The sequence below is a fragment of the Bacillus sp. z50 genome (assembly GCF_058313585.1).
The window spans coordinates 1-57671 of sequence record NZ_JBZFQL010000004.1 but is presented as its reverse complement, the minus strand read 5'-3'; the positions used below and the strand labels follow the sequence as shown (position 1 = coordinate 57671).

The following is a 57671-nucleotide window of genomic DNA, read 5'->3' as shown; positions in this document are numbered from 1 at the left end:
TTTCCTTGCAGCTTGTTCCGGCGGAGACGAAGAGACAGGTAGCAATGATAAAGGTGAAGGCAAGAAAGACGTTGAACAAGTACTTAACTTAGTGGAAACTTCTGAAATTCCGTCTATGGACACTGTAATGGCTACTGACTCTGTTTCTTTCAACGTTATGAACAATACGATGGAAGGTCTTTACCGTTTAGGTGAGGGAGATAAAGTTGTTGCAGGTGTTGCTGAGGGAGATCCAACAGTAAGTGAAGATGGAAAAACTTTCACTATCAAACTGCGCCAAGATGCTAAATGGTCAAATGGTGATCCTGTAACAGCTCACGATTTCATTTATGCTTGGCAAAAAGCTGTAAATCCTGATACTGCTGCTGAATATGCATACATGATGTATGTAATTGAAAATGCTGAAGAAATCAACACTGGTAAAAAGAAAGTGGAAGAGTTAGGTGCTAAAGCGCTTGATGATTACACTCTTGAAATTAAACTAACAAATGCTATCCCTTATTTCCAATCTCTACTTTCTTTCGGAACATTCATGCCACAAAATCAAAAATTTGTTGAAGAACAAGGCGAAAAATTTGGTCTTGAAGCAGATACAACACTTTATAATGGACCATTCACGATGTCTGAGTGGAAACATGAAGAAAGTTTCACACTTTCTAAAAATGATCAATACTGGGATAAAGATACTGTAAAGCTCGAAACAATCAATTTTAAAATCGTAAAAGATACTAACACAGCCGTAAACTTATATGAAACAGGTAAAATTGATCGTGTAGGATTGACTGCTGAAAACGTTGATAACTACAAAGATAGCGAAGAATTCGGTACGGAAAAAGATACTTCTGTATACTTCCTTCGTTATAACCAAAAGAACAAAGCATTAGCAAATGTTAATATCCGTAAAGCAATTGATATGGCTTATGACAAAGATGCTTTTGTAAAAACAATCTTAAATAATGGATCTGTACCTGCATACTACTTGGTACCAAGTGATTTTGTTAAAGGTCCGGACGGAAAAGATTTCCGTGAAGCTAACGGAGATATGAACGTTACAAATAAAGATGAAGCTAAAAAGCTTTGGGAACAAGGCTTGAAAGAAATCGGCGAATCCAAAGTTGAGCTCGAATTGCTGAATTATGATGGTGACTCTGCTAAGAAAACTGGTGAGTATATCAAAGAACAGCTTGAAACTACTCTTCCAGGACTTACAGTTGGCCTTAAGCAACAACCATTCAAGCAAAAACTTGAATTAGAATCTAAAGGTGATTATGACTTCTCTTATGCTGGTTGGGGTCCAGATTATCAAGATCCTATGACTTTCATCGATATGTTCGTAACTGATGGAGCTCATAACCAAATGGGATACTCAAATCCTGAGTATGACAAATTGGTCGAAGAAGCTGGATCTACATTATTAAGTGATTTGCCAGCACGTTGGGAAGCTCTTCAAAAAGCAGAAAAAATCCTAATTGAAGAAGATGCGGCCATCAGCCCACTTTATCAACGCGGACTTTCATTCCTATCGAAGGATAAAGTTAAAAATCTATACAACCACGCCTTTGGCGGAGATTACAGTTACAAGTGGGTATCAATCGAGGAATAATAGCTCGTGTGCCTGAATGGGAGAGTGCATGCCTGAAATGGCCATGTGCTCTCCTTTTCCCTAGTTATAGGAGAAAATTCAGAATAGAAAAACAATTGCCAAAAACTGAAAAAGGGGGGCTAATAATGCTGCGATATACATTACAACGGATATTCTATATGATTATTACTTTATTTGTTATTACAACTGCTACCTTTTTCTTGATGAAAATGCTGCCGGGATCTCCGCTGAAAAATCAGGAAAAGCTTACTGCTGAACAAAAAGAGATTATTTATGAAAAATATGGACTGAATGACCCAGTGCCGAAGCAGTATGTCACTTATATGACAAATTTAGTTAAAGGGGACTTAGGTACTTCTTTCCAATATGACAACAGACCGGTTACAGAATTAATTGCTACACGGATTCCAAATTCTGCCCATCTGGGTTTTCAAGCTTTGCTGTTTGGAACGATTGTTGGCCTAATGTTAGGAATAGCTGCTGCACTGCGTCATAATACATGGATAGATTATGGTGCCACTGTTATTGCTGTCCTGGGTGTTTCGATCCCATCCTTCGTTTTTGCAGGATTTTTACAGTATTTCTTAGCCGTTGAAAATCAAATCTTCCCGGTTGCTTTCTGGGATGGATTCGAATATACGATTTTGCCAACACTGGCGCTTTCCGCTGGGGTTATAGCAAGCATCGCTCGTTTTATGAGGTCTGAAATGCTAGAAGTTATGGGATCGGATTATATTACTCTTGCAAAAGCAAAGGGTTTATCTGGTGTAGCTGTAGTATTTAAGCATGGTATAAGAAATGCATTGATTCCAATTATTACGATTCTTGGACCAATGGCTGTCAATATTATGACTGGAACACTAATAATTGAACGAATCTTTGCTATTCCTGGATTAGGGGAACAATTTGTTAACTCTATTAATATGAATGATTATCCAACCATTATGGGTACTACGATTTTTTATAGTGCACTATTTATTCTTGTAATCTTCTTGGTGGACATCATGTATGGAATTGTTGATCCTCGTATCCGCCTTGCTGGGGGGAAAAAATAATGGAAAATAATCTAAAGACAGAAAACCTTTCTCCAGAATTATTTAAGGTTGTAGGGCAAGAATCTCATGAAGCAGAGAAAATCGTTCGCCCCAGCCTAACATTTTGGCAGGATGCATGGAGACATTTACTTAAAAATAAAGGTGCAATTTTTGGACTTGTCATGGTTGTGATCTTCGGTCTTTTAGCAATCTTTGCACCAATGACGTCTGGTTACACATATAAGCAACAGGACATAGCAAATTCTAAATTGCCGCCTCGTGTTCAGGGGTTGGAAAATATCAGCTGGCTTCCATTTGATGGTACAGATAAAAATGGTGTGAATGTCTATGAAAAAAATGGTATTGAAGACAGATATCACTGGTTTGGTACAGATGATTTAGGGCGTGACCAATGGACAAGGGTTTGGTACGGCGCAAGGATTTCCTTGTATATCGCTATATTGGCAGCCGTAATTGAGTTTTTCATTGGTGTAACCTATGGAGGGATATCCGGTTTCTTTGGAGGCAGAATTGACGCTGTCATGCAGCGTATTATTGAAGTGCTCGTCGGTATTCCATATCTAATTGTTGTTATTTTAATGATCCTAATTTTCGAAAAACCTGGGGTAATTTCGATTACACTCGCCATGGTTATAACCGGTTGGATAGGAATGGCTCGGATGGTTAGGGGGCAATTCCTGAAATTAAGAGATCAAGAGTATGTTTTGGCTTCGAAAACGCTAGGTGCTTCAAATAGAAGCTTAATATTCAAGCATTTACTACCAAATGTATTAGGACCCATTATTGTTACATCGATGTTTACAATTCCGGGAGCCATATTCACCGAGGCATTCCTAAGCTTTATTGGTCTGGGAATTGCTGCACCTGAAGCTTCTTTGGGTTCTTTAGTAAATGACGGTTTTAGATATATAAAATCATATCCATATTTATTGATCATTCCATCCTTAGCTATCAGTATACTAATCTTAAGCTTTAACTTATTGGCTGATGGTCTCCGTGATGCGCTTGATCCAAAAATGCGAAAATAATAGGGAAGGAGAATTATAATGGAGAAATTACTTGAAGTAAAAAATTTGCATGTCTCCTTCGATACCTATGGTGGTGAGGTTAAAGCTGTACGTGGAGTTAGTTTTGACTTGTTCAAAGGAGAAACATTGGCAATTGTTGGAGAATCCGGTTCCGGAAAATCCGTTACAACAAAGGCATTAATGAGATTAATTCCGAATCCTCCAGGACGTATAAAAGAGGGACAAATACTTTTTGGAGAAAATCGTGACCTTGTTAAAATGACTGAAAGAGAAATGCAACGAATTCGCGGTAAAGAAATGTCAATGATATTCCAGGATCCGATGACTTCTTTAAACCCAACCATGAAAGTCGGTAAGCAAATTATGGAAGGGTTAATCAAGCATCAAAATTTAAGCAAAGCAGCTGCCCGTGAGCGAGCTATCGAGCTTTTAAGATTAGTAGGGATTGCCCAGCCTGAAATTCGTATGAACCAATATCCTCACCAATTCTCAGGCGGAATGAGACAGCGTGTAGTTGTAGCGATTGCTCTTTCATGCAATCCAAAAGTGCTGATTGCAGACGAACCAACAACAGCCTTGGATGTTACCATTCAGGCCCAAATACTAGAATTAATGAAGGATTTACAAAATAAAATTGATACATCCATTATCTTTATTACACATGATTTAGGAGTTGTTGCGAACGTAGCTGATCGTGTAGCGGTTATGTACGGAGGACAAATTGTTGAGACTGGAACGGTAGATGAAATTTTCTATGATCCGCGCCATCCGTATACATGGGGGCTATTATCCTCAATGCCTAGCCTAGATAATAGTGGGGATGTTGAGCTTACAGCGATTCCTGGTACTCCTCCGGATTTGATTCATCCACCGAAGGGGTGTCCATTTGCACCAAGGAATCCCTATGCTTTAGCAATTGATTATGAAAAGGAACCGCCTATGTTCCAGATTTCAGATACTCATTTTGCAAAAACTTGGCTCCTACATCCTGATGCACCAAAAGTAAATCCACCGGAGTTAGTCCAACAGCGTATTCGCCATATGGCCTCCAATTTTGAAAAACCTGTACAAGTAGGAGGGGTTAACTAATATGGCTACAAAAGAAAAAATTATCGAAGTCAAAGGACTTAAACAATATTTTAATGTTGGTAAACCGAATATGGTTAAAGCGGTGGACGATGTATCTTTTGAAATCTATAAAGGTGAAACATTCGGTCTGGTGGGAGAATCTGGATGTGGCAAATCTACAACAGGGCGATCCATTATCCGTTTATATGATTTGAGTGGCGGAGAAGTCATTTTTAAAGGGAAAGAAGTCCATGGCAGAAAATCAGGTAAGGATCTAAAGCAATTTAACCGAGGTATGCAAATGATCTTTCAGGATCCTTATGCTTCATTAAATCCTCGTATGACTGTGGGCGATATTATTGCTGAAGGCATTGATATACACGGATTAGCGAAAAATAAGGAAGAACGTATGAAACGCGTATACGATCTTCTTGAAACGGTTGGACTTAACCGTGAGCATGCGAGTCGTTATCCGCATGAATTCTCTGGTGGTCAGCGTCAAAGGATTGGGATTGCCCGTGCACTCGCAGTGGATCCTGAATTTATTATTGCCGATGAGCCAATCTCAGCGCTTGATGTTTCCATTCAGGCACAGGTTGTTAACCTTCTGAAAAAGCTTCAAAAAGAAAAAGGGTTAACATATTTGTTCATCGCGCATGACTTGTCAATGGTGAAATACATCAGTGACCGTATTGGTGTTATGTATTATGGTAAATTGGTAGAAGTTGCAGACAGTGAAGATCTATATAAAAACCCAATGCATCCATATACACAATCTCTACTTTCTGCGATTCCTCTGCCGGATCCGGAAAGTGAACGCACGCGTAGAAGAAAACCGTATAATCCGGACGTTCATGGTTATGATGAAAATGAACAACTAGAAATGCGTGAGATTGCACCAGGACATCATGTATTGTGTTCATTAAATGAATTTGAGCAATATAAAAAAACATATATCAAAAAAAATTAGTATGAACCGTTTGTGGTTCACGAGTCTTATTTGGAATATGTAGCAAAAAGGTTATCCTTCTGTGGATAGCCTTTTTGATGTATTTTTGGAAAAAGAGGGAAGTGAGATGTTTTTTCATATTTATAGGAGGTATAATAATAGTGACATGAAGGAGTGATGTGGGGGATGAAATTGGTTAAAAAAATGGCAGTGTTAATGTCAATCCTAATGATAGGGACACTGTTTACAGAGGTATCATATGCTGCTACAGAGGCTGAAAAAGAGTTTTTACTACATAGTGGACAGAGTATTGTTCTAGAAAACAAGGAACTTCCTGAGGGGATGCAACGATTTATAAAAGAATCGAAATATTCATTTACATATCCTGATGCAGTAAGAGGCATTTATGTGACAGGAAATTCTGCAGGGGGCAGTAAATATAAAGAACTGGCAAAATTAGTGGATACAACAGATTTGAATGCGATGGTGATTGATATAAAAGATGACTTCGGTAAATTAACCTATAAACCAGATGCATCTAAGCCATATGCTGAAGCTGGAACAAATCTAATTAAAGATCCAGATAAATTATTAAAGGATATGGAAAAAAGAGAAATTTATCCGATTGCCAGAGTGACGGTTTTTAAGGATAGTTATTTGGCAAATAAAAAACCTGAATGGTCATTTTTAGATGGAAAAGAAGTATGGAAAAATGGCAGAGGAGAATCATTTGTTAACCCATTTGTAAAAGATGTATGGGAATATAACGTTGAGATTGCAAAAGAAGCAGCTGAAATGGGTTTTCAGGAAATTCAATTTGATTATGTTCGCTTTCCCGAAGGATTTGAGAATCGCGATAAAGAATTGAAATACTCAGTGGGTAATTACGGAGATAAAGCTGTAGATAATGTTCAGCATCGAGTAAATGCTGTTACAGACTTTGTAGAGTATGCTAAGAGTGAATTAGAGCCATATGGAGTAAAGGTATCAGTTGATATTTTTGGCTACTCTGCTACTCTTCCAGAAGCGCCTGGGATAGGACAAAACTTCTCTAAGATATCTGAGCATGTTGATGTCATTTCTTCTATGATCTATCCGAGTCATTGGACATCCTATTTTGGAATTGCCAAGCCAGATTTAGAACCATATAAACTTGTAAAAGAATACGCAAAACTAGAGAATAAAAAATTGAGCAGTTTAGAGAGTCCGCCAATCTCCAGGCCTTGGATTCAGGATTTTACGGCACCATGGCTAGGTAAAGGAAATTATAAGCAATACGGAAAAAAAGAAGTAGAAGATCAAATTAGAGCGTTAAAAGAAGAAGGAATCAATGAGTATTTATTATGGAACTCAGGAAACCGTTATACCTCCGGAGTAGACTATAAACAATAATAAAATCATATAAGCTGAAACAAAGGATTGGCTAAAAAAAGCCAATCCTTTTCTTTAGCTTATTTCATACTCCAATCGGGTGAGAATTTTTGTTAGTAATGTATAATTTGGGGAATTTTATCAACAGGTTCTTAAGAAGTAGAATACTGGCTGCATCCGCCATTTATAATAATGTTTAAAGCCAGTGATGATTATGCAGTTTATTTCGCTACGCGAATACAGCTCTGTTAGGAAGGTTAAGAAATTGAAATGGTTATTTGTTTTTCTTGCCGCCAACCTTATTAAATCCGGTTGTTGATCTGTTCGTTTGTATCACAAACTCAGAACGCTTGTGCCTGCCGAAAATCAGATTTCCAATACCATTTGTTAATGGACCCATAAAAGCAGTTAGACCAATAATTAAAAAGGATACCAATATAAAATCAAGGATATATTCGCTCATTCGTTCCTCCTTTTATATTTCGACTGTGTAAATTTCTTTACATTTTTATTGTAATAGATTAAGAAGTGGGAGAAAAGGGAAAAGGTAACTTGGTTGCTAAATTTTATACATTTAATAAAATATATCACCTTAGAAGATAGAAAAAATCATGCGAATAGGCAGGATGCTTGTTCTAAACTATTAATCCATGAGATAGGTAACACCTATCATTTACAACCTATAAGAATATGTATGAATGTAAAATCAAAATTACTAGATACGAACTAGATAAACAAAGGAGCAGATACATCAGATGAGTTGGTATAAAAGATTGCGTGAATATTTTCCGGAAGAGGAAATGAAATCAGAAGAACATATAAACATGCTGTTAAATCATGGCCAAAAGGACTACTTCCTTGATAATGGGAAAAATCATATTTTATTATATGCAGAGAAAGAGAACTTTATCTTTGTTGATTACTTATATGTGATGGGTAATGCAAGAGGAAATGGTACAGGAAAAAAGGTTTTGGACAAACTGAAATTGAAGGGAAAACCAATCTTTTTAGAAGTAGAGCCGATAAATGAGTCGGAAGAGGATTCAGAGAAAAGATTACGATTTTATAAACGAGAGGGTTTTAAGCATGCGCATACCGTCTCCTATGTTAAAAATTCACTCGCTACAAATAAAGATGTAGAATTGGAGATTCTTTATTGGAGTCCGGAAGCAGATAAGCATATGGATCAAGAGGTATTAGATGGAATGAAAGAAATCTATCGTGATTTGCATACTTATAAGGATGAAGAATTATATGGAGGGAAATACCGGCCAACTGAGAAAGCCTTGAAAATAAAAGAAAATAAATGTGATATTTTAGATGAAATAACAAGCTGAAGATTTAACTTCAGCTTGTTTTCTTTTTACCTCAAATGTTTAACGGCTTCGCTCTAGGGTATATAAATAATAGAAATTATTTAAAAAAAGAGACACAGGCCAAATGAAATAGGGCAAAGGAATGGAGTAATATAACAATTATTTCAATAATATGATAGTAAGGTTAATGTTTAGTAAACCCGGAAACATTTTCTAAAAAATCTCTACACATTCCATTATTAATCATGTATAATAATTTTATATGTTCCTTAATTATAATTATTTTAATTTAGATAGTATCATAAGCATTGTGAAATGTTAAATATATAGCTCTAACGGGATAAGGGAACTTAAAGAATAGGGAGAGTGACAGGGAATGGTTACACTTTACACATCACCTAGCTGTACGTCATGTAGAAAAGCAAAAGCTTGGTTAGAAGAACATGATATTCCATATAAAGAACGTAATATTTTTTCTGAATCATTAAGTCTTGATGAAATAAAAGAGATTTTACGTATGACTGAAGATGGTACCGATGAAATCATTTCAACACGCTCGAAAACTTTTCAAAAGTTAAATGTAAATCTTGATAATTTACCTTTACAGGAATTGTTTAATATCATCCAACAGAATCCCGGATTATTAAGAAGACCAATTATCATTGATGAAAAACGTCTGCAAGTTGGTTACAACGAAGATGAAATCAGACGATTTTTACCTCGTAAAGTAAGAACATTTCAACTTCGAGAAGCACAGCGCTTAGTTAATTAATTTTTATATTGTTCATAAACCCCCTTCCTGGACAGCGAAGGGGGTTTTGGTGTATCTTAAATTATTAGACATAATTATTTTATGAAATATAGGCTTTTTGTTTCCCACTATTTACTATTTATCATAAAATATAACTACCACCTGCTTTATAAAAAGAACATCCATGATTAACATTTTTAAAAACAGGGAAAAGATATAACAACCTAGTTTGGGGGTATATCCCTTCAATTACCTCAAACCAGAAGGGAGAGAGTGAATCATGGAAATCGAACGTATTAATGAGAATACTGTAAAATTCTACATTTCATATGGGGATATTGAAAAGCGAGGCTTCGATCGAGAAGAGATCTGGTATAATCGTGATCGAAGTGAGGAACTTTTCTGGGAAATGATGGATGAAGTGCATGAAGAAGAGGATTTTACTGTTGAAGGCCCACTTTGGATTCAAATCCAAGCACTTGAAAAAGGGTTGGAGATTTTAGTTACTCGAGCGCATCTATCCAAGGATGGCCATAAATTCGATTTGCCAATTGATGATCCCGCCAATTCCGTTGATGTGAAGATAGAGTCTATGCTTGAAGAGCATTTTCAAACTAACCAAGCAATAGATGAGCAAATAACAGAGGATGATACATTGGAATTTGTCCTTTCATTTAAAGACTTTGAAGATGTCATTGCATTAAGTAAAACGAACGGAATTCAAGGAGTTGTGACCAAGTTATACTCCTTTGAAAATATATATTATTTGTATGTAGAATTTCCAGATGGAGAGTTTGTGGAAGAAGAGATTGATAATAAGCTATCAATTATACTTGAATATGCTGATGAATCTCCTGTTACAATCCATCGTCTTGAAGAATATGGAAAAGTCATTATACCTAAAGATGTATTCTCGACTGTAAGCCAATACTTTTCTTAATACTCATTAATTGAAAGCTGATTTCCACTTGGAAGTCGGCTTTTTAGTTCTTAAATTGGTCTGGAATCACCACATTGAGGACCCCCTATTTAGAAAGTGTGATTGAAAAACTAATCGAGGGTTTGCGTCATTCAGACCATATTGGGGTATAGATAATGAAAGTTTTCAATGAAAAATGGATAAGGTGAGGATTATGAAGAATTTTATTAATGTTCTTTTATTTATCGCAATTTTAGGGATTGTGGGATTTATATATCAGAAAAATTTCGATGGGGATTATATTCAATATGGAAGTATATTATTTACAATAACTGTTGTTTTTATTGGATTTATTATCTTCCTGGAAAATCGTCATCCTGCACAGACACTAGCATGGTTAATCGTTTTGGGTGCTTTTCCGGTAGTTGGATTCTTGTTTTATTTGTTATTTGGAAGGAATTTTAGAAAAGAAAAGATATTTAAGAAAAAATATTTTTTAGATAAGCAAAAGTATATGGATATTACAGGGGAAAGTGAGAAAAGATTATTAAGATTAGATAATGAGAATCATGATTATAGCCAATTGTTTAATCTAGCTGATCAGATTGCCAACACCCCTATCTCTTTATCTACGGAGACTAAAGTTCTTACAAATGGAAAAGAAACATTTAATTCTATTAAAGAAGCTTTATTGCAAGCAAAACATCACATACATATGGAATATTATATTATTCGCCATGATACCTTGGGGAATGAAATTAAAGACATACTTATTAATAAAGCGAAAAACGGGGTGAAAGTTAGATTTCTTTATGATGCAGTCGGATCATGGACTCTTTCAGGGGAATATATTAAGGAAATGAGAAAATGGGGGATTGAGGTAGTGGCGTTTGGCCCTGTTAAGCTCCCCTTTTTAAATAATAAATTTAACTTTAGAAACCATCGAAAAATTGTTGTAGTGGACGGAGATATTGGCTTTGTTGGTGGTTTAAATATCGGTAATGAATATTTGGGTAAAGATGAGAACTTTGGATTTTGGCGTGATACCCATTTGAGGTTAAATGGAGAAGGAGTCCGCAGTTTACAATTAATCTTTTTGCAGGATTGGTATTACATGACCAATCACAGTTTCTTAACAGATGAGTATCTTGCTCCTGTAACAACAGATCATGAAAAAGGGCATCATGGGGGAGTACAAATAATTGCAGGTGGGCCTGATAATGAATACAGTACCATTAAAAATATATTCTTTTCTATGATTGTTTCGGCAAAAAAATCAGTTTGGATTGCCTCCCCTTATTTTATCCCAGATGAAGACATATTTTCTGCCTTGAAAATTGCTGCTCTAAGTGGTATTGATGTTCGCTTATTAGTACCTAGTAATCCGGATAAGAGAATTGTCTTCCATGCTTCGAGGTCCTATTATCCTGATTTATTGGAGACAGGAGTTAAAGTCTATGAATATCGTGAGGGTTTCTTGCATTCAAAAATCATCATTGTAGATGGAGAACTTGCATCTATAGGTACCTCAAATATGGATATGAGAAGCTTTCACTTGAACTTTGAAGTCAATGCGTTTCTCTATAAGACCGATAGTGTACAAACATTAGTAAATGATTATCTACATGACTTATTAGTTTCGAATGAGCTGCATATTGAGGTATTTAAAGGTAGACATTTCGGTATGAGAATGATGGAATCATTATTTAGACTACTATCACCGATGCTATGATGAAAAAGCTCCGCCTAGTTGAAAAGTTCAACAGATGGACATATAGAGTTCATTTAGAATGAAGGTTTATTAAATAGATAACGAGAATTTGATAGGTATCCTATAGGAAAAGGAGCCTGTACATGCTGGTTGCAATTAATAAAGAAGATAAACAAATTCATGCCAACCAAATTATAAAGAGACACGAGGAAGAGTATCGCTGTCCTGCTTGCCGGAAACGTGTGATATACCGTTCCGGCCCGCGGACGATTCCCCATTTTGCTCATCAAACAAAGGGGAATTGCCAAGCAGCAACTGAATCTGAAACAGCAGATCATCTATCAGGGAAAAATAATTTATACCGTTGGTTAAGAAGCTGTCAGTTGGATGTTGAACTGGAGAAATATATAGCTATCATAAAGCAAAGACCTGACATTTATGTAAAGAGGAAAAATCAATATTATGCAATCGAATATCAATGTTCGTCTATTCATGAAGAGTTATTTTTGAAAAGAACAAAAGGATACTTGGATGCAGATGTTGTGCCTATCTGGATTTTTCACAGCCACTTCATTAAAAGAAACGGAGTTTATCTGTGGAGGCTAAATTCACTCCTTAAATCTGCTCTTAGAAAATCTTCATCACCTTTTCTCCTCTTTCACAACCCCAAGCAAGCAAATTCCATACTGGCATTTGTGAATATTATACCTGTCTCAATAGAACAATGCTTCGGTCAGATGGTATTGTTATCTGAGGGAATGGATCTGGAAAGTATCTTATCTCCACCCAAGCAAGAAATCCCTTATTTAAACGATTGGTTTAAAAAACGTACTCTGCAACTTATGAATGAAATCCGTTTTAAAGGCTTGCAAAGTAAGCTGATTAAAGAATTATATCAGGTTGGGATATCTCCGTTTAAAATCCCTGAATTTGTTGGTGTTCCATTGTTAAGCGGCTGTATGTATGGAATGCCGGCGACTGTCTGGCAAGGATTAATCTATATCGATTTACTGAATTGCTTTAACCTGCATGGAAGAATCAGTGAAGCATGGATTCGGTCAAGATTTTTGGAAAGAATAAAGAAGAAGGATATAATTTTAAATCAATGCCCTTTAATGAGCCAGGATATATTTACCGCATTGAAAGAATATCTGAGATTCCTTGAAAAAATTGATTATTTGGAAAAAATAGATGTAAATCATTATATAATAAGAGAAGACTTCATTTTAGACGATCATTTTGAAGAGATAATCAAATTGAGGTTATTCGATTTTTATGAAGGGAATTAAAGGTATTATGAAGAACTTTATGAAAGAAGCAAATGATTGGAGGGAACTGCATGGCTGCAGATATTAAACAATTACCTGAAAGAAAAGATATACCTGTAGAAGATACTTGGAGACTGGAGGATATCTTCCCAAGCGATGAAGCATGGGAGAAGGAGTTCAAGGGCATTTTGGCTGAATTGCCAAAAGGCGATCAATATAGAGGGAAATTAGATGAGAGTGCTGATACCTTATGGCAGGCTTTGCAATTTCAGGATATGATTACTGAAAGACTTGGACGTTTATATACATATTCTCACATGAGATATGACCAGGATACCGGTAATACATTTTATCAGGGAATGGACGACCGCGCCCGGAATTTATATTCTCAGGCTGCCAGTGCTTTTTCGTATATTTTACCTGAAATCCTTGCAATTAAAGAAGAAACAATTAATCGGTTCATGCAAGAGAAAAAGGAGCTTTCCTTATATGAACAAACTTTAAAAGAGATCAATCTGCAAAGACCCCACGTTCTATCAGCAGAGGCAGAGGCTTTATTGGCTCAGGCATCAGAAGTGATGGGAACTGCATCCAATACTTTTGGCATGTTAAATAATGCCGACCTTCGTTTTCCTACAATTAAAGATGAGAACGGGGAAGAGGTTGAACTGACTCATGGAAGGTACAGCAGATTTTTGGAGAGCAGTGATCGTAGAGTTCGTGAGGAAGCCTTTAAAGCGATGTATAAGACATATGGACAGTACCGAAATACGTTCGCAAGTACATTATCCGGGACAGTGAAGAAAGATAATTTCTATGCAAAGGTACGTCATTATGATTCTGCAAGACATGCAGCTTTAAGCAATAATAATATTCCGGAAACCGTATACGAAAATCTAATCAATTCCATTCACAACAATCTGCATTTACTACACCGTTATGTGAAGCTTCGTAAAAAACTTTTAGGTGTGGATGAATTGCATATGTATGATTTATATACACCTTTAGTGAAAGACGTGAAGATGGATATTTCCTATGATGAGGCTAAAGAATATATTCTAAAAGGGCTTGAGCCTTTAGGTGAGGAATACATCAATGTATTAAAAGAAGGGTTCGAAAACCGTTGGGTAGATGTTCACGAAAATCGCGGTAAACGAAGCGGCGCATACTCCTCAGGTTCATATGGAACTAATCCATATATTCTAATGAACTGGCAGGATAATGTGAATAATCTTTTCACATTAGCTCATGAATTCGGCCATTCTGTACACAGTTTTTACACACGCAAAAATCAGCCATATCCATATGGTAATTATTCGATTTTCGTAGCTGAAGTAGCATCTACTACAAACGAAGCCCTGTTGAATGATTATTTGCTTAAAACAATAGATGATGAGAGCAAGAAAATTTATTTATTAAATCATTATCTTGAAGGTTTTAGAGGAACAGTATTCCGTCAGACGATGTTTGCGGAGTATGAACACATTATTCATAAGATGGCACAGGATGGAGAAGCTCTGACTGCTGAAAGCCTAACACAAAAATATTATGAGCTTAATAAAAAATACTTTGGTGATGATATTGTTATTGATGAGGAGATTGGTTTGGAATGGTCAAGAATCCCTCATTTCTACTACAATTATTATGTATACCAATATGCAACTGGATTCAGTGCAGCAGCAGCGTTAAGTAAACAGATTTTAGAGGAAGGGCAGCCGGCTGTTACGCGCTATATTGAATTCCTAAAAGCAGGCTCAAGTGATTTCCCAATTGAGGTTCTTAAAAAAGCAGGTGTAGACATGACTTCACCGAATCCGGTTGAAGAAGCTTGTAAAGTTTTTGAGGATAAATTAAATGAGCTGGAAGCTCTTTTAGATAAATAAAAATAATTCGAGGATTTTTTAAACCACCCCTTAGAAGTTAGACACCAATTTAACTTTTAAGGGGCGGTTTTTTTAAAATGGAATTAAATGCTGAAATTAAACTTAATGATTCCAGTACTAGTAACTCTAGAGGAGGGAAATAACCCTTGGAGGAAAAAGTTTTACACAATCCAAAAATTGAGGATCTTAGTGAAACTAAATTAGTAGGTTTTCGAGTTTTATGCGATAGCGAACAATATCTAAATGAAATTCCAAAAGCAGCACAACTTCTTAATGAACGTATGAATGAAATTCAACAGGTTACCAATTCATCTGTACAATATGGGGCATTTGTTGTTGATAACTATTCAGAAACTGAAGATGGTTATTGGATATGTGTTCAAGTTAACGAGTACGAGGATATACCGGATGATATGGTTTACTTAACGATTCCGCCTCAAAGATATGCTGTAGGCAAACATAATGGAGCTAATTATAGTATTAGAGATACATATGCAAGATTACACGCTTGGATTGAAAAAAACGGATATGAAAGACAATTAGATAAATGGCATTTAGAGAGGTATCATAGTTGGAATAATAAAGATAATCTAATTATTGAGTTATTGGATACTATTACAGAATCTTAAACTCTAAAAGTAAGTGCAGGCCAATCAAGAGAACTCGCCAATTTTCTGCGAGCTCTCACTTTAATTTATAACTATAACCGGTAGTTTTAGGCCAACTTAAGGCTTTTAGAATCCCTTGAATTTTTTTTGATAACCAAGACTATAGATAAAGATGAAAAAAGAGAGAAACAAAATAGGTGACGATACATAGAGAGGAATGATCCGCATAATCCCAAACAGCTGCAGGGGAATAGAAAATAAAACTAATAGGATTAAACTGCAAATATAAATTTTTTTCATAGAAATCATCCTTTATTACATAAGATAATTTGTACTGATTTCTAAAGAATATGGCAGAGGATAACCAAGTATGCAGTAAAAATGTCAGAAATGTGAATTAATGAACAAAGTGCTTGCATATGTGAAGAGAATTTGTTATATTACTATTGTGAAGTTGATCACTAGCAAACATTTACCCCTTTGTTTGACCGTGAAAAATTTCTCCCATCCCCTTTGTTCGTATGAAGAATAAGACTCTGTCCGATTACAGAGTCTTATTCTTATTTATACGGAAAAATATTCTAGGATAATAATTATAATGACGGTTTTTAATCGTTTTCTGCATATCTCCAATACGTTATGTTGGATGATGGTATCCTCTCAACCGTACGCTTCAAGAGTAATTTTTTCATTTCCCTTTCAACTTCTTGCTTATCCATTCGGTAAATAAATGTAATCTCATGAGTATTAATAATTTGAAAATCCTTAATACAGTCCTCTAAAGAGGGGAGTGATTGTGCTTTAGGCGGAAATCCTAACATCTCCTCAAGTATTTGAACATAAACTTCATAAGGGTAAGCCCCTGTTACCTTTATACCTTCATCTTCCATCTTTTGATTAAAGAAGACCAGGCTAGGCAGGTCAGTGACATCCATTTCTGATGAGATTTTTAAATCACATTGAAAAGCTTTTATGGCACTTTCTGAATTGATATCACGTGAAAACTCATCACAATCTATCTTGGCTTTATGAGCGCAGGCTAACAATGTATGCCAATTCGATACACTTTTTTGATCAAGAAATAAAGCCTCCTGAATTTTCTTAAAAAAACGATATCCAGCCTTCTTTCCTTGCATTTCTGCAGCTTTAATCGCGATAGGGGTGATATATAACGAGCTTTCAGGATTGTTGATCCAGATATTATCATCACAGGAAATACCCGACCTGTTTGCAGCTGAAAGGAATGATGGAAATGGGTGCTTAGCATTTGTATGCTTTCTTTCCACTTTTTTGCTAAACACATACTTTAAAGCAAAGTAATGTCCATATTCTAATTTCAGTCGTTTTATAATTCGTTCCAGCTCAAAGCAAATTGAACAAGTAGGATCTATAAATAAATAGATTTCTAATGGTTTTTCCAACGGTTTAAAATATTGATGGACAGACAGCCAATCCTGCCATTTTGGAATTGAAGAGTCATGCTTATTCATAACTATCACCTTTTTGCTGGATATCGTTTGTATTTATCATATGCTCAGCTGTTAAGGTAAGTCTGCCCAGCAGATACTCTCTTAAAGGAGAATCTAACTGAATACTATCCATAGCCTTCTCCATACAGCTCAGCCAGGCTTTTGCACGCATAGGTGTAATTTCAAAAGCAAGATGTCTTGCTCTCAGCATGGGATGACCATGTTCCTTAGTATACAAAGAAGGTCCACCAAGAAACTGAGTAAGAAATTGTTTCTGTTTACGAGCTGTCTCTGTAAGATCATCTGGAAAAATAGGAGCTAGCAACGGATGCGAACCCACATGATCATAAAATGCATCTATTAATTCAGATAACCGCTCTTTCCCTAATGCATCATATGGAGTTGGATTTTCTGCCATACATTATTCTCCCTCCATGAGTTGATAAGAATAATTTTAACAAGCAAGACTTGAATTATCCAATATACTGCTTTTTTTCCTGATTTTATAAGATTTTGAAGGGTAGATGCTAGCAGAGAAGCTTAGTAGAAGGTTATTGATAGTTCTTCAATTTGCATATATAAGGGGAAATAAAAAACTGTTCATTTTATGAACAGTTTTGCAGGTTTGGTTATTTTATGCGTAATAGGAAGTCATGACTTTATTTACATAGTTTTGCGTTTCTTTAAAAGGCGGTACACCACCGTATTTATCAACATTTCCTGGACCTGCATTATAAGAAGCTAAGGTCAATTCGATATTTCCATTATATTTAGTCATCATGGATTTAAGATACTTGGTTCCACCCATAATATTATCATAGGGGTCCATGATATTGTTTACGCCAAGAGATGAAGCCGTTTTGGGCATTAGCTGCATTAAGCCTGATGCCCCGGCTGAGCTAATGGCATTTGAATTATAGCCGCTTTCCTGCTGTATGACGGATCTGATTAATTTTTCAGGGACGTGATATTTATTGGAAGCTTCTTTTATAATGTCATCGTATTCTGTATTCTGATTCATAATTGCTGTACCAGTAGTTGATTGATTAGTAATTGGGACTGGATTGTACGCAATGGACGGAGAAGACGGAATGCTGCTGTTGATTATAGTAGCCAATGTACCTAATCCCGGATTGGCAGCAAGTGCATTATTCGTAGGATGGCTGACGGATGAAAGAACTTCATTCAGCAGAGCCTGAAATAAATTGGCAGAAGAAGGTGCCTGAGTTACAGAATTACTATCTGTTGGCCTCAGGGATCCGAGAGCTTGAAGCTGAATAATCGTATTGATGTCTCCTACGTTCATTATGTTCACTCCTTAGTAAGGTATAGTATCATTTGATTATAAAAACGTTGAACTTTATTTTCAGTTGGACGAAACGGAATGCCAGATTCTGATAAAAGCAGGTCAAATTCTTTCTTTCCTTGATCAAAGTTGTCCACTTCAAATTCTACCTCATAATCCTCTATTTGGAAATAGGAGCTATTATCTAAAACGAGCAGGCCGCTCTTATAAGGAAGCTCAACCCGTTTCGTTGTCAAGGTACCAAAATAACGAATTTCTTGTGGGTTGATTTTTAGATTTTTAATTCTTTCAGAGATTTTGCTATCAGGGATACCACCATCTTTTATGATTTTATTAGCTGTATCAGAGTCTATATCCCAGTTAGTTTCCAATAAGCCTTTTTGATTTTCAAGAGGCTGTTTAAGGGTCATCTCATAGGATGAATTTTTTTCACGTATACGTAAAGCTGAGGTATATTTTTTTAAGTCAAATGTAACTGTGTCAAAGTAATGATTTTTTTGTACTGTAAAATGTTCTGGCTTTATTTTAAAACGTTGCATGAGGTGGTTAAATTCCTCAAATGTCAGCAAATTTTTGAATTCAATTTCGATTTGTTCGCTCATATGTACATTCCTCCATGATAAACTTATGTATAACTATTATGACTTTTTGAATAGATAACATCAATCTTAGATATCCGTATAATCTTTGTGTTAAAATGGGTTTGAGCAATTTAGGGTAATAATTAGTACTAAATGTATTCATTAGCATGGTTGAATAAAGACGATTAATTCATAAAATACATACTAATACATGATAATGTCTTCGATTCTGAGTTTTCCCTTGCTCTCAATAACAAGAATATTGAAAAGTATTTCAGGTGGTGGAATCCATGAGTAGAAAATGGGATGAATTTTTAGCCCCCTATAAACAGGCGGTTGATGAGTTAAAGATCAAATTAAGGGGTATAAGAACCCAATGTGACTTAGAAAAAGAACATTCACCAATAGAGTTTGTTACAGGTCGCGTTAAACCGATCGCGAGTATCCTGGATAAGGCTTACCAAAAGCAAATTCCTGAGGAAAGACTTGAAATGGAATTACAGGATATAGCCGGTCTTCGAATTATGTGCCAATTTGTGGATGATATAAAACAGGTAGTTATGCTGTTACGACAAAGAACTGACTTTGTAATTATTGAAGAAAGAGACTATATTACAAATAAAAAAGCAAGTGGATACCGTTCGTATCATGTAGTTATTGAATATCCGGTTCAAACGATTCACGGAGAGAAAAAAATATTAGCGGAAATACAAATTCGTACCCTTGCCATGAATTTCTGGGCTACGATAGAGCATTCACTTAATTATAAGTATAACGGACAGTTCCCGGAAACATTACGCAATCGCTTAGAGAGATTAGCTGAAGCAGCTTTCCATATGGATGAAGAAATGACACAGATCAAAATGGAAATCCAGGAAGCGCAGCAATATGTCTTTAAGAAGAGGGGGAAATAACACTTTACAGGTGGGGATTATGATGAAATATGCAGTTACGTCTAAAGGAGATACCAAATCCAATCATTTTATGGAGCAAGTGAAGGATCAATTGGATAGTCTGGGTGTTATTTATGATGAGGATCAACCTGATGTTGTTATATCTGTCGGCGGTGATGGAACATTGTTATATGCCTTTCATCGTTATAGCTCACGTCTTGATAAAACAGCATTTATAGGTGTACATACGGGTCATTTAGGTTTTTACGCTGACTGGAGACCTGAAGAGATTACAAAGCTAGCTAATGCTATAGCTAAGACGCCTTACCAAACTGTTGAGTACCCACTGCTGGAGGTTACTGTTCGATACAGTCACGGTGGCAGAGAGTCAAAATATTTAGCCTTGAATGAATCAACTGTTAAAAGTGTGGGGAGTACATTGGTGATGGACGTAGAAATTAGAGGGCAATCCTTTGAGAGGTTTAGAGGAGATGGTTTGTGCGTATCTACTCCTTCAGGCAGTACTGCTTATAATAAAGCCCTTGGTGGTGCTATTATTCATCCTTCCATCCCTGCTGTGCAATTGACGGAAATGGCTTCAATCAATAATAGAGTGTTCCGTACAATTGGATCTCCTCTAATACTGCCAGGTCATCATACCTGTATGATGAAACCAGTAACAAATGATGATTTTCAAATTACAATTGACCATTTAAGTCTTTTGCATAAAGAGGTAAAATCGATTCAATTCAGAGTGGCAGATGAACGAATTCGTTTTGCTCGTTTTAGACCTTTCCCATTTTGGAAAAGAGTTCGTGATTCTTTTGTTACAGAATAAAAAGAAAGTTATAGTAGGTGACCTAAAAGAATGCAATTGTCTTTTGGTCACCTTTTTTACTGAATAAATAATCCTTTAGCTTAAAAAGCTATAAATATGAATAATGAAAAGGAAGGTCTCCATGGTGAAGCCATTTACATTAGAGTGGACAGTAGAAAATCAGGAAAGCAATAAAGTTTTGAGAGAATATTTGGCGGATAAAAAAATATCAAAATCAGCGTTGGCAGATATTAAATTTAAGGGTGGTTATATTTTTGTTAATCAGCAAGAAGTGACGGTGCGATACATATTAAAAACTGGTGATCAGGTTACCGTAATCTTCCCGAAAGAGGTGGGAAGTGAGCAGCTGATAGGTGAGAAGATACCTCTTTCTATTATCTATGAGGATAACTATGTAATGGTCGTCGAAAAACCGGCCGGCATGTCTACAATTCCATCTAGAGAGCATCCAGCCGGTAGCTTAGCCAATGCAATCATTGGCCATTATGAACAAATTGGCCATTCAGCGACCGTTCATATTGTCACAAGATTGGACCGGGATACGTCTGGCTTGGTCTTAATAGCCAAGCATCGCCATATACACCATTTATTAAGTTTGTCTAAATCTATAAAAACGGTGGAGAGAAAATATAAAGCAATCGTCACCGGTGTGATTACACCCTTGGCTGGAACAGTGGAAGAACCTATTGGCCGTATGGATACCAGCATTATTAAACGTGAGGTACGGGAAGATGGCCAATATGCATGCACGGAATATAAAACGCTGCAATTATTTGAACGGTATTCACTTGTGGAATTAAAGCTGCAAACCGGAAGAACGCATCAAATACGAGTACATATGGCACATTTGGGGCATCCGCTAATAGGTGATGATTTATATGGGGAAAGCAGACAACTGATTAAGCGGCAGGCATTACATTGTTATTCGTTGAAATTTCTTCATCCAATAACGGGGAAAGAACTTTCGTTTGAGAGTGAATTACCAGAAGATATGATGCAATTAATATAGGGCTTATGAGTATTTGAGCAGATATATCTATTTTTAAAATAAATAAACTGAGGATAAATAAAGTTTTGCAAATAAGTATTTTAAAAGGAGTGAAAATAATGGTAAATAACATCAAAACAATAGATGAATGGATTGCTGATAATCATTTGAATCCAACCGAAGTTGGTTTTATTGAAACAATCCTTACCTTTGCTTCTACAGTAAGGCATCTCCAACATAAAAAGACAGCTATGAATGAGGCGATCAGGACCATGTTTCCTGATAAAAGAGCTGAAATAACTCCAAAAATAACATACCAACAACTTGAGAAAATCCTGATAGACAATGACATATCAATTGATTTGGAGACAATGCTCAATCAATACCTTTCACAAGGAGTATGTGTTGACCTATGTAATGAGTTACTTCTGGATCGAGGATAATTCGATTTTTTTAACCAAAAGTTTTCTTGGAAAATAAAAAGGTGCTGAATGTCGCATAATAGGACAATCAGACACCTTTAATTACTAGAATTAATTGTCATAAGTATGAAATTTTTCTGGAACAAGCTGTTGAGAGGAGGTTACTGAGAAAAGGGCCATATCTGGGTAACGCAAAGCAGTTAATTTTCCTCCAAATACAGCTCCTGTATCGATATTGTACGTATTATTTTTAATTCTTGGTTCGCGGACAGGCGTATGCCCATAGACAATAATCGGATCACCTGGATGTCGAAGTGCCCAGTCCCTTCGTTCTGGTCTTCCATCCGGCAGTGTTTTTCCGGTTATATCCCCATATAAAACAAATGTTTTAACACCCTTATGTGTTGCTCCTATAAATTCTTTTTTGATACCGGCATGTGCAAGGACAAGCTTACCTTGATCTAAGACAAGATAAAGAGGAGCTGACTCGTATAATTGCATAAAATGGTCGCGCACCTTCTTTCTTACTGGTTTAGATAAAGCCTCAAGTTCAGCAATCGTTGTCTCTAAGCCATGTACAGCCTTTACTTTATTGCCTAGGAAATAACGATATAGTTTATTGCAATGATTACCCGGTATATATAAGGCAGTTTTCCGTTGTATGGTTAATGACCATACAAGGTTAATCATCTCTATAGAATTAGGTCCTCGATCAGTAATATCGCCTATAAAGACAGGGGTATTTCCGTTTGGATGGACAGGAATATTATCCTCATTAAATTGATAACCCAGTTTGTGGAATAATTCGATACATTCCCCATAACAACCATGTACATCGCCTATACAATCATAGATCATTTGCATCACTTCCTTCTATTACCTCTATATTACCCTTTTTTAAAGGGTTTCAATTATATCTATTTAGGAAATTGTAAAGGGTATGATAGATACGCCTTAAACGACATAAAAAAAGGTATGGTGACCTCTAAAATGGAAATTCAGGAAAGCAAGCAAAGAGATTTACTGCGTTTATTAAAAGAAGAGAACCTCCAACAGTTTCGGATTATATTTTTAGATATTCACCCCTATGATCAGGCAAAGTTTTATGCGAATTTAGAAGAAAAAGAACGGGCAACTGTTCATCACTTTCTCTCACCGGATGAAATGGCAGAGCTAATAGGGAATCTTGCTTATGAATATGAAGAAGAGATTGTAGAGAGAATTTTAGCAGAAATGGATCCTCGATATGCCGCCTCTATTTTAGCTGAAATGCATCCGGATGATGCTGTTGATTTGCTCAGTAATTTGGATAAGGAACAAATAATCAGTTATTTGTCTTTAATGGATGAAGAACAATCGCAAAATATCATGCATTTGCTTCACTATGAGGAATCAACTGCAGGAAGTATCATGACGACTGAATTTATAAGCATTGCAGAGAATCAAACAGTAGGATCTGCCATGAAACTAGTGAGGAAGGAAGCACAGGATGCTGAATTAATTTATTATATTTATGTTATGGATGAAAAGCAAAAATTAACAGGGGTACTATCCCTGCGTGATTTGATTGTGGCAGATGATGATACAATGGTCTTTGAATTAATGAACAAACAGGTCTATTCGGTGAAAGTAAGCGATGATCAGGAAGAAATAGCTCGAAAAATGAGAGACTATGATTTCGTTGCGATGCCGGTTGTTGATTTTCAGCATCATCTGGTCGGCATTATAACATTTGACGATATGATTGATGTTATGTATGAAATAGCTTCCGATGATTATTCCAAATTAGCAGGGGTATCCGATATGGAATACATAGATAAAAGTCCTTTTTCATCTGCCCGTAAAAGACTCCCGTGGTTGATTATATTATTATTTCTAGGCATGATTACCGCTAATTTAATCGGTCAATTTGAAGAAACTTTATCGAAAAAGGCAATTCTGGCGGTGTTCATCCCCTTAATTGCAGGGATGGCTGGGAATACAGGTACACAAAGCTTGGCTGTTATAGTGAGAGGAATTGCTACAGGGCAAATTGAGGATGAAAACAAGCTAAAGCTCCTTTGGCGTGAAGCGGGAACAGGACTTATAACCGGAATATCATGTGGAATCGTGGTTACCATTATCGTTTATGTTTGGAAAGGTGAACTAATTCTTGCTGCCCTCGTTGGTATTTCCATACTGGTAACATTAATTGTCGCCACATTAGCGGGTAGCCTTGTGCCTTTATTGATGCATAAGATGAATATTGATCCTGCTGTAGCCTCAGGACCATTTATTACGACCATTAATGACTTAATAAGTATTCTTATTTACTTTGGAATGGCTACTCTCTTTATGGGTTATCTCACATGATATATTTAGCTGAAAAAACAGAAAATGGTTGCGATTCTTCTTTACTTAGTTTAAATTAGTAGTAGGTACTAATAACTTGTGTTAATTATTTAAGGAGGAATCCTTCCTATGAACTTAAGTATGGATGGGAAAACTATTGTTGTAATGGGTGTGGCAAATAAAAGAAGTATAGCTTGGGGTATAGCTAATTCACTTTACCAGGCTGGTGCTAGATTAATTTTTACATATGCAGGGGAACGAATGGAAAAGAGTGTTTATGACCTTGTAAACAGCTTAGAGGGTGGAGAAGAGACCTTCGTCCTGCCATGTGATGTTACAAAAGATGATGAAATCGAAGGATGTTTTGCTACGATTAGAGAAAAATATGGAAAGATAGACGGGATTGCGCACTGTATTGCTTTTGCCAATAAGGAAGAGCTTAAAGGTGAGTATATGAACACGACGAGGGACGGGTTCCTATTGGCCCAAAATATTAGCTCTTATTCATTAACAGCTGTTGCAAAAGCAGCAAAAGAAATCCTGAATGAAGGGGCTAGTATCGTTACTCTTACTTATCTTGGTGGTGAACGAGTAGTCCAAAACTATAATGTCATGGGTGTGGCCAAGGCCTCACTTGAAGCAAGTGTGAAATATTTGGCTAATGATCTTGGGCCTAACGGCGTAAGAGTAAATTCTATTTCAGCAGGAGCAATCAGAACCTTGTCGGCCAAAGGAGTCGGCGATTTTAATGAAATTCGAAAAGTATTTGAAGAGCGTGCACCTTTGCGCAGACAAGTAACCCAGGAGGAAGTGGGAGACACAGCCCTATTCCTGTTCAGTCCATTGTCCCGGGGAATTACGGGGGAAAATATCCATGTGGATTCAGGGTATCACATCTTAAGCTTATAAATAAAATGACTCTCTATTGCAAGGTGGCTTTGATAACCGCTTTTGAAATAGAGAGTTTTTTTTATGAAAAGTGTTACTGTGTAAATCAGTCAATCAATCACCTAAATAAAGTGGAACTGTTCCCCCTTCATTATTGTGTTAAGATCCAATATTATTCTCCTATACAATAAAAATGTTATAAATTTCTAATAAAATGATAGTCAATTGGGAAAAGCTGTGACATAATAAATCATAATATTTTAAATATTTTAATAAATTACATAATAATATTACGCAGGAGGGAATGGCTTGGATGACACTGTGGTTTTAGATGTAAACCATTTAACCGTTTCTTTTATGGATGATGGAAAATTGGTTCCTGCAGTTGAGAATATCGATTTCCAACTTCATAAAGGAGAAATTCTTGGTATTGTTGGTGAATCAGGAAGTGGGAAGAGTTTGACCTCTTTATCCATTATGGGACTGCTTCCACAACCGCCGGCTATTGTTGATCCCCAGGCAGTCATTAATTTTGAGGGAGACAATTTATTAAAAAAATCCGAATCAAAAATGAGGAAAATTCGCGGGGATCGGATATCTATGATCTTTCAGGAACCGATGACTTCTCTTAATCCTTTGTTTACAATCGGCCAACAAATGATTGAAGCATACAGGCTGCATAGAAACAGTAATAAAGTTAAGGCGCGTACTGAATGTATGGAAATGTTAAAGCAGGTAGGGCTGCCTCGGGCTGCTGATTTAATGAAAAATTATCCACATGAGTTATCAGGCGGTATGAGACAGAGGGTTATGATTGCGATGGCCATGGTTTGCAAACCAAACATATTGATTGCAGATGAACCGACTACGGCACTTGATGTTACCATTCAAGCCCAAATTCTTAAGCTGATGAAAGATTTAAATAATCAAACTGAAACATCAATCATTCTCATTACTCATGATCTTGGAGTGGTGGCTGAAATATGCGATCGCGTTCTTGTTATGTACGCAGGAAAAATTGTTGAGAAAGGAACGGTCAGGGATATATTTAAAAATCCTAAACATCCATACACAAAAGGATTACTGAAATCTGTACCCGACATCCGGCAGAAAGATAGTAAATTATATTCCATTCCAGGTAATGTTCCGAAACCAGGAATGATTCAAAATGGCTGTGTATTTGCTCCGCGTTGTGAATATGCCATGCCTGCCTGTGCCACAATGACTCCGGAATTACAAAAGGTGTCTCCCCAATATCAATGGGTAAGGTGCCTATTATATCAGGGACAGGAAGGAGGCATCCATCATGACGGAGCTATTAAAAGTTGAAGGCCTGAAGAAATTTTTCCCTATTAATGGAGGAGTTTTGAGCAGGAAGATTGGTGAAGTAAAAGCCGTCAATGATATATCCTTTCATGTGAAAAAAGGGGAAACTCTTGGGATTGTTGGGGAAAGTGGCTGTGGAAAGTCAACAACCGGCAGATTATTAATGAGATTGATTGACCCAACAGAAGGAAGTATTGTCTTCGAAGATAAGGAAATCATGTCTATGTCAAAAAAGCAGCTTAGACAAGTGCGACGTGATATTCAAATGGTTTTTCAGGATCCTTATGCGTCATTAAATCCGAGGCATTCCGTCCAGCAAATATTAGAAGAACCTTTAATTGTTCATGGCATTGGCAATAAGAAGGAGCGGGCAAATAGGGTAGCAGAAATGATAGATGTTGTGGGACTCAGTTCCTATCATTTAAAACGTTATCCCCATCAATTCAGTGGCGGTCAGCGTCAGCGGATCGGTATTGCCCGAGCCCTAATGACAAAACCTAAATTAATTATTGCAGATGAGCCTGTTTCTGCGCTTGATGTATCCATACAGGCCCAGGTACTAAACCTGTTAAAGGATATCCAAAAAGAATTTGGACTTACTTATATTTTTATAGCACATGATCTGGGGGTTGTCAGGCATATTAGTGATCGCGTTGGAGTCATGTATTTGGGGAGAATGGTAGAATTGTCGGGCAGCGAAGAGTTATACGAACACCCTCTTCACCCGTACACACAAGCTTTATTATCTTCAGTACCAATACCAGACCCTGATATTAAACGTGAATCCATCATCTTAACTGGAGACATCCCAAGCGCATCCAATCCACCGAGTGGTTGTGCATTCCATACTAGATGTCAGCATGCAATGGAAGTTTGTAAGACTATTAATCCAGTATACCAAGAAATAAAAGGGGATCATTATGCTGCATGTCATCTCCATGGTGAACATGACAGCAATGATAATAAACAAATATAAGAGGGGGTTTCATATGAAAAAGCTTTTATTGGCTATGGTCAGTATTCTAATGCTAAGCGTTGTACTGGCAGCATGTAATTCTGGCGACAAGGAGACTGAAGGTGGAGGCAGTGAAGAGAAAGGAAATACAAAGGATACACTTGTTTTTGGGCGTGGCGGTGATTCCACTTCGTTAGATCCAATCACGACAACCGAAGGAGAGTCATTTAAAGTCACGATTAATATTTTTGATACACTGCTAACTTACGGTAAACAGGATACGACGCTGCAACCTGGGTTGGCTGAAAAATGGGAGGCTTCTGATGATGGTCTTTCATATACATTTACATTGAAAAAAGGCGTTAAGTTTCATGATGGTACTGATTTTAACGCAGAAGCAGTAGTATTCAACTTTAACAGATGGATGAATGGCAATGCTGATCAGTTTCCATATTACAGCATGTTTGGCGGCTATAAAAAAGATGAAGGGCATGTCATTAAGGAAGTAAAAGCGGTTGATGAATCGACTGTTCAATTTACTTTGAAAAGACCTCAGGCGACCTTCCTTAAAAATATTGCAATGAGCTGTTTTGGAATTGCCAGCCCTACTGCAGTTGAAAAAGATGGTGATAAGTTCCGGGAAAATCCAGTTGGTACCGGTCCGTATAAATTTAAAGAAAAAGCAAATGACAAAATCGTTATTGAAAAGAATGAAGATTATTATGTAGACGGAGAGCCAAAATTAAAAACAATTATTTTCCGTACGATTCCTGATAACTCGGCACGTTTGAATTCATTAAAGATTGGTGAGATTGATGTGATGGACGGTGTAAACCCATCAGACCTTGAAACAATTAAAGGAGATGCAAATTTACAGGCTATTGAACGTCCTTCCATGAACGTTGGGTATCTTGGCTTTAATGTAACGAAAAAACCATTTGATAATCCAAAAGTCCGTCAGGCTTTAAGCCATGCCGTTGATAAGCAAGCTATCATTGATGCTTTCTATTTAGGAATGGCAAAACCAGCGAAAAATCCTCTGCCGGATTCAGTGGAAGGCTATAACGATGAAATTCAGGATTATGAATTTGATTTAGATAAAGCAAAAGAATTATTAAAAGAAGCTGGTTATCCGGATGGATTTAAAATGGATCTTTGGGCTATGCCAGTTCCGCGTCCATATATACCAGAAGGAAAGAAAATTGCAGAAGCGATTCAGGCAAATTTTGAAAAAATTGGAGTTAAGGCAGAAATTCAAACTGTAGAATGGGCTACATACCTTGAAAAGGCAGCAGCTGGCGAGTTCCCGGCCTATATGCTGGGCTGGACAGGTGATAATGGAGACCCTGATAACTTTATCTATACATTGCTTGATAAAGATTCAATCGGATCTAACAACTATTCCTATTACGCGAATGATAAGCTCCACGACATTTTAATTGAAGCGCAAACAATTGTTGATCAAGACAAACGGAATGAGCTATATAAACAGGCTCAAGAAATTATCCATGAAGATGCACCGTGGATTCCGCTCGTTCACTCAACGCCTTTGTTGGCAGCATCAGCTGATTTAACGGGACTTATACCGCATCCGACCGGATCAGATATTTTAAAGAATGTAGAATTCAAGTAAAACTGTGTTAAGTAAGGGCGCCTTTACATGGATGATTCATATAGGGGCGCCTGTTTATTATGGAGGTGCATACAGATGTTTTCTTATACAATGAAAAGGATTCTGTCTGTTATACCGGTTCTGTTTGGAATGACGCTGATTGTATTTGCCATTGTCAGAGCCATTCCTGGAGATCCGGCACAGGTTATTTTAGGGCAAAGGGCAACAAAAGAGTCCATTGCAGTTTTAACTCAAGAGCTTGGATTGGACAAAGCCTGGTATGTTCAATACATAGATTATATTAAGAATTTGTTTACCGGTGATTTGGGTACATCCATTAGAACGAATGCAGAGATTACTAGTGAGATATGGCCATATATTGCTGCTACGCTAGAATTAACGCTAGTTGCGATGATTATTGCCATCGTTATTGGTGTAAATGCCGGCATCATCAGTGCGTGGTTTTCAAATTCCTGGTTTGATTATTTAGCTATGATATTAGCCTTAATTGGAGTATCCATGCCTATTTTTTGGCTGGGGTTAATGGAGCAATGGGCTTTTTCCCTTCAGCTGGGTTGGTTACCGACAACGGGACGTGAAGATATCAGAGATCCAATCAATGCGATAACTAATTTGTATTTGGTGGATACGTTGCTGCAAGGTGATTTCGATCAATTTTTTGTGGCGGTTAAGCATTTGATTATGCCAAGTATCGCTTTAGCAACTATTCCAATGGCCATTATTGCTAGGATGACAAGATCGACTATGCTTGAAGTTATGAAATCAGATTTTATTCGTACAGCACGTGCAAAAGGTGTCAGTATGTTTTGGGTGGTGTACAAGCACTCTTTGAAAAATGCATTTATTCCGGTTTTAACTGTCATAGGGCTGCAAACAGGATTACTTCTTGGAGGGGCTATTCTGACAGAAACTATTTTTGCTTGGCCGGGCATAGGGCGTTATTTATATGAAGCAATCGGCTATCGTGACTATCCGGTTATTCAATCTGGTATTTTACTGATTGCGGCTGCTTTTGTATTCATTAACTTAGTTGTCGACCTCCTTTATGCATTGGTCGATCCACGAATTAAATACTCCAAATAAAGGGTGGTGTAGACATTGGGGGAATTAGTACGAAATACAGAAGAGACACCATTGGTAATGGATGAAAAAGTGGTTTCTCCATGGGGGGAATCATGGGCTGCCTTTAAACGTAATCGTTTGGCAATGGTGGGCCTTGGTATCGTCTTATTCTTTATATTATTGGCATTATTAGCTCCGATTATTGCTCCTTATGGATATAAGGAGGTTAGTTTGACAGACCGTTTAAAACCGCCATCTGCTGAACATTGGTTTGGAACAGATGACTTTGGGAGGGATATTCTTTCACGAATATTATATGGTGCGCGTATATCCTTATCCGTTGGATTTTTCTCTGTACTGGGTTCTGTTATAGTAGGTTCAATAATGGGGCTTGTAGCTGGATATTATGGCGGATGGATTGATACAATTATTTCACGTTTTTTTGACATCCTTCTTGCCTTTCCAAGTATCTTATTGGCAATCGCGATTATTTCTATTTTAGGGCCATCTCTGCAAAATGCCCTGATTGCAATCGCCATTATAAATATTCCGAATTTTGGCCGCCTCATAAGATCTAGAGTACTGAGTGTTAAACAAGAGGAATATATTATGGCAGCCAATGCAATTGGTATGAAGGATTCAAGAATTCTCTTTCGTCATATCCTTCCAAACAGTATGACACCAATTATTGTTCAGGCAACATTGGCAATTGCAACAGCAATTATAGAAGCAGCGGCGCTTGGATTCCTCGGTTTGGGAGCACAGGCACCGACACCTGAATGGGGAAAAATGCTGGCGGATTCGAAGGGTTTTTTAGTACAGGCTCCCGGAACGCTCTTTTTCCCAGGATTGGCTATCATGTTAACTGTCCTAGGATTTAATTTATTGGGTGATGGACTGAGAGATGCCCTTGATCCAAAAATGAAACAGCGTTAAATAAGAAAATAAAAATAGTATGAACCGCTCCTCTGCAATTGTCAGAGAGCGGTTTTTTTGCGAAAAATTGGCTATGGGCAGGCAATGTCATGATAAACCATAATTAACGCTTTCAGCAAAGAGGGGAGCTCAGATATATCTACAGTCTTTTGCACATATATATAGCAGATAGAAGCTAAGGAGGTAACTATATGAGCCATAATGAGATTAATAGTGCACTGCCAGCAAATGCTTGGCTTGATAAGGAGCAAATAATGAGACGATTGCGTGAAGAAGAAATAGTGGAAATAGATGACTTTTTTACAAATACTGCGACTAAAGAATTGATGCATAAAATTAATCAGCAACAGGAATGGGAACAACATATTGCTGATAAAGATAATTCGCGTGAAGGACTTGAAGAGGGAAATAGTGATGATAGTTTGCAGCAGCAGCCCCCATTATTAAGCTTTGAGATAGAAAAGAAACAATATACTGATTTGCTGAAAGAACGGGAGCCTGATTTATTGGATGTAAGTGAAGCGAATGGAAAAACAAAGCGTAAACGTATAGAGGATATGACGAAGGAGGAATTAGTCACCTATCTCTCCAAAATGCCGTCGCTCATGTCGAGCCCGGTCTGCGATTTTATAGTGGAAGATGGGAAGCGGCTGAGGGGAACGATTGAAAAAGTAAAGGGGGATTATGTCTATATTAAAGTTGCGTTTGGGAAGAAATGGATTAAATATACATTGCAGCAAATAAAAGAAATAAAAATAGTTCGTTTTTAAAATACTTCTGTATCGGATCTGGTTATCTGTATTAGACAAACCAAACCTTCCTACATACTTATACTGTATGAGTCCTAATCAGGGAAGGAGGACCCCTTTTATGAAGATACCAAAACAAAAAGCAAGCCAAATCAAGAGAACGCCTTCCAAGCAAAAGAAAAAAAACTGTGGATGTACAAAAAATAATAAAAAAGGTCGTTTACAACCATAACCTGCTGTTTAGTCAGCAGTTTTTTTTATTTTAGGTTGTTATGCAGCAATTAAGCTACATCTAATGTTATTCCAAATAAATTGGATAAAATGCCGTGTTTAACAAACAATACAGGATAATAATTTCAATTTGTAATGAGGGGGTGATGGTGCTATGAATAAAAGGATTTCTGTATTTTTAATTATAGCTATGTTTTTCACAATAGTAAGCGGATGTTCCGGTGACTCAAGCAGTAAAGAAGCCAAGATGTCACTTATTCAATCCGTGGATCAAGATCCCGTTTATCTTGGTGATCATTCAAAGGCACCATTAGAGAAAATAAAAGAGAAAGTAGCTTCCCATAAAGAAATCTACGATGTGGCTGTTGTCCAAAAGGATAAAGATATTTTGGTTGCGTACAAGGTTAAGCATATGCAACGCTTTCGAATGAAAAGTATCGAAAGTAAATTAGATAAGGAGTTAAAGAAAAACTTTAAATCCTTTGATTTTACTGTATCAAGTGATATGAAAATATTTCTTGAAACAGTCGAGTTAATCGTGAATGTGAAGGATAAAGGTTACTCCAAGAAAAAAGCTGGAAAATGGTTTGATAAAATAATGAAACTACAGAAGGATATGGCATAGGCAGGTGTACATATGGCAAATAAAAAGAATGAAAAACTAACCCCTGAACAACAAAAATATAAAGAGCTGGAACAAAAATATGAAGCAAAACGTCCTGTTGTAAAGAATTGTATTAAGGCATTTTTTGTAGGTGGGCTATTTTGTCTACTAGGACAAGTTATTACGTATATGTATATATTTTATTTTAATTTTACTGAGCAAACAGCCAGTAACCCAACTGTAGCAACGATGATATTTTTAGCTATGTTATTAACAGGCTTTGGGGTTTACGATCGAATTGGCCAATTTGCTGGAGCGGGAAGTGCTGTTCCAGTTACGGGATTTGGTAATTCCGTCATTTCAGCAGCGATTGAGCATAGAACAGAAGGATTTGTGCTTGGGGTAGGAGGAAATATATTTAAATTGGCTGGAACTGTAATCCTATATGGTGTTTTTTCAGCATTTGTCGTTGCATTAGTAAAGCAAATCTATCTAATGGTTATAGGAGGTTAATATGCTAACTGGTAAACAAACCTGGGTGCTGCATAATCATCCTGTCATTTCCTCTACAGGCGTAGCTGTCGGTCCTTTTGAAGGCAATGGCCGTTTGGCTGATGATTTTGATATTATTCATGATGATCTTTGGCTAAATCAGAAAACATATGAGAAAGCGAACCGTGTATTAATTGAGGAAGCGGTTCAAAAAGCTTTGGATAAAAAGAAATTGCAAACTCGTGATATTCAATTTTTCTTTGCGGGAGATTTAATTAACCAAATCACACCTACTAGCTTTGCAGCCCGGACATTGGCCATCCCATATTTTGGGCTGTTTGGTGCATGCTCAACATCTATGGAAGGCCTTGCACTGGCATCCTTTATTATTAATTATGACGGTGCCAACAAGATATTGACTGGTGCCTCAAGCCATAATACAACCGTAGAAAAGCAATTCAGGTATCCAACAGAATATGGCGGTCAAAAACCGCCAACTGCCCAATGGACCGTAACGGGGGCGGGAGTTGCCTTGGTGGAGAAGAATGATAACTCATCTGAAAGTAAGCTCGTTGTAACCAGTGCAACCATCGGTAAAGTTGTTGATATGGGATTGAAGGATCCATTTAATATGGGAGGCGCGATGGCACCTGCTGCAGCAGATACGATTTATCATCACTTCAGGGATTTAAACCTTGACGAGGACTATTATGACCTTGTTGTTACAGGTGACCTTGGGAAAATTGGTCATGACACTGCGATTGACTTACTGGAGCAGAAGGGCTTAAAGCTAAATAAAGAAAAATTTAGGGATTGCGGTTTAATGATTTATAAAGACGATCAACCAGTAAGATCAGGTGGAAGCGGTGCAGGATGCTCCGCGACTGTTCTATATGGCCATTTACTTAATGAAATGAGAAAGGGTACATATAAACGCATCTTACTGGCAGCAACCGGAGCGCTTCTTTCTCCGCTGACCTTCCAGCAAGGGGAGTCCATTCCATGTATAGCACACGCAGTTGCTATTGAAAGACTATAGCGTTGAAAGGTGAGGAGCATATATGCTGGCAATGTTTTTTTGGGCCTTTGTTGTAGGAGGCATTATTTGTGTGATTGGACAGCTTCTATTTGATGTAGCAAAATTAACGCCTGCCCATACTCTTTCGACATTTGTTGTCATTGGCGCTATATTGGGTGGTTTTGGATGGTATGAACCATTATTGGATTTTGCAGGTGCTGGGGCATCTATTCCGATAGTAAGCTTTGGGAATTCGCTTGTAAACGGTGCTTTAGAGGAAGCAGAGAAGCATGGCATCGTTGGCGTGTTAACCGGAATGTTTAAAATTACATCATCAGGCATAACGGCAGCGATAGTCTTTGGATTTATCGCAGCCTTGATTTTTAAACCAAAAGGTTAATGAAAGAGAACCCATTAATTGTATTCTAAAATTTAAATGGATGGATGCAAAAGCGGTTGTAAGAGGGCTGGAGAGGGCTAGTAACAGCATGTGGAATGTATGATTGGTAATTTGTGTAACTTGGAAGAAAAATTCCATTTTCATGGTATTATAAAATTGAAAAAGCCGATAATTGATACCTGTTTAGAAGATCTAACACTCCAATTCCGTTGAATATATTCTGTATTAAAACAATAAGTTATGGGGAGGGCGCATGCTCTTCCTTTTTGAGGTGTAGAATTTTTTATCTGGAAAGAAGGTAAAACGGTGAAAGAAAAACTAATTCATATGAGAGATAAATTGAATGATATTAGTCGTCGTAATCGCTCTATTCGATTATTGAAAATCTACAATAAATGGAGTTTCGATTTAACTGAACTAGATAAGTTATCAAACAATAATGAAAAAATCAGTGAAGCTATTGTAAAGAAAATCGTCATGCAGTCTAAAGGTGAAATTACGTTACTTAAGCCAACAATAGAGAATGAAGATTCAATGGTCATTTCGAAAAAACTCACAGATTTATTGCGAAATATAAAAGGAATTGAAGAAGAAACAGGTATTCACGACTTTTATTTAGGCTACCCCTTTATATCAGGAAGCCTCTCTGATGGGACTTTTTTTCAGGCTCCCCTATTCTTATATCCACTTCGTTTAGAAAAAAGTAAGGTAAATACACAGAGATGGATCATTCGTGTGGAAGAAGGTGGTCCGCAAATCAATCGAACTTTATTTTTGGCGTTTAAGAAATTAAATAGTGTCCAGTTTACCGAAGAATTTTTCGAAGAGGCTGCAGAAATCGCTAATTCTTATGAGAGGGAAAAATGGGATACTTTCTTCAGGGCGCATGATATTAATCTTTCATATTCTAATGAAGGACTCACAAAGTTAAAAGAATATAAGAGGGATGAAATTCCTGAATCCACTGGAATTGTACTATTGGAAAATGCGATTATCGGGAACTTTCCACAAGGGGGTTCTTCACTAGTTAAAGACTTTGATGCCTTGATAGACCTTTCAGAAGAATCTAATCTATCATCGTTAGTCAGTGAATTGATAGAACCACAAGAGTTTGAGTCAGCAGAAGATATAAACAATGAAGATAATCAGACTAATGAAGAACCGGATATAATGAATTTGCTTGTTACGGATGGGTCACAGGAGGAAATATTAAAAGAAGCGAGATATAAGAAAGGGATTGTTGTTCACGGACCGCCAGGAACAGGAAAATCCCAGGTTATAGTTAATTTAATTACAGACGCACTTAGTCAGGGAAAGAAAATATTAGTAGTTTGTCAGAAAAGGGCTGCTCTAGATGTAGTATACCAACGCTTAGACGGGCTGAGATTATCCAATCATATAGCTTTGGTGCATGATGAAAAAACAGATCGAAAGCCGCTTTATAATAAAATTAGTGCTGTTCTTGAGACTAATAGAGTATTATTTGATCGGTCACTTGAAGATTTAAAATCTACATCAAATAGCTTGTTTACTCATGAAAAGCTATTAAATGATATTGCTAAAGGGCTTTATGAGTACCAGGATTTTGGGTATCGTTTGTATGATTTATACGGAAAAGCAACATTATTAGATAATATGAGCAAAATGCTAAATTTAAAACCTGTCTTAAGTGAGTTAAATAAAGATATATTAGATGAGATCAGCGGAAAAATATACAGTTATGCAGAATGGTACGAGCGATTCGGCAGCGAGTCTTACGAATTGAAAAAGCGTAAATCATTTGCTCGATTTTCCATTAAAGATAAGCTTAACCTAGTAGAACTTCTGAATGATTTAATTGTGAAAGCGAAGAACGCCTCTGATTATTTGGATTCCTTAGATTACAAAAAAATTACACCTGCGTATACATGGCTGGTAGGTGACAAGTTAGATAGCATTTATCCTGATTTAGAGGGTACTGGTAAAAAGACACTGCAAGGCTTGAGAATATGGTGGTGGACCTCTTTTTCTGGTAAAGCAATTATCGAAGAGTTATTAGAGGGCGGAAAATTTAAAGGAACAAGTTCTGCAGACTGGATCAAAATTAAGCAAGCCCTTATAATCATGAATCAATTAGGTAAAGAAACAAAGAAAATGTCTGATGAAATCAACCAGCTAAAAAAATATTTCGATGAAAAAATGATCGAAAATTATCAAAGCAGAATTGCGGATGGAGATATTCCATTACAGGAATTAGATCAATTATTAGAGTATATTCATCAAGATTTTGAGGACTTACAGCAAATGGATTCATATTGGGAAGAGTGTTCAGAGGTCACGAAGAAAATCATTCAAGAACTCAGCATGAAAAGTCCTGCTTCTGAACAAGCTCTACCGGAGTACTGGGTCCAGTTATTTAAAAACTCGGCATATATTCATTGGATTGATGAAACGGAAAATAAATATCCTGAAGTTAAGAAGATTTCAACGAGCGAATTTTCAAGGATACGGGAAAAGTTTAGTCAACTGGTTGACCGAAAAAGAGAAGTTGCTAACCAATATTTAATTCATCAATTGACACAATCAGTCGAGGAGCTTAAGAAAGCTTACCCGAGGGAAATGAGAGATCTTAAACATCAGGCAGGGAAAAAGAGGATGATTTGGCCACTGCGCAAATTAGTGAATGAATTTACTGAGAAGGGTCTTGTGAATTTAATGCCGGTTTGGTTGGCATCACCCGAAATAGTTTCTTCAATTTTCCCGTTAAATGATGATTTATTTGATTTGGTAATTTTCGATGAAGCTTCTCAATGTACAGTGGAAAGCGGTCTTCCTGCCGTTTTTAGAGCAAAACAATTAATTGTCGCTGGAGACGAAAAGCAATTGCCGCCATTTAATATGTTCCAGTCATCTTTTGTAAATGAAGATGATGAAGAAGAATATGATGTTGATGAATCGCAAAGTTTATTAAATCTAGCGAAAAGAAGGTTTCCAGAAAAAATTCTTCAGTGGCACTATCGTTCGAAATTTGAGGAACTCATTAACTTTTCTAATCATGCTTTTTATAATGGACATGTTCAGATTGCTCCCAATGTCGAGCCTTTAAAAGATCCTCCAGCTATCCAATGGAAAAAAGTGAATGGCAGATGGATCAATCAATCAAACGAAGTAGAAGCACTTGAGGTCTATAGACTATTAAAAGAAACATTGATTAAGCAGCCCGATAAAACTGTCGGTATTATTACTTTTAATGCCAAACAGCAAACAAAAATACTGGATATCATTGAAAAATCGGCTGCAAACGATCAAGAATTCAATGTTGCTTATAATCAAGTGATGTCAAAAGAACTGGATGAAAGAGTATTTGTGAAAAATATTGAAAATGTTCAGGGTGATGAACGAGATATCATTATTTTCTCCATAGGATATGCTAAAAATGAAGAAGGAAAGGTCTATAATCGCTTCGGAATGCTTAACCAATATGGTGGAGAAAATAGATTGAATGTAGCCGTATCAAGAGCAAAGGAACGTATTATTGTAGTATCTAGTATCGAGCCGGAAGAGCTGAATGTTGCGGGCACAGCACAAATTGGACCAAAGCTTCTTAAATCATATTTAAAATATGTAAGAGCCGTTTCACGTACTAACAGAGAGGAAATACAGTCGGTTGTCCAAGAAATTAACGATAATGTAAATACACATGTACAAGAACTGGCACTGCATTTTGATTCCCCCTTTGAAGAACAGGTTTATAATCAATTAAGAAATTTAGGGTATGAAGTCCATACGCAAGTAGGAATGTCCGGGTACAGAATCGATATGGCCATCGTCCATCCTAATGATTCTTCCAAATATATTTTGGGGATTGAATGTGATGGAGCAATGTACCATAGCTCGGCCAATGCAAAAGAACGGGATATCTATCGTCAAAGATTCCTTGAAAGCCGAGGATGGACAATCGAAAGAATCTGGAGTAGAAACTGGTGGAAAACCCCTGCTCAAGAAATCGAAAGAATGGATCAAAAGGTGAAAGAACTATTAAGAAACGAAGAATTAAAAAAGAAAGTTAATGCAATCTGATTAATCCAGGTTGCTTATTTTGCTGCGAATCATTGATAACAGATGAAAAGGCTGGCATTAATGAGTTAAATATTGAATAGCAATACCCCGGCGATAGCCGGGGTATTTGTGTATGCGCCAAAGGTGCTCCAAAGGTGTGCGATAGGTGTGTGAAGTCCAGGAGAAAGCAGCTATGCCCCACCTATGAGGCACCTATGCCCGGGCTATACCGGGGGATAGGTGGGTGAAAGGTAGGTGAAGTCATGGGAAAAGCAGCTATACCCCACCTATGAGGCACCTATGCCCGGGCTATACCGGGGGATAGGCGGGTGAAAGGTAGGTGAAGTCCTGGGAAAAGCAGCTATAACCGACCTATGAGGCACCTATGCCCGGGCTATACAGGGGGATAGGCGGGTGAAAGATAGGTGAAGTCCCGAGGAAAGTTCTACTATCAAACACCTACCGACCACTTTTCAGGCACCTATGCCCCCAAAGAACCCTTTTTTGTTTCCGCTATTGGATGGTTTCCGAAATATTCCTCTGAGACGTTATGCATTCATCAAGTACAGCTAAGGAAATTTTATTCATTTTATGATATTTTTCATGATAGATTGCTGTAACAACTTGATCATAATTAATATCTTCTCCGCGAGTTAACTTTTTAAATGCGAGATATAAAGGCACCGGAGTTTGTCCAGTATATAGTGGTGGTTGGACATACTGGTATCCTTTTATAGGTGAAAAGCCAAGATGGTTAAAGAATTGAAGGCGATTTATGGTTTCTTTGTATTCTTCTTCGTTTTGCGCATCAATTTCTCTTTCAGTTTCGAGGAAGATTCCCTTTAAGGATGGGTACCCAGCATGTACGGCATCTTCTTTAAGTAGTTTCTCCATTTTTAAAAGTGTTTGTTTCCCTAAGCCTTTCCCGCGTTCTTTCGGATCGGCTGCTATATAAACAATGTAACCGCTATTTACTTGAGCTAAATAATGGGCAGTTGAGAAACAGATTACTTTATCGTCTAGGATTCCAACTAAAAAATGGAATTTGTTGGGTGTATTTTTCTCGCGTTGTCTGATGGACTCGTAAAATACGCATTCATCTTCACGCACGTATTCAGGAAAACAATCATGATATAAAGATAATGCTTTCCTTAATAGTTCATCCTCTAATTCTGTTACTTCTTTCCACTCTATAGCCATGTGTATGACTCCTTACTGTTTTCTTTTAGTGTAAAAGATATATTTACAGTAATTCAAGGTATTATTGCCGATTTTAATATTTGGGTATTCTTATATGGAGATTAGCCCAAACCGAGGAAACACTTTTAACATATGTTATGAGTGTACTAAGCGAAAGCGAGGTGACTTACATGTTTGGTTGTTATGGATACGGCGGCGGCGGAAGCAGCTGCGGTGGCGGCTATGGATACGGCGGTGGTGGTAGCTACGGCGGTGGCTACGGTTCTACTTTCGTACTAATCGTTGTACTATTTATCTTGTTAATTATTGTTGGCGCTAGCTTCTGCTAATAATAATTGAAATGCATAGAAGAGACCTAAAACCTCTTCTATGCCCTACTGTTAATTAAGTATTTACAATTAGTAAATGAAAGAAAGGGATTTCAGTCTATACTGAATCCCTTTTTTGCATGGAGAAATGAGTCTCACCTTTCCTATTTTCTTTCATATGATAGCAGTAACGATAAGGAGGCTGAATTATGGATAATGGATTCTTTAAAAATATGGAAAAGAAAACAGGCGTAAATATGAAAGATGTAATGGAGCTGGCTAATTCCTTACAAAATGCAAATTTTAAAGATGAAAAAACAGTCCGCAACGTCATTAAGAGGGTTTCGCAAATTGCAAACAAGCCTGTACCGAAGGATGTAGAGGACCAGTTGGTACAATCAATCATTAAGGATGGGAAATCATTAGATTTTAATACAATTGCCAATATGATGAATAATAAAAAATGAGTAAAGGAGCCACCTTTACATATGAAGAACATTTGATTTGACTCAAACTGCCGATCTGTATTACTCGGTTATTTGGTAATCAGTTCTTCTTTGTAAGAGGGCTCCCCTTTTAAAATCGTTAAGAAACGGGAAGATCTTGCCCGTTTTGAACGTCTATTTTCCGGTATGGAAATATATAATCCCGAGCATGCGCGTGTTACCGCTACATATAATAACCGTCTTTCTTCCTCCATAGGTTTCCTGTCACCGTCACGCCAAGATTCCAGAGCATAATCATGAGGCATGTTTCCGTCTACGCAGCCAAGAATATAAACATATTTATATTCAAGTCCTTTTGAACGATGGATGGTGCTCAGCTGAATAGCATTTATTGTTTTTTTAGACATTGATTTAATCTCTTTTGACATGGCTGTCATATGATCCGCATGAAGAATAAATTCCAGCACTGTATCAAAGCGTCTTGCAGCAATTTTCACATCCTTGATATCGTCCGACCCTTTGTCCATTTTATTGCCTTCATTCCCCCGCTTTTTGAGGTAGGCCCCAAAACCGAGTTCTTTTTCTATCATCTCGATAGCAGTTGATGGAGACAAATCCTTAAGTGAATGGATGACAGAGACAGCTTTATCTATTGCTCGCATTTGGAACGGTTTTAAATTATTGAGGAATCGAAGTGCCTCGAGCAAAGTGCAATCATTCAGGATGGATAGAGCTTTAGCATCCTGGACTGCCGACTTTTTCAAATATAGCGGCGGTAATAAATCCTGTAGCATTCCCGGATCATCTGGATTTATACTTGCTTTCATAAAGGCCAAAATACTGCGCACAGTCTTTCTTGTATAAAAGGAATCATAGTCAGAATCCACCCGAAATGGAAGACTTGAAGATGCAAGCTTTTCAAAAATAGCACGGCTCATTGTATTGGTACGATAAAGAATCGCAAAATCCTCTGGGTTTGCTCCATGCCTTATTTTTTCGGTTATGTCGGTCATAATCATGATTGCCTCAGATTCTTCATCAAATGGATAAAATAAAACCGGAGAAGGTGATTGATCATGTGTAGCCACCATTTTTTTTGGTGTTCTTGTTTTATTTTGAGAAACAATCTTGTTGGCTGTTTGAATGATTTTATGCCCAGAACGGTAATTAGCTGACAAGATTATGGTTTCGAGATAATCGTAGTCAAGCTTCAGGTTTTGTAAAAAGGCAGAATCACTGCCACGGAATGAATAAATGGCCTGATCATCGTCGCCTACAAAACATGCAGATTCTGCATTTGAAGCAAGCAGTCTAACAATCTCATATTGTACCTTATTAATATCTTGAAACTCATCGATTAGAAAGTGTTTGAACCGGTTTCGATAAAAATTAAGAATCTGTTCATTCTCTTTTAAAAGTTGATAACAGCCTGTTTGCATATCATCAAAATCGAATTTATTATTTATTTCTTTATATGATTCGTATTTTTTATAAAGCTCCTGGCAATTGACTTCCCAATCGTCAGCAGGATGAATATCCTGAGGAGATAATAAATCGTTTTTCCATCTGCTGATTTGCTGTAAGGCTTGATCAAATGCAAATTCCCGTTCATCGATTCCTAATTCTGAAGCTGCTATTTTTAGGACATATTCTTTCTCCCCATCAAATTTTATCAATTTACTTGAATGCCATTTTTGAGGTTCATGTTGTAAAAGAATTCGATAAAAAATGGAATGGAAGGTACCGGTAAATACATGCTGCAGCATAAAGGGAGTTACACCGGGCATTTGCTGTAGCCTGCTTTTCATCTCAGCAGCTGCTTTAGATGTAAACGTAACGAGCATCACCGATTTAGGATCCGTTTGTTTTTCTAATAGTAAAAAGGCTGTCCGAGCAGTCAAAACACGGGTTTTTCCACTGCCTGCTCCTGCAAGAACGAGTAAATGTCTTGCATCCGTTACGACAGCATTTGCTTGTTGATCGTCCAATAACCAGCCGTGGGCACTCAGAATGTCGATGAATGGATGATTGCTATTCACCCCAGGCAGATGTTTTTCATTATAGGATGGCAGACTTGTAATGGACTTTGGTCCTTGCCAGATAGTTTCATCAGAGCAATTGGTAATGGACCTGGATTGGGGTAAGCGAAATCCTCCGTATTCCACTGAAGCTTCATTCACTGCCGGATTCGTTTTCTCAGTTTTGTCCACACAAGGAGGACGTGAAGAATCACGATGAATAAAATATGGTTCTTCATGGATTCCAAGATACATATAAACAGGTTGACCACAATGATTACATTGAAGTTCACCATTTTTTCCAGCTTCATGAATACGAGCAAATGCCTCCTTGGGCCATGTGAGTAAAGAGATAGATTCGTTTTTCCAATTAGCTGTTTTCATCATATTCCTCATTTATATAAAAAATTTTAAAAACGACAGACAAATATCATCTTATCAAATCGAATCATATATTACAAAAGAGGATAGTAGTTTTATTCCCTTAAAAAGCGGGTAATAAAAGTAAAAAAAGGATAAAAAAGTGAGGTGGAAAAGGAATGGGGTACATAAGTCCAATCACGCAATACGAATACATACAGTACACGAACAGAACGATTGCAGCGGAGAAGCTGACTAAAAATATGATCTCGTGCTTTCAGCCTGTACAGCCAATCAGATTCCATCGCAAGAATGAAGAACGGGATTCATTTGACAGGGAAATCAATTCAGACGATTTTAGAGGTTCATCTAATCGCATTTACAAAAATTATGTGCCGACAGAAATAGTCAAAAAAACCGCTACTGAAATGACTGGGGTCGGTCAATTTATTAATGAAAGTATTTAAACCATACATTTAAAATCACTCTATACATATGGAAAGCAGCGTATTTTAATACGCTGCTTTCCTTTAATGTTTATGAGTATAAACACTTAAGACTGCAGTCGGCTGCAGTCTTAAATATGTTTCTTCATAGTGTGATGAGGGATGCCGGCATCTAAAAATTCATCGGATATAACTGAGTAACCGAGTTTTTCATAAAAAGGGATCGCCTGGTTTTGAGCGTTTAATTTAAGGATCTCAATTTGTTTAGATAGGGCATATTGTTCTATGGCATTCATTAAATCTTTGCCCACCCCTTTTGAGCGGAAATCTGGTAAGATACAAATCCTTTCGACTTTTCCATAGCTATCAACCACCCTGAAGCGTCCGGCACCTATTGGATTACTTTCCTCATCTATTACGAGAAAATGTGTAGATTCCTCTTCTAAATGATCAATTTCTTCTTCTTCAGGTACATTTTGTTCATCTACAAAAACTTTAGTACGTACCGAAAATACCTGATCCAATTCTTCTTTTTCTGATACAATCTTGATGTTCATCGTGATCAGTTGTCCTTTCTTAATTGGTATGTTTCATATACTTTCCATGCCCCATTTTCAGTTTGATAGAGTAAATGGAAGTGATCAACTACTTCTTCGTGTTCGAATTTCATGAGACGCAGTTGTCCGAGAATATCGTTATGTTCCTTGTCAGATAAATCTTGACCAATAGTAATATGCGGAACAAATTTGTATTTTTTATCTTTGCCCAGAATATCATTATGGAAATCTTCGTGAAGTGCACTTAATTCGGCAGTAGGGTCAATTTTTAAATAAATCACATTATTGACTGGTTGGAAGGTGCTAACTTTTAAGACCTTTAATGTAAAAGGCTGGTGTTGGTTTGCAATCTCCTCGAGTTTAGCTGAAATTTCCTTGATTTGCTCATCTGTGGCTGTGAATTCAGATTTTAATGTGACATGAGGAGATATACGAGAGTAATGTGAGTCATAACGCTTTCTATATGAGTTTACAATGTCTTGCAAATTTTTTGAAGGGAAAATAGCAATTCCAAAATTCATGTAAGAACCCCCTGACTTATTTTGTAAAATTAGATATTACTTCATTATAGCAAATATTCAAAAAAATTTCCTTGCTAATTATGTCCTGTGAAAGAGCCAGGTAAGTGTCCTCTTCATATCTGACTGCCATGCCCTCCAGGTATGGTCTCCATCAATCTCTTCGTAAAAGACCGGAAAGCCTTTGCTTTCAATAATCGAGTTAAGTTCCTGATTAGGTTGTACAAAATCTATGATCCCATCTTTAGATGTTTGTACTGTTGTTTCATTCTTTCCAATCGTATGGTAGATTTGCGTTAAATGCGGGAACTGAAAAGACTCCACTGCTGATAGTACGGACTCGTTTACAAGTGGGGAATGCAATGCAATCTTGCCGAATGTATTGGGATAATCCATAGCTGCCATTAATGAAACAGTAGCTGCCAGGGAGTCTCCGATTAGGGCGCGGCTCAGCCCCATTTGGTAGGTCGGATATTCGGCATCAATATATGGAACAAGTTCATGTGCAAGAAACCTTTTATAGGCAGTATGCTTCAGGCCGTCAGGATGATATTTATTCCAGCGATCTTCAACATTTTTATAAGGGACACCTATAATGATTATATTTTCTATTTCTTGCCTTTCTAAAAGCTCATCTGCAGCTCGTCCAATTTTGCCTAATTGGAAATAATCTTTACCATCCTGTGCAATCAGGACGGAATACTTATACAGATGGGAAAAGGCTGAAGGTAAATATACAAGGAGTTCGATTTCCTCATTTAATTCCTTGCTGTTAAAAGATATACCCTTAATTGTTCCGGCTTTTAATGCCAATGAGCTCACCCCCTGTTATTCTTTTCAGGTATATTTTAGCATACTCTAACTTGTATATAATAATCAGGAGATTTGTGATATTATGAAGATTCTGATGGTATAATGGATGAAAGTGTAAAAAGGAGTAATAGAGATATGATTAAAAAACGTGTACATAGTAAAACAGTGACAAATGCTGCTAAACTTGCCTTGCAAAGTCGAGGTGTTACACTTGAAGCAATCGCTGAAATTGTTTATGAAATGCAATTTCCTTATAATGATAATTTAACTCTGGATGAATGCATATATAGTATAGAACGTGTCCTGATGAAACGTGAAATTCAGCATGCCCTTCTTGTAGGTATTGAATTAGATCGATTAGCTGAAAAGGGCATGCTGTCAGAGCCATTGCAGTCTATTGTTGAGTCTGATGAGTCCTTATTTGGTGTGGATGAAACCATTGCCTTAGGAGCTGTGCTCGGTTATGGAAGTATTGGTGTGACAACATTTGGTCACCTGGATAAGAATAAAGTGGGGATTATCCGATATTTAGATACGAAGAAAGAGGGAAGAGGCGTAAATACATTCCTTGATGATTTGGTCGCTGCAATTGCAGCAAGTGCTGCTTCCAGATTAGCTCATCGTCTGCGTGATAAAGAGGAATCCCTGTCCGAGGATGAAATTGAAGATATAGATCATGAAGAAATGATTGGCTAAGGGAAGGGGGGGAACCTCTTCTTTTTCTTTTTATGATGACCGCTGGGATTGATAAACGAGTTGGGTAGATAAGATTTGTTCCTTCTTAAATGTTCGATAGAGTTTGCGGTTAAAACAATAGGCACGAATCAGTTGCTCACCCATTGATTTAACCAGAATACGGCGTTTTGTAAAAATATTTTTATTCGAGACATAGATGATATCGATGGGAATTTGTTCTCTCATGCTCCTAAGTAAATCATTCATTTATCTTCACCTCCTATTTTCATTATATACGAACATACGTTTCTTATACAACAAAAAAGAAACGTATGTTCGATGTTTGTTTTTGTTGAAGTTGTTAATCATCATTAAATAATCATCCGTTTAATGAACCTTGATAGTAGAAGATATTTACCAAGATAAAAAGAAGGAAAGAGACAAGCCTAGCAATCATATACTCTTTGTGAAGGAATGAAGGAGGGGAAGTTGTTTGGCTAATACACTTGCATATCATGAAACACTGGAATTGCATGAATTAGTAGCATTTGCATCAAATGCATTAGTAGGCTTGAAAATGAAGGTCAGAGATGTACCAAATCAGGAGTTGAAAAATCTATATTTGACTACAATTAAAGTTTTGGAAAGATATATTAAAGAGTTGCTGCAATACTTTCCAAGAGCACCGCAAAGGGAAGAGGATGAAAGAGAACAACCGGACGCCAGCTTTTTTGCAGGGAATTTATTGGGATTAACAAAAACATTAATCCGGAATTATTCGATAGCCATCACTGAAACGGCTACTCCTGTTTTGAAAAAGACATTAACAAACCAACTAAACGGAATGATTGATTTGCATAGCCAGGTATTTAACTATATGTATAAGAATAATATGTATCCCGCATATGATTTAAGTGCTTTGATTAAAAACGATGTAAACAACGCTAATAGAGCAATTGCAAAAAAATATTGAAGGCTCTGGCACCTAGATGGGTGCCTTTTTGGTTCCTGAAATAAAACTGTTATAATGGCCATGAGGTGATACATATGTGTGGTAGATTTACGTTATTTTCAACGTTTGAAACGATTATTGAACGATTTCATATAGAGGCAGCCTTTGATGAGGCAGATTATCAAGTTAGTTATAATATTGCACCGTCTCAGAGAATTGTTGCCGTTATTAATGATGGATCCAAAAATCGCTTAGGTTATTTGAGGTGGGGATTGATTCCATCGTGGGCAAAGGATGAAAAAATAGGATATAAGCTGATCAATGCTCGATCAGAAACGCTTGCGGAAAAACCAAGTTTTCGGAAGGCATACCAAAATAAACGCTGTTTAATTGTGGCTGATTCCTATTATGAATGGAAGCAAACGCCTGAAAGAAAAATACCGATGCGGATTAAATTGAAAAGCGGAGAACCATTTGGATTGGCAGGTTTATGGGAATCATGGAATTCACCAGAAGGACAGGCCGTATGCACGTGTACCATTATTACAACGTCCTCCAATGAATTGATGTCTTCCATACATGACCGGATGCCAGTTATTCTTAACCCGGAAGATGAACAAAAGTGGCTGAATCCAAAGATTCATGATTCGCATTTACTAAAACAATATTTACGTCCGTTTAATCCTGAATTAATGGAAGCTTTTGAAGTAAGTGCTGATGTGAATTCACCCAAAAATAATTCGGAACACGTAATTCAAAGAATATGTTGATTATTATTTTTCTCGGCATTTATTAACGGAAATTTTCGTTTTCTGTGGAAATCCTTCAGATTATCTAAAACTCTGACGATTAGGTATTCGCCGTATAATCCCGTATTAAACCTTACTTTTAAAAAGGAGTTATTCGTTTCTTGTTAATAGGTGCTATTTTCATACTTCGATTTTTCAATTAACAACATTAGTAAAAATAAAAAAAGAATAATGACTACTATCATGTTTCCCTGACCTCCTTCAAATAGGTTGATTAACTTTTTCATTCAATATAGTAAACTACAGTACAATCATACTACTGTATGGTAAAAATTAGAATATGAGAAGTAGGAAAGGCAACATATTGATTACAAAATGGTAGTAAGAGAGATACTATGAAATGCTAGTATGATTTCAACGACTGAAACTATTATTTCGAATTTAAACATTAAGTTCGAATAACAAGAGAATAACAAAAAGGTTAAATGCGTGTAATTATGTTTTTATCTTTTAAAAGAGGATAAATATAGTAGTGTAAGCAACAAAATAATTTCTTAAAAAGGAGCGATTATTTATGGCAGACAAAATGTCTAGAGAAGAAGCAGGACGCAAAGGCGGAGAAGCTACAGCTAAAAATCATGATAAGGACTTCTACCAAGAAATTGGCGAAAAGGGTGGAGAAGCCACCAAGAAAAATCATGATAAAGACTTCTATAAAGAGATTGGTGAAAAAGGCGGTAAAGCCCGCGCAAACAACGATTAAACCTTCTTCAGAAATTAAAAAAAATACTATAAGCAATCAAGGAAAAACCATGCTGACTTAGCATGGTTTTTCCTTTTTCTGATTACCTTTACCAGATGATAATAGAGTATTCCTCATTGGACAAGTTCCTTTAATTGGATTGCAATCATCCGTAATTAAATACTGTTTCCATTCTCTCTTGGATAAATCCTCATAGCCGCCTAAATCTGGATGATACGGCATGTTTTCAATCTTCTCAACTTTTTTTCTAATAACCTCAATTGCTTTTCTGCCATGTGGAGTAGTATAAGACGTATCAGCAAAAATTCTTCTTGGCTGAAAAATCATGATTAGGCAATCACCTAGATTTCGGGTAATACGATTTTGGTAAAAAGGAGCATTGCCAGATACAAAGATAGGTTCCCCGTTGAAAACAAATTCCCAATGGGGATCATCTGGATCAAGGGGAATATCATTGGACCATTCTTTATCATCCTGTTCGTGCAAATAGGATAAAATACTCCAAAAATTGGCATTATAATAATCATAATCAAGGTGCTGATAATTAAGTTCAGGCTCTACGAAAAGAACCAATGCATACCGAATAGATGGATTCTTCCTTGAAAGTTTGAGAAATTCGCTAAGTGCATGTGGAAGCGCAGAAAAATTATGATTCTCACAATACGTATAGCGGAGGAGGCCATCTCGCTCTGCTTTCATGCCAAAGTGACATGGGAATTGATTGTCACTGACAGTAGAACTCCAATAGTTATAGGCCTCATTCAGCCACCTCGGAAGAAGATTCCCCTTTTTAAAGTCAGATTTAATCAGTAAATGGTTCATAAATTAAACTCCTTGACGTATTTTTACGTACGGGACAATTAGGGATAATTTCATCATATGAAAATGATTGGAATGGTTGCTTTGTTCGATTAGATTAATGATGAAATTCTTCAGCTCTCACTGGTTTGATATAATAAAACAAACGAATAAATAGTAAGGAGCATCCTCAATATGGAAAGAAAGTATGGATGGTTAATCTATAATGGGAGTTTGCTGTCTCCAAAATTTATGGAAATCCATGATTGGTATAAAGAGTCAGCTTCAAAAAAAGGAATCATTCTCGACTTAGTTAAAAATACAGAATTATTCTCTGTTATTGAAGGAAATCAAACCATTATTAAAAGTGAAAGACAGCATGCACGGCCGGATTTTATTTTGTTCTTGGATAAGGATATTCGTCTGGCAAATCAGTTGGAACAGATGGGTTATCGACTGTTTAACAAGGCTTCCGTGATTGAAGTGTGTGATAGCAAAATCATGACATTCCAGGCACTGGCTGATCATTCAATTAAATTACCGAAAACTATATTTTCCCCGCTGACTTTTACAAATACATTGGAAAAGGATCATTCATTTATTGAGTTTATTGAAAGGGAATTATCCTATCCGATTGTTATTAAAGAGGCCTACGGATCTTTTGGTGAGCAGGTGTATCTGGTACAAACCCGTGAAGAATTGGAGAAAAAGAGAAAAGAACTACTTCAAATCCCACATCTTTATCAGGAATTCATTAAAAACAGTAAAGGCAGAGACGTAAGAGTTCATGTGGTAGGTGACAAAGTGGTGGCGTCTATGCTGCGAACTTCCGAAACAGATTTTAGAGCAAACGTGACAAATGGTGGGGTCATGCATGAATATGTTCTTCCGAAAGAATTTGAAGAACTGGCAATTAAGGCAAGTAAGATTATCGGAGCTGATTTTAGTGGAGTGGATCTTTTGTTTGGCGAAGAGGAAGAACCGATTCTTTGTGAAGTAAATTCAAATGCTCATATAAAAAATATCTATGATTGTACAGGTATTGATGTAACTGAGCATATCTTCGATTATATTTTGCGGATGGTGTGACATGTTTAAAGGCTTACTGATCTATAAGCGCGAGGATTATGACAAAAATAAATGGTTTGCCAATCAGTTTATTAATAATAGTAATCAGCACAATCTAAATATCCAGCTTGTATTTGCCGAGGAATTGAGTTTAATAATTGATAATGGAAAATTGTCCGTTTATATGGAGGAGGGGAATTCACTTCAACCGGATTTCGTCATTAACCGCACCCGAGACAGTCAAATAAGCCTTCATTTTGAATTAATGGGGTGCAGAGTTTTTAACAATTCTCAAGTGACGGATATTTGTAATCATAAAGCTAAAACACATCAAATGATTAACAGCCATGGAATAAAATCTGTGAAGACGGCAATCTCATTCACTGAGGGACAGTCGCTATTAAATTATCCACTTATTTTGAAGACCAACAGCGGCCATGGTGGGACGGATGTTTTTAAAGTAGATTGCAAAACAGAATTAACTAAGCAGATGGGGGAGCTTAATAAGGGGGATGTTATCCTACAGGAAATGTGTGATACTCCAGGTGTTGATGTGAGAGTCTTCGTACTGGGTAAGGAGATAATTGGAGCTGTTAAACGTTATTCCAGCAACAGCTTTAAGTCTAATTTTTCACTTGGCGGAAAGGCTGAGCGTTATACTTTGTCTGAGAAACAAGTGAATTTAGTAAATAAAATAGGTGAGTTATTTGATTTTGACTTTGTAGGAATCGATTTTCTCATCGGCCAGGACGGGCAATTCCTGTTCAACGAAATAGAAGATGCAGTAGGTACCCGTACACTTTACCAACAATACGACTTTGATGTTGTACATATGTATCTGAAGTATATTAATAAACAAATGGTTGACTTGCACGCATAATAATCCTTTTATTCAAAAGAATGTAAAATATTTGATAAAATATTAGTGATATACTTCATAAATTTGAGGTAAAGGGATGAGTGGATGAGAAAGAAGGTCGTAATTGCTGGGGGAACAGGTTTTATTGGCCAGTATTTTGAGAAGCAATTTCATTCTATGGGATATGATGTGCTGGTTATTTCCAGAAGCAACGAACATATTAACTGGCATAATAAAGGTGAAATAAAGGAAGCGCTTGAAGGGGCCGAGTTATTGGTTAATTTGGCTGGAAAATCGGTGAATTGCCGCTATAATGCCAGTAATAAGCTAGAAATAGTCATGTCTAGAACTGAAACAACAGCTATATTGGGGAGTGCCCTCCTTGAGTGTATGACTCCACCTCCTTTGTGGATTAATTCCAGTACTGCCACCATATACAGACATGCGGAAGATCGACCTATGACAGAGAAAAAGGGTGAGATCGGAAGCGGCTTTTCAGTCGATGTTGCGAAAGCGTGGGAAGAAACATTTTTTAACTTTGAACTACCGCATACAAGGCAAGTTGCCTTAAGAATTGCAATCGTATTAGGGGGAAGCGGCGGAGTTATGACTCCGTATAAAAATCTCGTTACATTTGGTCTTGGAGGGTATCAGGGATCTGGACGACAAATGTTTAGCTGGATACATATTGAAGATTTATTTCAACTTGTTCTCTTTCTTAAGAACAGAGAAGACTTGGAGGGGGTATTTAATTGTTCTTCACCCCATCCAGTCACCAATCGTGAATTAATGGTTCACCTCCGTAACAGTATGAACAGAAAATTTGGGCTCCCCACACCTGCTTGGATGCTTAAGACAGGTGCAATACTGATTAGAACGGAGCCGGAGCTTGTTCTAAAAAGTCGTTGGGTACTCCCTGAAAGGCTTGAACAAGTGGGGTATACATTTAAATATAAAAATTTGGAAGATGCTTTAAAAGAAATATTTAAATGAGATAGTTTCATTAACCGCCTGTACTGTGTGTTGGTTCCTCTTGATGAACTTCCATTTTTCTGGAAATTATATATTTATTATGGAAGTCATCTCCATTGCATTTAAACGATAAGAGGAGTATTATACTTAGTACGAGCTACATTGTACGTGATGCATAATTTAAGTTTTAACCTTTAAGCTGTAATAGGGAGTTTTATTATAAAGGCTGGAATGACAAGCCTCTGTCTATATGACCTGGAGGACAAGCAGGAAAGCTTTTGCGAACACCCACTTGGAGAAGTGGTGGTTTAAAACTTTCTTATATGTAACGGCAAAAGTGGCTTAATCAAAACCAATTCCAATTAGGAATTGGTTTTTTTAATGCCATCAACACAATTCAAGATACAGTAAGCAACTAAAACCAATCCTGTTAAGGGTTGGTTTTTTGTTAAATAATATAATTAATTAAATACATAATTTATTGATTTTTTATAAAATTATTAATAAATTAATACTATATTAATATAGTATTAATTTATTATTAAATGGTGGATGAAAAGTTTGCTTTACAAATTCTAATGTCAAAATATTTGGAGGAATGAGAATGAAGAACAAGCTGTTTATTTTTTCAATCATATTTTCGCTATTTATTTCTTGGCTGCCGGTATCAAACACACAGACAGATGCTGCAACCACTTATACTAACTTAGGTGTAGCGAATGATTTTAATATCTTTGTTTTTAATGATCACATCCAGATGAATTCCGATGCAGAAGGAAGAGTTGCTGTTGGGAATAAAGCTCATTATACCAATTATGGTATAGGAGACAAATTGACGGAATCTAAAGAACGTTACGATTTAATAGTTGGAAACTCACTTTACGCCCAAAACTTTACTAATTTTAAAGGGAATACCGCTATTGGGATAGATGCTACATATGAATTTCATAGTGCGACACACAATAATAAAGTAGAAGGAAATCCATTTAGGGTAGATTTAAAAACAGAATTGATTGATTTTGAGGCTGTATATAACGATTTAACGTACAAATCATCTAAATGGTCACAATTGACTCCTAATGGAAATCTCGAGAAAAATGGTTCCAATTTGACATTGAGAGGTTATGACCAAGATTTAAATATATTTAACTTAACAACTGAAGACCTAGCAAGTGGAAACGTTGGATTGCTTGATTTAGTAGTACCAGAAAATTCTGCAGTTTTAATTAATATTTCAGGTACGGATTTGAGTATGGGTAACTTTTCAATGAAAAATAATGGAGGACACCTAGATACTAAAAATGGTAGTAGGATTCTTTGGAATTTTCCTGAGTTAACCAAACTGGATATATTTGGTTTTGAAATGGTTGGATCTTTATTGGCACCCCAAGCTGAATTTATCCCTTCGGGTTATGGAAATATAAATGGGACTGTTATAGTTAAAGATTTTATTAACTCTTCCGAGGGAAATTACGAAACGCATCATCACCCGTTTAATGTAAATTTACCTTTAGATGAAGAAATAAAAGGATCCATCCAAATCACCAAGGTTGAAAAAGGAACTGAAAAGAAACTAGGAGGAGCAATCTTTAACCTATACGATAATCCACAGGGTAAGGGTCAACCGGTAGGTGAACAAACATCTGATGAAAATGGGTTGGCAACATTTGAGAACCTCTCCTTTGGCACGTACTACCTGAAGGAAGTACAACCCCCAGAAGGCTATGAGCTATTAACAGATATGAAAGAAATAATAGTCAATGAGGAATATCCAGATGTAGAACTTACCCTTGAAAACATACGGAAAGAGGAACCTAATGGATCCATCCAAATCACCAAGGTTGAAACAGGAACAGATAAGAAACTAAAAGGAGCCGTCCTGCGCCTGTACGATAATCCAGAAGGTACAGGTCAATCGGTAGGTGAACAAACATCTGATGAAAATGGGGTAGTGAAATTTGAGAACCTCTCCTTTGGTACGTACTATCTGAAGGAAATCCAAGCACCAGAGGGATACGAGCTATTAACAGGTATGAAAGAAATAATAGTCAATGAGGAAAATCCAGATGCAGAGATTACTCTGGAAAACGTACGGAAAGAGGAACCAAAAGGATCTATCGAATTCACCAAAGTGGATAAAGAGAAAGGTCATGGGTTGGAAGGAGCGGTCTTTGGTCTTTTCGATAACAAAAATTGCGAGGGAGAGCCGAAGGCTAAAGCGACATCTGATACAGAAGGGGTAGTAAAATTCGAGCAACTCACATATGGCACATATTATGTGAAGGAACTCACAGCACCGGAAGACTATCAGCTATCTGGGGAAATCAGAGCTGTTACAGTAGATAAAGAACTTGTAACTACAGGTAAGTTTACCAATGAACGAATCAAGGAATTGGTAGGAACTATTGAGTTTACCAAAGTGGATAAAGAGAAAGGTCATGGGTTGGAAGGAGCGGTCTTTGGTCTTTTCGATAACAAAAATTGCGAGGGAGAGCCGAAGGCTAAAGCGACATCTGATACAGAAGGGGTAGTAAAATTCGAGCAACTCACATATGGCACATATTATGTGAAGGAACTCACAGCACCGGAAGACTATCAGCTATCTGGGGAAATCAGAGCTGTTACAGTAGATAAAGAACTTGTAACTACAGGTAAGTTTACCAATGAACGAATCAAGGAATTGGTAGGAACGATCCAGTTCACCAAAGTGGATAAAGAAACAGGTAAAGGCTTAGAAGGAGCGGTCTTTGCTCTCTACGATAATGCGGAATGTAAGGGAGAGGCAAAGTATAAAGCAACATCTAACAACGATGGGTTGGTAAGATTTGCAGGTGTTCGATATGGAAAATATTATTTAAAGGAAATTAAAGCACCAGAAGGCTATCAAGCTTCCGTTAAAATTTTGCCAATTGAAGTGAATAGCAGCCACCTAAATTTAGATAAAATTGAAGACGAAGCACTAACTGGAACAATCGAATTCACCAAAGTGGATAAAGAAACAGGTAAAGGCTTAGAAGGAGCGGTCTTTGCTCTCTACGATAATGAAGAATGCCAGGGAGAGGCAAAGTATAAAGCAACATCTAACAACGATGGGCTGGTAAGATTTACAGATGTCCGATATGGAACATATTATTTTAAGGAAATTAAAGCGCCAGAAGGCTATCAGTTATCTGATAAAATCACAAAAATTGAAGTGAATAAAAGCCTTCTAAATTTAGGTAAAATCCAAGATGAAGCAATCAAGGATCCAACAGGATCTATCGAACTCAAAAAAATCGATTCCAAAGATAAAAAAGTTCTTGAAGGAGCAGAGTTTGAACTCTATCTAGATGGAAAAGTTATTAAGACAGGAAAAACAGATAAAAATGGTAGTTTGAACTTTGAGAACTTATCATATGGAACCTACGAGATTAAAGAAACGAAAGCGCCAAAAGGATACCAGCTTTCAGATGAAGTGAAAAAAGTTGAAATTAACAGCAGTAAGAAAGTAGTAATTGAATTTGAAAATACTCTCATCAATCAATCTATAATGCCTGGATCACCAAGTGATAGTGATTCATCTAATCAACTAGTTGATTCTGATTCAGATTCCAATGCAATTTCTTCTGATGAAGTTATGACTGGGTCTGACAGTAAACAGCAGACAGGTGAGGGCATGTTCCTTAATGGGCTACCGCAAACAGGTGATGCTCTTACTAGGGCTTTAATTGTACTTGGTCTTATTTTCGTATTCGCGGGAGTTATATTTTTGACTAAACGCGCGAAGAACTGATTGAGTCGATATGAAAAAAATTGGTGGTTTGTTATTACTGATTGGTATTGGTTGCTTGCTGTATTCTTTTTACATTGAAGAAAAGCAAAAAGAAGACATTAATCAATTACAATCTGCATTAGAAACAATCAAAAATACGGATAATTTGGCTGATTCAGAGTTAATCAAAGAAGAAGTGAGCTCATCTTTAAATATCAATGAAGCAGATCTTTCAGATGTTCTCACGCTTACAATCCCATCCATTAATTTGGAGGCACCTGTGTTACCTGAAACAACACAGGAAAGCTTGGATGTTGCCTTAACCCAGATTAAAACGAACCAGGTACCTGGACAAGCAAATTTCACTATTGCTGGCCATAATAGTGCGGTATATGGCAGACATTTTAATCGTTTAGGTGAAGTGGAGAAGGGTGATGTTATCTACTTGATAGATGAAAAGAATGAATTTGTTTATCAAGTTGAATCAAAAATTATTATAGATCCCCAAGAAGTAGAAGTATTAAATGATACCCCGGGAAAAAGGGAGATAACGTTAATTACTTGTACATTAAGTGGAACTAAACGAATTGCGGTAAAAGGCCAATTAATTTCAAGCAAATAAACATAAAATAAAGACTTCTATCTGTCTAAGAGATAGAAGTCTTTGTTTGTATATATTCTTTTAATATCCTTTATAATAAACGGGATATAACGGAGTACGCAGCATGAATCCTCGAAAATTTATCATATCTTATATGGTGAAAATAAACTCCCAATTTCAATTAGGAGTTTATTTTATAATTGTATATTCTATTTACTTTGTAATAAAGAGAGCACTGCCAATTTTTCTTGGGCTTTCGCCTAATTTATTAATTAAATTACCATTGATATATAGGGTGCTGGATCCTCCGCCATCTAAATTTACAGCTTCAACTGCCCCTAATTTCATCATAACATCAGCGCTTTGGCTTGCTGTTAAACCACTACTCCCATTAATTCGGCCATCTGTAACTGCCATGATAAACCGTCCATCTTTAGTCTGACCAAACAATGTTCGAGGGTTCCTGCTTTTACTGTGTGAGAAATACTCACTATGCGCTAAATTTATTTTGCCGTTCTGTACTAAAGAATATGAAGTACCAACAGCAAAATAATTATTTTCCTTCATATCTTCTAATTCTTGAAGATTTATTAATGGTGTTGCGATACTACGAATATCTATTTTCCCTGTCTTTTTATATTCCATAATTACGTATTTAGGATTATGGTTACTGGTTACTTGTCCATTTACCATAAATAAACCACCATGTTCCATTTTTGAGTTAAAAAAGCCTAAGTTTATCTTTGCTAGTTCATTTGGTAGCTTAATAGATGACAATGGTTCAAGAACATTAGGTTTTCCTTTGGAAACTGTTAAATTAGCATTAGGATTACTTGTATAGATATGAATATTCGTATTATAATATCTTACATTTTTATAATTAGGTACTGTCTCTTTGATGACAGACTTCTTCATGTATGTCGAGTTGACAAAGCCTGTCTTATTAGCATATTTAACCTTAAACCAACTTCCGGATTTGGAGAGATAGGTCACATTTTTCCCTTTCGGAATGGTTAGGATTACTTTATGCTTATTAGAAGCACCAGTCCTTAAATTGACATTAGCCGTTGTTTGATATGTAACGGTAGCCTGGGTACTAGCCTGTGAATTAGCAGTTGGTTTCTTTA

General features: G+C 36.9%; 56 protein-coding genes, 1 other RNA gene and 1 pseudogene (1 of these 58 running past the window's edge). 43 read left to right on the top strand and 15 right to left on the bottom strand.

Features of this window, described 5'->3' with window-relative positions; all coding sequences use genetic code 11:
- From AC4G3N_RS12835 to AC4G3N_RS12810, 6 genes are all read left to right on the top strand, one after another.
- Positions 1-1603, top strand: the 3' portion of a protein-coding gene (locus AC4G3N_RS12835; RefSeq protein WP_066101466.1) for a peptide ABC transporter substrate-binding protein. It extends 53 nt beyond the left edge of the window; the window shows 1603 of its 1656 coding nt (coding positions 54-1656); the start codon falls outside the window, past its left edge; the stop codon is at positions 1601-1603.
- A 125-nt stretch (positions 1604-1728) separates the two neighbouring features.
- Positions 1729-2658 (top strand): oligopeptide ABC transporter permease, encoded by a 930-nt coding sequence (gene opp3b / locus AC4G3N_RS12830; RefSeq protein WP_066101463.1) that lies wholly within the window; start codon positions 1729-1731, stop codon positions 2656-2658.
- Entirely contained in the window at positions 2658-3686 is a 1029-nt protein-coding gene (opp3C, locus tag AC4G3N_RS12825) for an oligopeptide ABC transporter permease (protein ID WP_066101462.1), read from the top strand. Before opp3b ends, opp3C begins: the two co-directional genes overlap by 1 nt.
- An 18-nt stretch (positions 3687-3704) precedes the next feature.
- Positions 3705-4775 (top strand): ABC transporter ATP-binding protein, encoded by a 1071-nt coding sequence (locus AC4G3N_RS12820; protein WP_066101460.1) that lies wholly within the window; start codon positions 3705-3707, stop codon positions 4773-4775.
- 1 nt (position 4776) lies between these two features.
- Positions 4777-5724: an ABC transporter ATP-binding protein gene (locus AC4G3N_RS12815; RefSeq protein ID WP_066101457.1), complete on the top strand. Its 948-nt coding sequence runs from the start codon at positions 4777-4779 to the stop codon at positions 5722-5724.
- 183 nt (positions 5725-5907) lie between these two features.
- Entirely contained in the window at positions 5908-7095 is a 1188-nt protein-coding gene (locus AC4G3N_RS12810) for a putative glycoside hydrolase (protein ID WP_375138407.1), read from the top strand.
- 253 nt (positions 7096-7348) lie between these two features.
- Here the strand turns inward: AC4G3N_RS12810 and AC4G3N_RS12805 are convergent, their stop codons facing one another.
- Entirely contained in the window at positions 7349-7537 is a 189-nt protein-coding gene (locus AC4G3N_RS12805; protein WP_066101454.1) for a hypothetical protein, read from the bottom strand.
- Between the two features lie 292 nt (positions 7538-7829).
- On the opposite strand from AC4G3N_RS12805, the gene AC4G3N_RS12800 reads away from it, so the two are divergent.
- The 7 genes from AC4G3N_RS12800 (at position 7830) to AC4G3N_RS12770 (ending at position 15551) form a co-directional block, all read left to right on the top strand.
- Positions 7830-8411 (top strand): GNAT family N-acetyltransferase, encoded by a 582-nt coding sequence (locus AC4G3N_RS12800; protein WP_491090313.1) that lies wholly within the window; start codon positions 7830-7832, stop codon positions 8409-8411.
- A 355-nt stretch (positions 8412-8766) separates the two neighbouring features.
- A complete protein-coding gene (gene spxA / locus AC4G3N_RS12795; RefSeq protein WP_066101447.1) occupies positions 8767-9162 on the top strand; it encodes a transcriptional regulator SpxA in 396 nt (131 codons plus the stop codon).
- A 259-nt stretch (positions 9163-9421) separates the two neighbouring features.
- Entirely contained in the window at positions 9422-10081 is a 660-nt protein-coding gene (mecA, locus tag AC4G3N_RS12790) for an adaptor protein MecA (protein WP_066101444.1), read from the top strand.
- Positions 10082-10274: 193 nt separating this feature from the next.
- Complete coding sequence (cls, locus tag AC4G3N_RS12785; protein ID WP_491090312.1) at positions 10275-11792, top strand: cardiolipin synthase; 1518 nt, start codon at positions 10275-10277, stop codon at positions 11790-11792.
- 122 nt (positions 11793-11914) lie between these two features.
- Positions 11915-13060, top strand: coding sequence for a competence protein CoiA (locus AC4G3N_RS12780; protein ID WP_066101438.1), 1146 nt, complete (start codon positions 11915-11917; stop codon positions 13058-13060).
- 50 nt (positions 13061-13110) lie between these two features.
- Entirely contained in the window at positions 13111-14922 is a 1812-nt protein-coding gene (gene pepF / locus AC4G3N_RS12775) for an oligoendopeptidase F (RefSeq protein ID WP_066101435.1), read from the top strand.
- 146 nt (positions 14923-15068) lie between these two features.
- On the top strand, positions 15069-15551 hold the full coding sequence (locus AC4G3N_RS12770; protein WP_066101433.1) for a GyrI-like domain-containing protein: 483 nt from the start codon (positions 15069-15071) through the stop codon (positions 15549-15551).
- Positions 15552-15656: 105 nt separating this feature from the next.
- Here AC4G3N_RS12770 and AC4G3N_RS12765 read toward each other — a convergent pair whose 3' ends face one another.
- The 5 genes from AC4G3N_RS12765 to AC4G3N_RS12745 all read right to left on the bottom strand — a co-directional run bounded on the left by AC4G3N_RS12765 (position 15657) and on the right by AC4G3N_RS12745 (position 18907).
- Positions 15657-15830, bottom strand: coding sequence for a hypothetical protein (locus AC4G3N_RS12765; RefSeq protein WP_490551928.1), 174 nt, complete (start codon positions 15828-15830; stop codon positions 15657-15659).
- A gap of 308 nt (positions 15831-16138) precedes the next feature.
- Positions 16139-17020, bottom strand: a complete 882-nt coding sequence (locus AC4G3N_RS12760) for a ClpXP adapter SpxH family protein (RefSeq protein WP_066101430.1) — start codon at positions 17018-17020, stop codon at positions 16139-16141.
- Positions 17013-17417, bottom strand: a complete 405-nt coding sequence (locus AC4G3N_RS12755; protein WP_139891425.1) for a globin domain-containing protein — start codon at positions 17415-17417, stop codon at positions 17013-17015. Before AC4G3N_RS12755 ends, AC4G3N_RS12760 begins: the two co-directional genes overlap by 8 nt.
- A 216-nt stretch (positions 17418-17633) precedes the next feature.
- Complete coding sequence (locus AC4G3N_RS12750) at positions 17634-18305, bottom strand: lytic transglycosylase domain-containing protein (RefSeq protein WP_066101424.1); 672 nt, start codon at positions 18303-18305, stop codon at positions 17634-17636.
- A gap of 5 nt (positions 18306-18310) precedes the next feature.
- On the bottom strand, positions 18311-18907 hold the full coding sequence (locus tag AC4G3N_RS12745; protein ID WP_140461160.1) for a CYTH domain-containing protein: 597 nt from the start codon (positions 18905-18907) through the stop codon (positions 18311-18313).
- 269 nt (positions 18908-19176) lie between these two features.
- Here AC4G3N_RS12745 and yjbM point away from each other — a divergent pair, with 269 nt between their 5' ends.
- From yjbM to AC4G3N_RS12725, 4 genes are all read left to right on the top strand, one after another.
- The gene (gene yjbM, locus AC4G3N_RS12740; protein ID WP_139891424.1) at positions 19177-19800 is read left to right on the top strand and encodes a GTP diphosphokinase; all 624 of its coding nucleotides are present in this window, start codon (positions 19177-19179) and stop codon (positions 19798-19800) included.
- A 22-nt stretch (positions 19801-19822) separates the two neighbouring features.
- The gene (locus AC4G3N_RS12735; protein WP_066102367.1) at positions 19823-20617 is read left to right on the top strand and encodes an NAD kinase; all 795 of its coding nucleotides are present in this window, start codon (positions 19823-19825) and stop codon (positions 20615-20617) included.
- 121 nt (positions 20618-20738) lie between these two features.
- A complete protein-coding gene (locus tag AC4G3N_RS12730) occupies positions 20739-21626 on the top strand; it encodes an RluA family pseudouridine synthase (protein ID WP_066101416.1) in 888 nt (295 codons plus the stop codon).
- 98 nt (positions 21627-21724) lie between these two features.
- Entirely contained in the window at positions 21725-22048 is a 324-nt protein-coding gene (locus AC4G3N_RS12725; RefSeq protein ID WP_491090311.1) for a hypothetical protein, read from the top strand.
- 90 nt (positions 22049-22138) lie between these two features.
- On the opposite strand, the gene prpE is transcribed toward AC4G3N_RS12725, so the two are convergent.
- Positions 22139-22885 (bottom strand): bis(5'-nucleosyl)-tetraphosphatase PrpE, encoded by a 747-nt coding sequence (gene prpE, locus AC4G3N_RS12720; protein ID WP_139891574.1) that lies wholly within the window; start codon positions 22883-22885, stop codon positions 22139-22141.
- A gap of 132 nt (positions 22886-23017) precedes the next feature.
- On the opposite strand from prpE, the gene mgtE reads away from it, so the two are divergent.
- The 13 genes from mgtE to AC4G3N_RS12655 all read left to right on the top strand — a co-directional run bounded on the left by mgtE (position 23018) and on the right by AC4G3N_RS12655 (position 38711).
- The gene (mgtE, locus tag AC4G3N_RS12715) at positions 23018-24379 is read left to right on the top strand and encodes a magnesium transporter (protein WP_066101407.1); all 1362 of its coding nucleotides are present in this window, start codon (positions 23018-23020) and stop codon (positions 24377-24379) included.
- Positions 24380-24487: 108 nt separating this feature from the next.
- Complete coding sequence (gene fabI, locus AC4G3N_RS12710; protein WP_066101403.1) at positions 24488-25267, top strand: enoyl-ACP reductase FabI; 780 nt, start codon at positions 24488-24490, stop codon at positions 25265-25267.
- A 288-nt stretch (positions 25268-25555) separates the two neighbouring features.
- Positions 25556-26575, top strand: coding sequence for an ABC transporter ATP-binding protein (locus AC4G3N_RS12705; protein ID WP_373925457.1), 1020 nt, complete (start codon positions 25556-25558; stop codon positions 26573-26575).
- On the top strand, positions 26553-27548 hold the full coding sequence (locus AC4G3N_RS12700; RefSeq protein WP_139891422.1) for an ABC transporter ATP-binding protein: 996 nt from the start codon (positions 26553-26555) through the stop codon (positions 27546-27548). Before AC4G3N_RS12705 ends, AC4G3N_RS12700 begins: the two co-directional genes overlap by 23 nt.
- Before the next feature lie 13 nt (positions 27549-27561).
- Entirely contained in the window at positions 27562-29160 is a 1599-nt protein-coding gene (locus tag AC4G3N_RS12695; protein ID WP_491090310.1) for an ABC transporter substrate-binding protein, read from the top strand.
- A gap of 75 nt (positions 29161-29235) precedes the next feature.
- A complete protein-coding gene (locus AC4G3N_RS12690) occupies positions 29236-30243 on the top strand; it encodes an ABC transporter permease (protein WP_066101395.1) in 1008 nt (335 codons plus the stop codon).
- Positions 30244-30300: 57 nt separating this feature from the next.
- On the top strand, positions 30301-31158 hold the full coding sequence (gene nikC, locus AC4G3N_RS12685) for a nickel transporter permease (protein ID WP_066102359.1): 858 nt from the start codon (positions 30301-30303) through the stop codon (positions 31156-31158).
- Between the two features lie 191 nt (positions 31159-31349).
- On the top strand, positions 31350-31928 hold the full coding sequence (locus tag AC4G3N_RS12680) for a hypothetical protein (RefSeq protein WP_491090309.1): 579 nt from the start codon (positions 31350-31352) through the stop codon (positions 31926-31928).
- A 364-nt stretch (positions 31929-32292) separates the two neighbouring features.
- The gene (locus tag AC4G3N_RS12675; RefSeq protein WP_139891419.1) at positions 32293-32763 is read left to right on the top strand and encodes a sporulation protein; all 471 of its coding nucleotides are present in this window, start codon (positions 32293-32295) and stop codon (positions 32761-32763) included.
- 12 nt (positions 32764-32775) lie between these two features.
- Positions 32776-33255 (top strand): stage V sporulation protein AC, encoded by a 480-nt coding sequence (spoVAC, locus tag AC4G3N_RS12670; RefSeq protein ID WP_066101382.1) that lies wholly within the window; start codon positions 32776-32778, stop codon positions 33253-33255.
- Between the two features lies 1 nt (position 33256).
- On the top strand, positions 33257-34273 hold the full coding sequence (spoVAD, locus tag AC4G3N_RS12665) for a stage V sporulation protein AD (RefSeq protein ID WP_066101379.1): 1017 nt from the start codon (positions 33257-33259) through the stop codon (positions 34271-34273).
- Positions 34274-34295: 22 nt separating this feature from the next.
- Positions 34296-34652: a stage V sporulation protein AE gene (gene spoVAE / locus AC4G3N_RS12660; protein ID WP_066101378.1), complete on the top strand. Its 357-nt coding sequence runs from the start codon at positions 34296-34298 to the stop codon at positions 34650-34652.
- 306 nt (positions 34653-34958) lie between these two features.
- Positions 34959-38711 (top strand): AAA domain-containing protein, encoded by a 3753-nt coding sequence (locus AC4G3N_RS12655; protein WP_491090308.1) that lies wholly within the window; start codon positions 34959-34961, stop codon positions 38709-38711.
- A 492-nt stretch (positions 38712-39203) separates the two neighbouring features.
- On the opposite strand, the gene AC4G3N_RS12650 is transcribed toward AC4G3N_RS12655, so the two are convergent.
- Positions 39204-39890, bottom strand: a complete 687-nt coding sequence (locus AC4G3N_RS12650) for a GNAT family N-acetyltransferase (RefSeq protein ID WP_490558183.1) — start codon at positions 39888-39890, stop codon at positions 39204-39206.
- A 170-nt stretch (positions 39891-40060) separates the two neighbouring features.
- On the opposite strand from AC4G3N_RS12650, the gene AC4G3N_RS12645 reads away from it, so the two are divergent.
- Both AC4G3N_RS12645 and spoVIF read left to right on the top strand, forming a co-directional pair.
- Positions 40061-40219, top strand: coding sequence for a YjcZ family sporulation protein (locus tag AC4G3N_RS12645; RefSeq protein WP_066101369.1), 159 nt, complete (start codon positions 40061-40063; stop codon positions 40217-40219).
- 188 nt (positions 40220-40407) lie between these two features.
- Entirely contained in the window at positions 40408-40665 is a 258-nt protein-coding gene (gene spoVIF, locus AC4G3N_RS12640; RefSeq protein ID WP_066101365.1) for a sporulation-specific transcription regulator SpoVIF, read from the top strand.
- Positions 40666-40733: 68 nt separating this feature from the next.
- Here the strand turns inward: spoVIF and AC4G3N_RS12635 are convergent, their stop codons facing one another.
- A complete protein-coding gene (locus tag AC4G3N_RS12635) occupies positions 40734-43046 on the bottom strand; it encodes a UvrD-helicase domain-containing protein (protein WP_066101363.1) in 2313 nt (770 codons plus the stop codon).
- Between the two features lie 155 nt (positions 43047-43201).
- On the opposite strand from AC4G3N_RS12635, the gene AC4G3N_RS12630 reads away from it, so the two are divergent.
- On the top strand, positions 43202-43489 hold the full coding sequence (locus tag AC4G3N_RS12630) for a hypothetical protein (protein WP_066101360.1): 288 nt from the start codon (positions 43202-43204) through the stop codon (positions 43487-43489).
- Positions 43490-43599: 110 nt separating this feature from the next.
- Here the strand turns inward: AC4G3N_RS12630 and AC4G3N_RS12625 are convergent, their stop codons facing one another.
- The 3 genes from AC4G3N_RS12625 to AC4G3N_RS12615 form a co-directional block, all read right to left on the bottom strand.
- A complete protein-coding gene (locus tag AC4G3N_RS12625; RefSeq protein WP_066101357.1) occupies positions 43600-44025 on the bottom strand; it encodes a GNAT family N-acetyltransferase in 426 nt (141 codons plus the stop codon).
- A gap of 5 nt (positions 44026-44030) precedes the next feature.
- Positions 44031-44546: a 2'-5' RNA ligase family protein gene (locus tag AC4G3N_RS12620; protein WP_066101354.1), complete on the bottom strand. Its 516-nt coding sequence runs from the start codon at positions 44544-44546 to the stop codon at positions 44031-44033.
- A 78-nt stretch (positions 44547-44624) separates the two neighbouring features.
- Positions 44625-45356 (bottom strand): alpha/beta hydrolase, encoded by a 732-nt coding sequence (locus tag AC4G3N_RS12615; RefSeq protein WP_139891416.1) that lies wholly within the window; start codon positions 45354-45356, stop codon positions 44625-44627.
- A 135-nt stretch (positions 45357-45491) separates the two neighbouring features.
- Between AC4G3N_RS12615 and AC4G3N_RS12610 the strand changes: the two genes are divergently transcribed.
- Positions 45492-46052: a phosphatidylglycerophosphatase A family protein gene (locus AC4G3N_RS12610; protein WP_139891415.1), complete on the top strand. Its 561-nt coding sequence runs from the start codon at positions 45492-45494 to the stop codon at positions 46050-46052.
- A gap of 30 nt (positions 46053-46082) precedes the next feature.
- Here the strand turns inward: AC4G3N_RS12610 and AC4G3N_RS12605 are convergent, their stop codons facing one another.
- On the bottom strand, positions 46083-46298 hold the full coding sequence (locus AC4G3N_RS12605) for a hypothetical protein (RefSeq protein WP_066101348.1): 216 nt from the start codon (positions 46296-46298) through the stop codon (positions 46083-46085).
- Positions 46299-46524: 226 nt separating this feature from the next.
- Here AC4G3N_RS12605 and AC4G3N_RS12600 point away from each other — a divergent pair, with 226 nt between their 5' ends.
- The 3 genes and pseudogenes from AC4G3N_RS12600 to AC4G3N_RS12590 all read left to right on the top strand — a co-directional run.
- Positions 46525-47004: a spore coat protein gene (locus AC4G3N_RS12600; RefSeq protein WP_225983664.1), complete on the top strand. Its 480-nt coding sequence runs from the start codon at positions 46525-46527 to the stop codon at positions 47002-47004.
- 74 nt (positions 47005-47078) lie between these two features.
- Entirely contained in the window at positions 47079-47753 is a 675-nt protein-coding gene (locus AC4G3N_RS12595) for an SOS response-associated peptidase (protein ID WP_066101340.1), read from the top strand.
- A gap of 553 nt (positions 47754-48306) precedes the next feature.
- Positions 48307-48489 (top strand): annotated as a pseudogene (locus AC4G3N_RS12590) (KGG domain-containing protein); the annotation flags it as partial.
- A gap of 63 nt (positions 48490-48552) precedes the next feature.
- Here the strand turns inward: AC4G3N_RS12590 and AC4G3N_RS12585 are convergent.
- Positions 48553-49317 carry a YqcI/YcgG family protein gene (locus AC4G3N_RS12585; RefSeq protein WP_491090307.1) on the bottom strand — a complete coding sequence of 255 codons (765 nt, stop codon included), beginning with the start codon at positions 49315-49317 and terminating at the stop codon, positions 48553-48555.
- A 171-nt stretch (positions 49318-49488) separates the two neighbouring features.
- On the opposite strand from AC4G3N_RS12585, the gene AC4G3N_RS12580 reads away from it, so the two are divergent.
- The 6 genes from AC4G3N_RS12580 to AC4G3N_RS12555 all read left to right on the top strand — a co-directional run bounded on the left by AC4G3N_RS12580 (position 49489) and on the right by AC4G3N_RS12555 (position 56565).
- Positions 49489-50382, top strand: a complete 894-nt coding sequence (locus tag AC4G3N_RS12580) for an ATP-grasp domain-containing protein (protein ID WP_066101330.1) — start codon at positions 49489-49491, stop codon at positions 50380-50382.
- A 1-nt stretch (position 50383) separates the two neighbouring features.
- A complete protein-coding gene (locus tag AC4G3N_RS12575) occupies positions 50384-51241 on the top strand; it encodes an ATP-grasp domain-containing protein (RefSeq protein WP_491090306.1) in 858 nt (285 codons plus the stop codon).
- A gap of 84 nt (positions 51242-51325) precedes the next feature.
- Positions 51326-52213: a TIGR01777 family oxidoreductase gene (locus AC4G3N_RS12570; protein WP_491090305.1), complete on the top strand. Its 888-nt coding sequence runs from the start codon at positions 51326-51328 to the stop codon at positions 52211-52213.
- 130 nt (positions 52214-52343) lie between these two features.
- A non-coding RNA gene (ssrS, locus tag AC4G3N_RS12565) (6S RNA) lies at positions 52344-52540 on the top strand.
- A 256-nt stretch (positions 52541-52796) separates the two neighbouring features.
- The gene (locus AC4G3N_RS12560) at positions 52797-55964 is read left to right on the top strand and encodes a SpaA isopeptide-forming pilin-related protein (RefSeq protein WP_491090304.1); all 3168 of its coding nucleotides are present in this window, start codon (positions 52797-52799) and stop codon (positions 55962-55964) included.
- A gap of 10 nt (positions 55965-55974) precedes the next feature.
- Complete coding sequence (locus tag AC4G3N_RS12555; protein WP_148629474.1) at positions 55975-56565, top strand: class D sortase; 591 nt, start codon at positions 55975-55977, stop codon at positions 56563-56565.
- A 192-nt stretch (positions 56566-56757) separates the two neighbouring features.
- Here the strand turns inward: AC4G3N_RS12555 and AC4G3N_RS12550 are convergent.
- Positions 56758-57671: phosphodiester glycosidase family protein (locus AC4G3N_RS12550; RefSeq protein WP_491090303.1), on the bottom strand; the 914-nt coding region annotated here is incomplete at its 5' end.

Coding starts and splice junctions, on each gene's coding strand:
- AC4G3N_RS12645 (WP_066101369.1), top strand. CDS start 40,061: ATGTTTGGTTGTTATGGATACGGCGGCGGCGGAAGCAGCTGCGGTGGC.
- AC4G3N_RS12580 (WP_066101330.1), top strand. CDS start 49,489: ATGGAAAGAAAGTATGGATGGTTAATCTATAATGGGAGTTTGCTGTCT.
- AC4G3N_RS12800 (WP_491090313.1), top strand. CDS start 7,830: ATGAGTTGGTATAAAAGATTGCGTGAATATTTTCCGGAAGAGGAAATG.
- spoVAD (WP_066101379.1), top strand. CDS start 33,257: ATGCTAACTGGTAAACAAACCTGGGTGCTGCATAATCATCCTGTCATT.
- pepF (WP_066101435.1), top strand. CDS start 13,111: ATGGCTGCAGATATTAAACAATTACCTGAAAGAAAAGATATACCTGTA.
- AC4G3N_RS12750 (WP_066101424.1), bottom strand. CDS start 18,305: ATGAACGTAGGAGACATCAATACGATTATTCAGCTTCAAGCTCTCGGA.
- prpE (WP_139891574.1), bottom strand. CDS start 22,885: ATGATCTATGATTGTATAGGCGATGTACATGGTTGTTATGGGGAATGT.
- spoVAC (WP_066101382.1), top strand. CDS start 32,776: ATGGCAAATAAAAAGAATGAAAAACTAACCCCTGAACAACAAAAATAT.
- AC4G3N_RS12820 (WP_066101460.1), top strand. CDS start 3,705: ATGGAGAAATTACTTGAAGTAAAAAATTTGCATGTCTCCTTCGATACC.
- AC4G3N_RS12815 (WP_066101457.1), top strand. CDS start 4,777: ATGGCTACAAAAGAAAAAATTATCGAAGTCAAAGGACTTAAACAATAT.
- opp3b (WP_066101463.1), top strand. CDS start 1,729: ATGCTGCGATATACATTACAACGGATATTCTATATGATTATTACTTTA.
- AC4G3N_RS12620 (WP_066101354.1), bottom strand. CDS start 44,546: ATGAATTTTGGAATTGCTATTTTCCCTTCAAAAAATTTGCAAGACATT.
- spxA (WP_066101447.1), top strand. CDS start 8,767: ATGGTTACACTTTACACATCACCTAGCTGTACGTCATGTAGAAAAGCA.
- AC4G3N_RS12630 (WP_066101360.1), top strand. CDS start 43,202: ATGGGGTACATAAGTCCAATCACGCAATACGAATACATACAGTACACG.
- AC4G3N_RS12700 (WP_139891422.1), top strand. CDS start 26,553: ATGACGGAGCTATTAAAAGTTGAAGGCCTGAAGAAATTTTTCCCTATT.
- mecA (WP_066101444.1), top strand. CDS start 9,422: ATGGAAATCGAACGTATTAATGAGAATACTGTAAAATTCTACATTTCA.
- AC4G3N_RS12760 (WP_066101430.1), bottom strand. CDS start 17,020: ATGAATAAGCATGACTCTTCAATTCCAAAATGGCAGGATTGGCTGTCT.
- AC4G3N_RS12585 (WP_491090307.1), bottom strand. CDS start 49,317: ATGAACCATTTACTGATTAAATCTGACTTTAAAAAGGGGAATCTTCTT.
- AC4G3N_RS12725 (WP_491090311.1), top strand. CDS start 21,725: ATGGTAAATAACATCAAAACAATAGATGAATGGATTGCTGATAATCAT.
- spoVIF (WP_066101365.1), top strand. CDS start 40,408: ATGGATAATGGATTCTTTAAAAATATGGAAAAGAAAACAGGCGTAAAT.
- nikC (WP_066102359.1), top strand. CDS start 30,301: ATGGATGAAAAAGTGGTTTCTCCATGGGGGGAATCATGGGCTGCCTTT.
- AC4G3N_RS12755 (WP_139891425.1), bottom strand. CDS start 17,417: ATGGCAGAAAATCCAACTCCATATGATGCATTAGGGAAAGAGCGGTTA.
- AC4G3N_RS12555 (WP_148629474.1), top strand. CDS start 55,975: ATGAAAAAAATTGGTGGTTTGTTATTACTGATTGGTATTGGTTGCTTG.
- AC4G3N_RS12695 (WP_491090310.1), top strand. CDS start 27,562: ATGAAAAAGCTTTTATTGGCTATGGTCAGTATTCTAATGCTAAGCGTT.
- AC4G3N_RS12675 (WP_139891419.1), top strand. CDS start 32,293: ATGAATAAAAGGATTTCTGTATTTTTAATTATAGCTATGTTTTTCACA.
- AC4G3N_RS12745 (WP_140461160.1), bottom strand. CDS start 18,907: ATGAGCGAACAAATCGAAATTGAATTCAAAAATTTGCTGACATTTGAG.
- AC4G3N_RS12625 (WP_066101357.1), bottom strand. CDS start 44,025: ATGAACATCAAGATTGTATCAGAAAAAGAAGAATTGGATCAGGTATTT.
- AC4G3N_RS12765 (WP_490551928.1), bottom strand. CDS start 15,830: ATGAAAAAAATTTATATTTGCAGTTTAATCCTATTAGTTTTATTTTCT.
- fabI (WP_066101403.1), top strand. CDS start 24,488: ATGAACTTAAGTATGGATGGGAAAACTATTGTTGTAATGGGTGTGGCA.
- cls (WP_491090312.1), top strand. CDS start 10,275: ATGAAGAATTTTATTAATGTTCTTTTATTTATCGCAATTTTAGGGATT.
- AC4G3N_RS12595 (WP_066101340.1), top strand. CDS start 47,079: ATGTGTGGTAGATTTACGTTATTTTCAACGTTTGAAACGATTATTGAA.
- opp3C (WP_066101462.1), top strand. CDS start 2,658: ATGGAAAATAATCTAAAGACAGAAAACCTTTCTCCAGAATTATTTAAG.
- AC4G3N_RS12575 (WP_491090306.1), top strand. CDS start 50,384: ATGTTTAAAGGCTTACTGATCTATAAGCGCGAGGATTATGACAAAAAT.
- AC4G3N_RS12605 (WP_066101348.1), bottom strand. CDS start 46,298: ATGAATGATTTACTTAGGAGCATGAGAGAACAAATTCCCATCGATATC.
- AC4G3N_RS12635 (WP_066101363.1), bottom strand. CDS start 43,046: ATGAAAACAGCTAATTGGAAAAACGAATCTATCTCTTTACTCACATGG.
- AC4G3N_RS12810 (WP_375138407.1), top strand. CDS start 5,908: ATGGCAGTGTTAATGTCAATCCTAATGATAGGGACACTGTTTACAGAG.
- AC4G3N_RS12570 (WP_491090305.1), top strand. CDS start 51,326: ATGAGAAAGAAGGTCGTAATTGCTGGGGGAACAGGTTTTATTGGCCAG.
- yjbM (WP_139891424.1), top strand. CDS start 19,177: ATGAGTAGAAAATGGGATGAATTTTTAGCCCCCTATAAACAGGCGGTT.
- AC4G3N_RS12805 (WP_066101454.1), bottom strand. CDS start 7,537: ATGAGCGAATATATCCTTGATTTTATATTGGTATCCTTTTTAATTATT.
- AC4G3N_RS12690 (WP_066101395.1), top strand. CDS start 29,236: ATGTTTTCTTATACAATGAAAAGGATTCTGTCTGTTATACCGGTTCTG.
- spoVAE (WP_066101378.1), top strand. CDS start 34,296: ATGCTGGCAATGTTTTTTTGGGCCTTTGTTGTAGGAGGCATTATTTGT.
- AC4G3N_RS12735 (WP_066102367.1), top strand. CDS start 19,823: ATGAAATATGCAGTTACGTCTAAAGGAGATACCAAATCCAATCATTTT.
- AC4G3N_RS12780 (WP_066101438.1), top strand. CDS start 11,915: ATGCTGGTTGCAATTAATAAAGAAGATAAACAAATTCATGCCAACCAA.
- AC4G3N_RS12730 (WP_066101416.1), top strand. CDS start 20,739: ATGGTGAAGCCATTTACATTAGAGTGGACAGTAGAAAATCAGGAAAGC.
- AC4G3N_RS12650 (WP_490558183.1), bottom strand. CDS start 39,890: ATGGCTATAGAGTGGAAAGAAGTAACAGAATTAGAGGATGAACTATTA.
- AC4G3N_RS12560 (WP_491090304.1), top strand. CDS start 52,797: ATGAAGAACAAGCTGTTTATTTTTTCAATCATATTTTCGCTATTTATT.
- AC4G3N_RS12680 (WP_491090309.1), top strand. CDS start 31,350: ATGAGCCATAATGAGATTAATAGTGCACTGCCAGCAAATGCTTGGCTT.
- AC4G3N_RS12610 (WP_139891415.1), top strand. CDS start 45,492: ATGATTAAAAAACGTGTACATAGTAAAACAGTGACAAATGCTGCTAAA.
- mgtE (WP_066101407.1), top strand. CDS start 23,018: ATGGAAATTCAGGAAAGCAAGCAAAGAGATTTACTGCGTTTATTAAAA.